The organism is Alteromonas sp. WD8-37, assembly GCF_055326825.1.
Window position 1 is genome coordinate 807,400 of sequence record NZ_JBUZOV010000001.1, and the last position, 57,671, is coordinate 865,070.

Genomic DNA, 57,671 nt, shown 5'->3' on the forward strand with positions numbered 1-57,671 from the left:
CTATCAAGGCGTGTTGTTTTAATAGTTGTTCGATATGTTTTTGACTGGCAAGTTCCGGTAAAACCATCGGCAGGCGTAAATGCGGGCTATTGATCAAGCCCATTTTGAACAAAGCCCATTTGGGCAGCACCGGGTTTGGCTCCACAAATAAGCCGGTATGCAGTGCTTCAATTTGTTTATCGATTTCGCGGCAACGCAGCATATCGTCGGCCAATGCAGCGTTACACATATCAGCCACAGCCTGGGGCACAATATTCGCTGTGACTGAAATAACGCCATGGCCACCCTGACATAAAAATTCGCAGCTGGTGGCGTCATCGCCGCTTAGGTATAAGAAATCTTTACCTACCTGAGCCTGCATCTGTTTGAGACGTTCAATATCGCCAGTGGCATCTTTGATGCCGACAATATTTTTATGCTGCGCCAGTTCGGCCACTGTTTCAGGCATCATATCAGCTACGGTACGACCCGGCACATTGTATAACACAATCGGCACATCGGTGGCATCGGCGATAGCGGTAAAATGCGCAATCATGCCGGCTTGCTGAGGTTTGTTGTAGTAGGGCACCACACTTAAAAAGCCGTCAACGCCTACCTTGGCCATCTGTTCACTTAAAAATATTGCTTCAGCGGTAGAGTTTGCACCGGCACCGGCTAACACCGGAATTTTTCCTGCCACCATATCAACGGTGCGTCTAACAACCTCAACATGTTCATCAAAAGGCAACGTTGGCGATTCACCCGTGGTCCCCACAGACACGATGCCATGTGTGCCGTGCTCGATATGAAACTGAATTAACCGCTCAAGCGCCGGATAGTCAATTTCGCCGTTATCATGCATGGGCGTGATAAGCGCAACATAACTGCCTTTAAACATAGTCTCTCCGCGTTAAGTGAGCGCACATGTTAATTACTCACCCTGCTAAAAACAAGCGTGCACACGGGTTTATTTACACAATTTGTCTATGGGTTGAGACTGGCATCCACAAAAACCTGTGTGCTACTATTTATGGCTAAATCCTAATCTGTACTGTCTATGAAGCAGCAACTCATTGTTACCATTTTGGGTACCGACCGCAGTGGTATTTTAAGCGAGATTTCAACGCTCGTCTCCGAAGCGCACTGCAATATCCTGGATAGCCGCCAGGCCATATACGGCAAAGAATTTTCACTTACGATGATTCTGGAAGGCAACCATACGGCCATTACTAAAGCCGAATGCTTATTGCCACCCTTGTGTCAGCGGCTCGACCTGTTGTCGATGATGAAACGCACCAGTCATCACGAAAAACAAAATCTTGAACATCTGTTTGATGTCGAGTTTTCTGGTACAGATGCTGCCGGGCAATTGAAAGCAGTGACTGGTTTTTTTGCTCAGCGGCAATTGTCTATCAGTGCTTTTCGGCAACGGGTAGATACTGATGGCGACAGTGGCAGTGACATCATGCGCTGTAAGTTTGTGGTCACCGCACCAGACACAGTGGACTTTCAGCAGTTGCAATCTGAAGTTATGGCCTTATTTGAGTCATTGTCATTAAGTGGCAAAATCGTTGATAAATACAGTAAGGAGTCTTATGAACACACTACAAGCTGGTGAAGCTGCCCCGCACTTTTCGTTGCCTGATCAGAATGGCGAAACCGTCAACCTGCAGGATTTTGCCGGTAAGAAAGTGCTGGTGTATTTTTACCCAAAGGCCATGACGCCTGGCTGTACTACTCAAGCGCAATGCTTGCGTGACAGCAAGAGTGAACTAGAAGCGCACAATGTGGTGGTGTTAGGTATCAGCCCGGACCCGGTCAAACGGCTTCCAAAATTTATCGAAAAAGAAAACCTGAACTTTACATTGCTGTCCGATGAAGACCACGCGGTTGCCGACCAGTTTGGTGTGTGGGGGCCGAAAAAGTTTATGGGCAAAGAATACGATGGGATCCACCGTTTAAGCTTTTTAATCGATGAAGACGGTAAGATCGAGCATGTATTTAACAAGTTCAAAACCAAAGAACATCATACAGTGGTGTTAAACTATCTGACCGGCCAGTGATCACCGAGGCCACCGTACGTTGCACGGTGGCCAGCTGATGATTTATGCCGGATGTTGTTGTGCCGGCGGGTTACTGCTCCAGGCAGTGATCAATGCTTTGACCAAAGTTGCCAGCGGAATGGCAAAGAACACACCCCAAAAGCCCCACAACCCACCAAAAAACAACACCGCAACGATAATGTATAAGGGGTGCAGGCTGACTGCTTCAGAAAACAGCACCGGTACCAGCAAGTTGCCATCTAATGCCTGAATAATAAAGTAAGCGGTCATCAGATACCAAAATTCCGGCGAAATCCCCCACTGAAACATTGCGACCACCGCTACCGGAATGGTCACCACCGCGGCACCGATATACGGGATCAGAACTGATAACCCCACTAACACGCCCAACAGCATGGCATAGCGCAAGTCCATTAAGACAAAGGTAACGCACGACACTGCACCAACGATGATAATTTCGATCACTTTGCCGCGAATGTAGTTTGCGATCTGAATATTCATTTCCTGACCGACCTGCGTGATAAGACGTCGTTCACGGGGTAATACAGCCGAAATACTGTGGGTAAAAAATGGCTTGTCTTTGAGCATGAAAAAGACCATCAGGGGCACCAGAATGAGGTACACCAATAGTGCTGCTAAATCACCAATTGAGCTCACCGACGCAGAAATCAGCTGTTCGCCTACTTCCACCAGTTTGTCATTGAGCCCCTCCATCATCTGATGAATTTGGTACACCTGCACATAATCCGGATATTTTTGCGGCAAGGTCAGAATCCAGTCCTGGGCTTTTTGCCAAATCAGAGGGGTTTCTTGAATCAGATTGATACTTTGCCGCGATACCACCGGCATCAGGCCCACCAGCAGCAGTATACTGACCGCAATGAAGCCCAATAACACCAGGCTACAGGAAATGGTGCGGCTTAGCCCGATACGGACCAGGTGGGTCACTGGCCAATCCAGCAGATAGGCAATTACCGCGGCCACTAATACTGGCATAACCAGCTCTCCCCACAGCAACAATAATGCCGTGGTGATGATAATCAGGATCAGCAGCATGGCTGCATCTGGGTCAGAGAACTTACGGCGATACCAACGCCCGAAGACGTTCAACAAACTCATTAATTGGTCTCAATGTTAAGCAGTTAAGGCAGGCATCATAGGGTATGCCCTGAGCCAGAGCAACTGCGATTTCACCCGCATTGATTTACCTGAGTTCGTGGACATCCACCTGTAGCTCGTATGTGTTCGACAGATGTTTGTATTCGACAGACACCCACCTGATTCGGTTACCGCTGAAAGCTGGTCGGCGACTTTGCACTGAAATTGTATGAATGAAGGACATCCACCTGTGTCTCGTTTGTGTTCGACAGACGTTTGCATTCGACAGACACCCACCTGATTCAGTTATCGCTGAAAACTGGTCGGCGGCCTTTCACTGAAATTGTATGAATGAAGGACATCCACCAGCGATGACACATCGTGCGGCCTTGGGTTGTCACACAGCATACAACGTTAAGTGTCTACCAGATAATTTACCACTTTAGCCCCGTTTACCACCGCACCGGGTTGCTGATAAGCAGGTTAGGTTGTATGGATGTCCGTCAATATTTTCGCTTTGATAAAAGACACCCACACTAATGATAGTCTTGCGCTCAAAGACACCCGACGGCTCGTTGGCGATTTCCAGGTTGCTCAGTTTCACTATGGACTGACAACACGCCGGGTAAGTGTCCCTCGTAGTATATGGATGTCCTTTATAAAATTTGTTTTGCCGCTTTATTGAACTATCTGGCTGTCCTTGCTATTTATCGGCGTTTCAGCGTCGATGTCCTTTAGAAAAATACTGGGAAGCCCGCTCCTCATCATCCTTTGCAAGAAGGTAAATCGAACCTTGAATTTGCCTAACATCACTATCCCCCAACCTCGCTAATAGCGCCCTGGATTGGCAGGTTTTGCTTATCACCAGAAAATGGCGTGGTGTAAAAGTGGCAAATCCACCGTATGTGCGGCAAAATACTAAAATCACAATAAAAAATGAAACTGATCCACCTTTGTCATGCTCTAACGTAACTGTCACTGGAGCTGCACTCAGAGAAAGGGCGTAATGAGAGTATTTGTGAAAAATCGTATGAAAGCCGGGCTGTTTCTCCTGTTATGTAGCTTTTCACTGGTTGCACAGGACAGTGGTTACAATAACCGTAACACATTGCCTGAAATTGGCGTGGTGGCTGCAGATGTATTGTCACTGGATAAAGAGCTCATTATTGGTGATGCCGTCATGCGTCAGATGCGCGGCCAGGCGCCACTCATCATGGATCCGGTGTTAGATGAATACTTGCAGGATTTGGGCAACCGCCTGGTCGCTCAGGCCGATAATGCCAAATTTCCCTTTAATTTTTTCTGGGTCAATAATTCAGCAATCAACGCATTCGCCTTTTTTGGTGGCTACATCGGCGTTCATGCCGGCCTGATCCACAATGCACAGAATGAAAGTGAGTTGGCTTCGGTACTTGCCCACGAAGTGGCTCACGTTACGCAACGCCACCTCGCACGCAAGATGCAGGCTCAGCAACGCAGTGCGCCTTTGGCATTGGCCTCAATGGTCGGTGGCTTGTTGTTGGCGATGGCCAACCCAGAAGCCGGTATGGCCGCCCTATCAGCCTCCCAGGCAGCCTCGGCACAGATGCAGATTGATTACACCCGTTCAAACGAAGAAGAAGCTGATCGCATTGGGATCACTATGCTGGCCCGTGCCGGCTTTGACCCGCGCGGCGCAGCCGACTTTTTCTCTACCTTAAATGAACAATACAGGTTGGTCTCTCGGCCCCCGCCCCGCTTGCTGTCGCACCCGTTAACCGAATCACGAATTGCTGATGCGCGGGCCCGTGCTGCCAATTTTGACCCGGTCTCTGTCCCAAAAAGCCTGGCGTTTCACCTTGCTCGTGCCCGTATCATGGCCCGTTACACCTTTGAGCAAAAATTTAGTCTTGAATATTTTAAGGCTGCTGTTGAAAAACAAAATTATCCTATGCAGGCAGCCGCTCAATACGGTCTGGCGTTAGCCTACATGCGCAATAATCAAATGAACCAGGCCCAACCTATCATCGAAACATTACTTGCCAGCCACCCGGAAAATTTATTCTATCTGGATGCAGCCACAGACATCTCGTTAGCGCAGCAAAAATACGATGAAGCCATCACGCGACTGCAGCCGCATTTAGCGCGTACGCCGCGCAACCAGGTGCTGGCACTTAATCAGGCAAATGCGATGATTGAAGCGGGCCAACCACAGCAAGCCATCGGCATATTGAAAGATTTCTTACTGGTAAAAGATGACTATGAAATTGCTTATCAGTTACTCACAGCGGCCTATAAAAAAGCTCAGGACAGAAAAGATATGCACCAAAGTAAAGCCGAGGTGCTGGCATTGAACGGCGCCTACCAACGTGCCATTGATGAATTACAGTTTGCCTACAACTACACTGGCGAAAGTCATCTGGAAAAACAAAAAATTCGCGCTCGTATTAAGCAGTTACGCGAAGAAGAAGAACGCCTGAAAAATCTATAGTCTACGGGTGTCTAACATCGTTCGCAGACTGGTGGCGGTGATTTCGCCGGTAAACTGGTGAACAACATTGCCCTGCGGGTCGATCAAATAAGTGGCGGGCAGGGCCGCAGGCGGCGGTACCGGCATTTTAGTCTCTGACTGATTTACAATTAACTCAAACTGCATGTCATACTTTTCATACAAGGCTGCCGCCTCGCTCATGCTTGTCCTATCATAATTAACCACCAACAAACGGGTATGTTCCGGCACAGCGCGGGCAAATTGGTTGAGCTCCGGTAGCTCTTTGAGACAGGGGGCGCACCAGGGCGCAAAATAGTTCAGCACCACCCATTCACCATGCAAATCACGCCATTGATAGCGCTTGTTATCCAGGGTTATAAAATCATACCGGGTAGATTGCTGCATCAAGATACCACCCACTAACCCAATCAAGGCTAAGGCGCCCCATAACAATGGCTTAGCTACCGGTAATTGCTTGATGTTTTTATACTTGCGCTGCATAGTGGTAACCATCTTGTGGTTGAAAAATAACAGCATACCCGCCACTGGGTTTTGCCGTCCATGAAAAAGGAACAAACATGACGCAGGTCACAATATTGCATAATCCACGCTGCTCGAAAAGCCGGCAAACATTGCAATTGTTGCGCGATCAAAACATTGAACCCACAATCATTGAATACTTAAAGGCTCCTTTGTCCAAAGCGGAGTTAGCGGCGGTCTTTGCCAAGTTGCCTACCGATGCGATCATCGACATGATGCGCCCGAAAGAAGCCGAGTTTGCCGACGCTGGCCTGGACAAAGCAGAACTGACCGCTGAACAAGGCCTGGCTGCCATGGTGCAGTTTCCCAAACTTATGGAGCGGCCCATTGTTATTCACGGCGATGCGGCGCGTATTGGCCGGCCTCCCGAAGCGGTGTTGGAGATCCTCTGATGCACGAAATTTTAGTGCTGTACTACAGTCGTCATGGCTCCACTGCCGCACTGGCACGCGCCATCGCCAAGGGCATCGAGCTTGGCGGATGTCAGGCGCGTGTTCGCACTGTGCCGCCGCTGCGTGACTATTTGTCTGATGAAGTGCCACACGTTCCCGACTCGGGTCCGCCGTATGTGCAAAAGTCCGATCTGGAGTCGTGCATCGGCCTGGCGCTAGGCAGTCCTACTCGCTTTGGCAACATGGCAGCCCCCCTCAAGCATTTTTGGGACAGTACCAGCGATGCCTGGCTCAAGGGCCACCTAATTGATAAACCCTGCACGGTGTTTACCTCTAGCAGTAGTATGCATGGCGGCCAGGAGACCACCTTGTTAAGCATGGCCATTCCGCTGTTGCACCATGGCATGGTGTATTGCGGGATCCCTTACAGTGAATCCGGCCTGCACGATACCCGTAGCGGTGGCACGCCATACGGTGCCAGCCATGTGAGCGGGCACCACGGCGAAAACCTGACCGATGTAGAAAAGCAGTTAGCAGTGGCTCAGGGCGAGCGATTGGCCAGCCTTGCAACACGGCTGGCAGGGGCAACATTATGAAACCCATTACGCGTCAGTTGCAGTTGCTGGCGCTGACAAGTTATGGGCTGTTATTGTCATGGATGGGCATTTGGCATTTTTTTCTGGCCAGTGATCAGCCCTACTCTCCTGGCTTTGTGGTACTGATGTATATTCTGCCGCTGCTACTGCCAGCCCGTGGCTTACTTAAGGGCCGCCCTTATACCTATGCATGGGCAAATTTCATCACACTATTGTATATTATTCATGGTATTACTATTGCTTATGCTGACCAAGACGAGCGTATGTATGCCATTATCGAGTTAGTGCTGGCGTGTGCTATGTTTACAGGATGTAGTTTGTTTGCACGCTATCGCGGCAAAGAACTTGGCCAGGCCCTGCCCAAGCTCAAACAAGAAATGCAAGATGAACAAGCCAGGTATAAAAAGCACTAACGCATTATTGGTACTCGCTCTTTTCGGTGGACTGGCATTGCCAGGCTGTGGCGATGGCGCTGCTGATAGCCCTGCACGTACATCCGCCCCATCTGGCACGCCAGATGAGCTAGCGGTTATCCTTGAGGTAGTAGGTGATACACACGTCGTTACCGGTCAAAGTGTGGGGTTGGTTGTCAAGGCCAGTAATGGCCAGTCCTTAAACAATGTAATGTGGCATGTCGACACCTACAACGAGGCAGTGCTGGCGCCGCATAGTCAGGCGATTGGCTTTGATGCCACTATCCCCGGTACCATAGCCTGGCGGGTGTCCGCCACCCTACCGGACAAGCAACGCCTGAGTACGACTGGCACCTTACAGGTTTACGATGATGCTCCGCCGGTGGTGGTGGCGCGTTTAAGCCAGCAAGCAGTGGAGTTGGGCGATGTGTCACTTCGAGCCGACATTCCCGGGTCAATGACGGCAGAATCTATTTCCTGGGCGCAAACTCAAGGCCCCACCGTAACCCAGAGCTATGGCAGTTCGGCGGTCGCCCATGAGATGTATTTTCAGGCACCTTCTGTAGATGCAGATACGCTGCTTGCTTTTGAAGTCACCGCCAGTTTTGAGGATGGCAGTCAGGCACAGGATACCGTCTGGGTGTTGGTGAACGATGTAGCCAGTGACGCTGCTGCCTACTTCCCCAGCAATGAGCTGTATCCAACCTCTTTGGTTCACCCCTATCGGCCAAACGGTCAATGGGCCAGCACGCTGGTTCCCTGTACCTACACCCAGATCCTGGCCCGTTCGTGCTCTTTTGAAAAATTGCCTTTATTGGGCCAAAAGACAGCCACCCCGACTATCGACGATGTGTTAGCGCGCACCGTGGTATCCCATGATTGGATGGGAGATGCATTTGCCGAATTTCTGGCAAATTCGGAGGCTCAGGATGATCTGTTGAGCTTGCTGGGTGCCACTACCGCTATAGTCATCGCCCATGACATTCGGCCGTCTTTTTACTGGAGTGCAACCGGGGCAATTTATCTGGACGCAGCCGCGTTATGGCGCAGCCCGGAAGAACGAGACAGCATCAACAGCCAGCCCGATCCGCGCGGTCAATTTGATGAAGGGCTTGATTATCGCACCAGTTGGCGGCTGGTTTCACAGAATCAAAATTATTTTCCATTGCCTGGGTTGTCCCGCGCAGCGCGTCAGGCACGCGATCCTAGTCAGGTCGCTGCAGCATTAACCTACCTGTTATATCATGAATTAGCTCATGCCAATGATGTCTTTCCTCGGGCAAGTTGGTCAGGCTTTCGCGCTGACGACTCGCCATTGAGTATTGCCAATTCGCAACCTCCTTTGTCACAGTCTCTGGACCAGGATTACCCGCTAACAAACGAGAAATTGCGGGAGCTGGCGCAGGTTGCCTTTGGTGGCGCACAGGCGAGCTCGCTCCAGCGCCATTACAGCGTGCAGCAAGTAGCTGAATGGTTCGAGCAAGATGCTGCTGTTTCCCCGTACAGTTACTTTTCTCCGCAAGAAGATTTTGCAATGTTATTTCAGGCGTTCATGCTATTGCATAGACTAGGCGTAGAGACAGATGTCGGCTTTTTTACCCGGGATACGGTGCAGTCTGGAGAACAACTTATCAGTTGGGGGCAGCGCAATCGGGTGAATGCGCCGCATATCCAGCCTCGCGCCGCTTTTGTGGTCGACCAATTGCTTCCCGGAATCGATATACCGGCAGCTCAAAATGCCGCACCGAGCCCGCAATACCTGCCAGTTAACCAGCCGTGGCGCGATACCGTTTCGCTGGATCAGCGGGTGGAGTCTATTGCCCTACCCAGTGTCAAAATTCGTCCACCACGGTTGCCATCTCATCACATTGAGCACCATTTACCGTTGCCTCTGCAATAGCCGGTGCAGGCAACGGTAATGTTGACAGTGTTAATAGACACCCACATTTATTATTAGTGTGCAGCATAGCCCTGGACAGCGACCTTGCACCACATAGTTGAACTGAAGATTAACAGATGGACATCCACCCGTCCCTAATTTCGCTCCATGAGTAGACACCCACCGCCAAGTGGATTTCAATAATCTGGGCTAACGGCCAGTTTTTCTGTCGTGCAACTTCCTGCATGCTAGATAAAAATGTTCCTGGTTATGAAAAATGGCTGTCGCTCGCAAATATCAAATTAATCTTCAAGACACTTCATATTATCATTGTGTATCGCGCTGTGTGCGCAAGGCGTTTTTGTGTGGAGTCGATAGCCAGACCGGCGTGAGCTACGAGCACCGCCGCGGCTGGGTCGAACAGCGTATTGCATTGCTGGCTGCTAATTTTGCTATCGGCGTGTGCGCTTATGCAGTGATGAGCAACCACACGCATCTGGTGCTGCACATCGACGCCCAGCAGGCTAATCGATGGTCGGATGAAGAAGTGCTAACCCGCTGGCACCAGGTGTTTGCCGGTACCGCGCTGACCCGGCAGTATATGGACCCGACCCAGCGCCAGCGATTAAGCGCGCTCCAATGTGCGACGGTGCGCAGTATTGTTACTGTGTATCGGGCACGGTTAGCATCTATCAGCTGGTTCATGCGCGCTTTAAATGAGTATATTGCGCGCCAAGCCAATAAAGAAGATGACTGCACCGGGCGGTTCTGGGAAGGCCGCTACAAATCGCAGGCTCTGCTGGATGAAGCCGCTTTGCTAGCCTGCATGGCCTATGTGGATTCAAACCCGGTGCGCGCCGGCCTGGCCGACTCCCTAGGCGACTCATACCACACCAGTATCCGGGCGCGCCTGCTTTCGCCCGCATCAACCCCGGCAACCTTGCAGCCATTCAGTGACGCCCGCGGCATTCATCACACCCCCCTACCCGGCACTTTTGCCAACTACCACAGCCTGCTTGAGCACACCGGGCGCTGTCTTATCGACAAAAAAGCCAGCCTGCCCGATGACCACGTGCGGACGCTGGGTGTCAGTGCCGAGCAATGGCAACACATGGCTATCGAGTTTGAAAGTTGTTTTGGCCGCGCCGCCGGCTCTGTGAAAGAGCTCGAGCATTATCGCATCAGGCATGATCTGGTGCGGATAAAAAGCCGTTTTCGCCATCTTAATGATTAAGCGTGCCCATTCGGTTAAGCCCGTTTATTCATTCCAGTAAAAATTCAGCCCTTCTAAGGGCCGGCCAAAGGTATCCGTAACCGGTCGCAATTGCGAATCAAGCGAAAGCGCATTCATGAAGTCAGCCTGGCTGCCTACCAATTTGACATCAAACGCAGCTACCGACCCAGCCTGTTGTACCAATATCGCGGACTCAACGACACTCATATCAGACAAGAACCGCTGCACATGCACATACTTTTTCAACTCATCTAAATTGGCCACTGAAATCGTGATGGCACTTGCCTGCTGGTTTTGTTTTTCAAACGAGAAGGCAAAGCGCTCGCCCAAATAATCACTATAAATATCAAGCAACTGTGTCGCAGCCTCTGCCGCGCTTTGGGCATAAACACTGCCGAAAAACTTCTTACCTTCTACCATCATCAGCCAGTCAAGGCGGATCGCTCCCTCTCCCACCCGGGCCGGCATGGTCACTGGTTGGGGCGCAGGGGTTATATGAATGTCTTGATGGGTGTCATTAACAAGCCCATTGTTAACCGTACTGCGATTCTGCTGGCGGTTCTCAAGTGGCTGTCCACCGACAGTGCTTTCACCGTCGCTTTTGGCTGGATCGTACTGTGATTCCTTTGGCACTCCATCCTGGTTTTGCTGCTGGTTGTCATAGGCAAAAGCCAGGCTACTGTTTGCCAGCGCATCCGCAAGCTGCTCCTCGGTGCTTAAAAATTCCGGTGCCTGCGAGCCGTCATGCTGGCGGATCCGGGCTGCAAGTACAATATCCGGTTGATAGCGTGTAGACGCGCTGCTGAGACGATCGGCAAATAGCCCCCAAATGTCATACACCGATAATTTGCTGTTATCGGTCAAATCCATCAATGGCAGGGCCAGCGGTATGCCGCGCTGTTCGGCGTGCTGCATGACTGATTCTACCAGTGGGTCCGGCTGGCCTTCCCGCAGTATCCACTTGTCCCGCTCTTCCTGGTTGACCATCCAAAGCAAAGTATCTGGGCGGCGTTGGCCCCACAAAGGAAGCTTTGCCTCGCGCAATAACCTGGCGATCGCTTCGCGCGAAAACTCGCCAATATAATATTGCTTGTTTTGATGCTGATCATACTCATAGGCAATCAAAAACTGCGCGGGTGATTGTAAGGCTGAACGAATTTTTGGGTGATTCAACACCATCTTTGAACCGGACATTTTAACCAATACCTGGGCAAAGGCATCGCGCAAAGCGGAGCGACGGGTGGATGTCTGTTGGTCAGCCACCTCAACCCGCGCTTTATTAGTTTCCACTACTGTACTGGCCTGGCTTGGTGAAACCATGAGGGTAATAAGCATGGATATGGCGAGAATGGCAAATGTCACGAAAGGTTTGGTCATTGGCAAAATCTGTTTATCTACTTGGCTATGCATCAAAGATGGGTGTCTTGCGGTATTGTGGGGCATTTAAACCTCTTTTTCATCTACAATTTTTATCCTCTGGCGGTTGGCGGAGTAACATTGGACTTCATGCCACTTGCTGGTAGAATTCGCGTCTTTCCATCCTTTGCACCAGGGCATTATCGTGAGCGACAATAAAACCTCTCTTAGCTACAAAGACGCCGGCGTTGATATCGATGCGGGTAATCAGCTTGTTGACCGAATCAAATCTGTAACCAAGCGTACGCACCGCCCCGAAGTCAAAGGCGGATTAGGAGGTTTTGGCGCATTATGCGAAATTCCTGCCAAATATAAGCGGCCTCTGCTGGTGTCTGGCACCGATGGCGTTGGCACCAAGCTACGCCTGGCGATGGATGCGGGCGTGCACCATGGCGTGGGGATCGATCTGGTGGCGATGTGTGTTAATGATTTGATTGTGCAGGGTGCTGAACCACTATTTTTCTTAGACTACTATGCTACTGGCAAGTTAGAAGTCGACACTGCCGCGGAAGTGGTCACTGGCATCGGCAAAGGCTGCGAGCTGGCAGGCTGTGCCCTGATTGGTGGCGAAACCGCTGAAATGCCTGGCATGTACCATGACGGTGACTATGACATCGCCGGTTTTTGTGTGGGTGTGGTTGAAGCCGAGGATGTTATCGATGGCAGCCAAGTTCGCCCTGGGCAAAAACTGATTGCGCTGGGTTCATCTGGGCCACATTCTAATGGCTATTCGCTGATTCGTAAGGTATTAGAAGTGAGCAATGCCAGCTTATCTGACACGCTAGGTGATAAAACCCTGCAGGATCATTTGTTAGCCCCAACCCGCATCTACGTTAAATCTGTCCTGAAACTACTGGAACAGGTGCAGGTTAAAGCGATTTCTCATATTACCGGGGGTGGTTTTTGGGAAAATATTCCGCGAGTGCTGCCCGAGACCGCTAAAGTTGTCGTGGATGAACAAAGCTGGCAATGGCCTGAAATTTTTAACTGGTTGCAAACCCAGGGCAATATCAGTCAGCACGAAATGTATCGCACCTTCAACTGCGGCGTAGGCCTGGTGATTGCGGTAGATGAGTCCGATGTAGCCTCCACGCTATCGATTCTTAAGGACCAGGGTGAAGAAGCCTGGGAGTTGGGCACCATTGAAGCGCGCGAAGGCGATGAAGACCAGGTGGTGATCAAGTAACTATGGCGGTTTCTATGAATATTTGTGTGCTGATCTCTGGTAATGGCAGCAACCTTCAGGCACTAATTGATGCTTGTGACGCTAATCGCATTGCCGGCACCATTCGGGCGGTGATCTCCAATAATCCTGACGCATACGGTCTGGAGCGTGCGCGTCAGGCTGGTATTGAGACCTGTGTTATCGATCATCGCGAATATGAGAACCGCGAAGCCTATGATGCTGCGTTACAACATGCTCTGGACAGCTTCGATGCGCACTGTATCGTGCTGGCTGGCTTCATGCGTATTCTGACGCCCGGCTTTGTGGAGCACAATGCCGGCAAGCTGCTCAACATCCATCCTTCGTTGTTGCCAAAGTATAAAGGATTGCATACCCATCAGCGCGCCATCGACAATAAAGACAAGGAGCACGGCGTAAGTGTGCACTTTGTGACCCCCGAATTAGATGGCGGCCCGGTGATCGTTCAAAGTCGTGTGCCGGTATTTGAAGAAGATACCGCGCAGGATTTAGCCGAGCGTGTAAGCGAACAGGAGTTGCGTTTATACCCGTTGGTGGTTAAATGGTTCTGTGAGGGCCGACTGGCAATGGACAACAATAAGGCGATTCTCAATGAGCAGATTTTACCCGAGACCGGTTACGCGAGCGATTAATGTGCTAATGGCAGTGGGCTGTTTAATGCTTGCTGCCGCCCCTGCCCTAGGCCAAGACGACAATCCTCTGCCTGAGCTTATTCCGTTTACTGCTACTTACACGGCATTTAAATGGGGAGATGATGTCGGCAGCGCCACTATGAAGCTGGAAAGTTTGAGCGAAGATCAATTTTCGCTGACTTACTCCTCTGAAGTGTCGAAGTTTTTTTTATCTGACGAGCGCTTCGAGCACTCTATTTTTTATGTGCAGAACGATTTACTCATCCCTTCTCAATATCATTACAAGCGTACCGGCACCGGCCCAGACGATAAGCTAAATGTGGCGTTTGTTAGCCAACCTTCGCCAACGGTTAAAATTGAACAACAGGAAAACCTGCCCTGGGACGGCGAACTGGATAATCAAATATACCGTCTCGATATCGCCCGGCAGCTGGCCGCCGGCAATCAGCGACTGCGTTATGATTTTATCAACTACCGTGGTGAGAAACGTTCATACGGTATCGAAATTCTCGGGCCTGAAATGCTCTCGCTGCCCTACGGAAATCTTGAGACCATCAAGGTCAAGCTGGTCCGCGACTCCAAAACCCGCGAGACATTTGCCTGGTTTGCACCTGCTCTGGATTTCAACCTGGTGCGCCTGCAACAATTCAAGGACGGCGACGAACAGGGCGACATCAAACTGCGCGAGTTTAAACGGCTTTAACCAGCAGCCAACAAAAGTTGCCATTGTGTACACTCGCGAACGTGTTGAGTGCCTGCTTTTGCTTGATCTTTTGCCAGCATGAATATAGGTTTAACAAAAGCTGGTCTGACCTCGAATCTCAGTAAATTGAATTTGGCGTATAAATAGGATCAGCATAAGCCGACTTTTATCAGGAGTGTAAAATGGCAGAGTTTATCTGGTTTCTTATTGTTTTACTGACCCTTTGTGTGGCCAGTTACAAACGATTGGGGCTGATCAATACTATCGCATTAACCACTGGCGTCATGCTTATTGGCACAGTATTTGGTGATATTGGCTGGCTTGGCTGGTTAGTGTTTTTAGCGGTGGCAATCCCGTTTGGTGTTGCAGATATCCGCAAACCTTACATCACAAAAAAGCTACTGGCCTTTTATAAAAAAGTAATGCCGGAGATGTCACGTACCGAGCAGGAAGCGATTGATGCAGGCTCTGTATGGTGGGATGGCGATATTTTCAGTGGCGCTCCCGACTGGGACAAATTGCACGGCATTCCTAAAGGCCGTTTGACCGCTGAAGAGCAGGCATTTTTGGATGGCCCGGTGGATCGCGTTTGCCAGATGGTAGACGAATGGGAAATCAACCATCAAAAAGCTGATTTACCGCCGCGTATCTGGGACTACCTCAAAGAGCACAAATTCTTTGCCATGATCATCAAGAAAAAATACGGTGGCCTGGAATTTTCTGCTTATGCTCAGTCGCGGGTACTGCAAAAACTAGCCGGTTCCAGTGCGGTATTGTCAAGTACCGTAGGAGTGCCAAATTCATTGGGCCCTGGTGAATTACTGCAGCACTATGGTACTGCTGAACAACAAGATTACTATCTGCCGCGTCTGGCCAAAGGTGAAGAAATTCCCTGTTTTGCGTTAACCGGCCCAGAAGCTGGTTCGGATGCTGGTGCCATCCCCGATACCGGTGTGGTCTGTAAGGGCCAGTGGGAAGGTGAGGAAGTGCTGGGCATGCGCCTGACCTTCGATAAGCGCTACATTACGCTGGCGCCGGTCGCCACGGTAATTGGACTGGCATTTAAACTTCAAGATCCGGAAGGCCTGTTGGGTGAGCAAAAAGATCTTGGCATTACCTGTGCTCTCATCCCACGGGATACTAAGGGGTTGGATATCGGTCGCCGTCATTTTCCATTAAATACGCCGTTTCAAAATGGCCCCATTCGTGGCAACGATATCTTTGTTCCGTTAGATTTCATTATCGGTGGTCAAAAAATGGCTGGCCAGGGCTGGCGTATGCTGGTGGAATGTTTATCGGTTGGGCGTTGTATTACCTTGCCGTCTACGGCTGCTGGTGGTGCCAAAACTTGTGCTCTGGCTACCGGTGCTTACGCCCGCATCCGCCGTCAATTTCGTATGCCAGTGGGTAAAATGGAAGGGGTGGAAGAAATGCTGGCTCGCATCGGCGGTAATGCCTACCTGATGGATGCAGTGACCCGATTTTCGACTGTTGCGGTCGATTTGGGTGAAAAGCCCTCGGTCATTTCTGCCATCTGCAAATACCACCTGACTGAAAAGATGCGTCAGGTGATCAATGATTCAATGGATGTGCATGGTGGCAAAGGCATCATGCTGGGGCCAAATAATTACCTTGGTCGCGCGTATGAAGGAGCGCCAATTTCAATCACCGTAGAAGGCGCTAACATCTTAACGCGTAATATGATGATCTTTGGTCAGGGTGCCATGCGTTGTCATCCATATGTTCTGCGCGAAATTGAAGCCGTAGCAATCGAAGACCGTCAAGAGCAGCTTAATGCCTTTGATGACGCTGTGTTCGGTCACATTGGTTTTGCATTCTCGAACAAAGTACGCAGCTTATGGTTTGGTATTACCAGCAACTATTTCAGTTCCGCCCCGTTTGCCGATGATACTGCGCGTTATTACAAGCTGCTTAAAGGCTACAGCGCTAACCTTGCCCTCTTAACAGATGTTTCCATGGGTGTATTGGGTGGCGATTTGAAACGCCGTGAGCGCTTGTCGGCGCGCCTTGGCGATATCTTAAGTGGTATTTATCTGGCCAGTGCTACGCTTAAACGCTATGACGAAGAAGGCCGGCTGCAGGAAGACGCGCCGCTGATGCACTGGGCGATGCAAACCACCCTGTATGATATCGAAACAGCCATCGTTGAATTTTTAGCCAACTTCCCATCACGCCCGGTGGCGCTGGCGATGCGCGCGTTAGTGCTGCCATTTGGCCGCCGTTGTGACAAACCTTCGGATACGTTGGAGCACAAGATTGCCAGCATCTTACAGCAACCTTCTCCAGCCCGGACGCGTCTGGGTGACGGCCAGTATCTGACCCGCGAAGAAGGCAGCCTATTTGGCGACCTGGAACAGACTTTGGAGAATGTATTGGCTTGTGAGCCAGTGTTTGAACGTATTTGTGAAGCACGCGGCACAAAGCTGCCATTCACCCAGCTGGACAAGTTAGCAGATCAGGCCCTACAGGATGGCATTATCAATCAGGATGAAGCCAAACTGCTCAAAGAAACCGAAGCGGGTCGTTTACGTACCATCAACGTAGACGATTTTGATTCTGCAGAGCTTATTGCCGCCTCTGCCAAAGATGACGACAATTCGTCAGCCGCAGTCGCCTAGCCCTCAGTTAAGCAACAAATCCCCTGCTCCTACGCGGGGGATTTTTTTTATCTGCCCTAAGAACGCTCAAGCTGTGCTTGTCACGCGTTATAGGTGTGAATCCACCTAACTGTTTTTACTAAAAATTAATGCATTCCAGCGTATTTAGCAGAAGATTTCAACAGACACCCATCCCAATAATGCGCAACATTTCTTCCCGTTCATTAATTATTGATTGCGATACACGAGGTGTCTTCTCTAATGGATGGGTGTCCCTTTAGTTTATGGATGGATGTCCATTTAGTTTTTTTATTAACTCAAAAAATTTCTCAAACAAGACAGCCACCTTTAAGTATTTCTCCATTCACTGAAGCGTGTTTGATGTGGTATGCGACCGCTGACAGTCAATGTAATTTACGAGCTAATAATTTTTCCAAATACTTTTACCTAGGTAGATTAAAAATGGCCATTAGTCGCCACATGGTGGGTTCATAGCAGGTGATCCTGCGAGCGGTCTCCCGGCACAGGCACATTCCAAAGATAGATGTCCAATTTGTGAATAGATGGGTGTCCATGTTTTCGAATGAATGGCTTACTGAAAACGGCAAACCAGGTGAGTTTCATCTTTGTGGCTTCTCACAATAAAAGGATATTGAAGGACGGTATCCAAATTGAATTACAGCGTGTGCACCGTGGACCGGGAATTTTCAGGTGGGGGTCTTGTTTGAAGCCACAAACTGGGAATTTAAGGTGGGTGTCTTGTTTGCAGCCATAAACTGGGAAATTAAGGTGGGTGTCTTGTTTGCATTGTTTGCAGGCACCAGGCTACCGGGCGAATGCCAGGCTAAGGCGGGGTGTCGCTTTCGTAGGTGTGGACCTGGTTGCGGCCGTATTTTTTTGACTGAAACAGAGCCAGGTCGGCGGCGGAGAATAAGTTGTCTAGCTGAAAGCCCACACGTAGCGTGTCACTGACACCAAAACTGGCAGTAATGGTAAAATGCTGACCAGAGGTCAATGTATCAATATGCTGGATCGCTTTACGGCAGGCTTCGGCGATATCTACTGCATCGGCGCTATCACAGGATTTGAGCAATATGCCAAATTCCTCGCCCCCGATCCGGCCCAGTTCATGTTTGTAGGCGCGGCATTGTTCACGCACTGTTTGAATCACTTGTTGCAACACCCAGTCGCCAGTTTGATGGCCGTAACTGTCATTGATGCGCTTGAAATGGTCGAGGTCAAACAGGATTAGCGCCACCGGCAGGCCGGCTTCACTGGCCTGTTGAAGAGCCTGTTTAGCGCGCTCGGTAAAAAAATGACGATTGTAAATACCGGTTAACGTGTCCATTGCGGCCAGATGCTTAAGCTGCGCCTGCAATTTACGGGTGCGATACGACCAAAATAATAAGGCCACCACTGCCACCAGCGCCAGGATAAGCACCATCACCATGCTTTGAACCTGCTCGCGCACCAGTCGGGCTTCAGTACTCAGCAGCTGATTACGCTTATCCAATAATTCAATCTGGCTTTCTTTGTTTTTTAAATCAAAGCGCGCTTGTTGCAAAGCCAGAGATTTTTCCACCCGCTGATCATGTAACGAGGCTTCTAAACGGGTCAGGGCTGTTTGGTGGGTGTATGCTTGCTGATAATCCCCTGCTTCAGCCAACTGGCTGGCGAGCAAACGATATGCACTGATCAGCGGATTGGGATACTGCTCTTCCTGATCCATTTTAATCACTTCGCGGGCTAAAGCGATGGCCTCATCGGGCTGCCCGGTCGCTACTTTAAGCTCAGCCAGCGCCGCCAAAAAGCCGCTTTTTAAGAATATATAATCCACCGCATTGATTTTGCGCATGGCATCTTCCGCCACGGTCTGAGCTTTCACCAATTCACCCTGTTGCATATAAAAATCAAACAAATGCACAATATTGAAACCAATATAATAAGGCTGCTTAGCCGCTTTACACACCTCGAGTGCATCGTAAAATGCATCTTCGGTGACTGTCCCCCGAGCCAGGCTTATTTCGTTTTGCATGCTTAACGCAAAACAGCGGTCATCCCCCGAGGCATAAGCATGCTGCAAAATCTGTGATGCGTAGATAAGTGCAATGTCAGGTTGTTCCACACTGCTGTAAAACACCAGTAAGCCCTTGTAGGCATCAGGTTGAATAGAGGGGGCATCAATCCGTTCAAGCAGATCATCCAGTTGACCGGCAAGCTCAAAACTTTGACGCCAATTTTTGGTATAGGATGCCAGCCCCAACATGGAAGTGAGAACGCGGATCCGTAAGCCGGAGTCGGGAACTTCGCCAAGCAGGCGTTTGTAGCCTTCCAGGGTTGCCTGAATATCTCCATCAAAAGTCGACAGGTATACCGTCAAATAACGAAACAATAGCTGCTGCTGCGCGCTTAACTGATCTTGCTCCATACTGTTCAATAACTGCTGCGCCTGATCTGGATCGCTCAACCGCAAGTTATCAGCACGACTCAGCAGACTGCTGACATCTGTTTGTGCTACAGCCGGTGTGAGGGTGAGACACCATACAGCACAGCAAATAGTAGCCAGGCGCGTCAAGCGTCCAATACTGGGGTTATCGAAAATCAGGCGGAAAATCATCAGGCTCCGGCGAAGGTTCATTAGGATCAGTAGGTTCAACAATCGCCATCAGCGCACAGATTTGTTGCGCCTGACGGGAAAGACTGGCAATGGCGGTTTGTTCGAATGGGGTTAAATGGCTAACCTGTAACACAACATCTTCAGCAAGTTTTGCGACCAGCATGATGGGGTTCATAGCGTATCCTTTGTCCCGGCACCGGCGACGGCCAGCGCATCCAAAATCCTGTGGTTTTTCACCAAGCGTGTGGCTGGCGGAATGACCAGAGTGGTAATGGTCGTCAGATTTGCCTGGGCCAGTTGTGATAAGTGTATACGATCTTCACGAAAAGGGTCAGTAATTAAGGTCGGGCTTTCATATAAAATCACTTCATGATCAGGCGGATAGTGCTCTAATAGCAATGACACTAACACTTCGCGTTGCGCCGGAGTACTGGCATCACGTGCCAGAGAAACATCCCCGGCCAATGCCACCTGCCACAAGATGACATAGCCACAGGTATCCAGCCGACGCTGGTAAAACATAAACTGACTGGTTTCAAAATGCTGGCAGCCAAAGGCCCCCGGATCGATGCCCAAATCAGCATACAGGCAGTCTTCGGCAGAGACGCCAGGCTCCATATGGGCGCTGTATCCTTCTCGTCGCGCCTGCGCAATGGCATGATGCGGCACCTGAGCAAATACCCCCGGATGACCATAAAACGCCCCAACCACATAGCGATTCTGACGCACCGGTATTAGCATGGTGCTAACCATCTGCTGGTAGGTCAAACGGCGATCTTTACCAATAGCATACAGCGGCTGTAACGAGCGCACATCAGGATGCAGTTCTTGTAGCCATTGCTCCATCAGCGGATGGCAATTGCAAAACACAACATCGGCATGAGCAATATGGTTTTGACATCGAGTAGAAATATGCGCGCCAATGGTGATGCCCAAGCCAATACACACTAACTTACCAGTCATCCTGCTGCGTCCTTTCAGCGTTGCTTATAAGATTTTCATTATGCCTTTGCCGCCCCTGTGCGCAAGCAAAACTTTGCTAGCGCAGTTCCGCATGTTTTGCCTTACGCTTGTGCGGCAGGCTTGTTAGAATGTGTAAAATTTTTGTATCTGTAAATTATGCGCAAACATATCTACATTGCTTACACCGGCGGTACTATTGGTATGAAGCCGTCTTCGCAGGGCTATGTGCCAGCAGCCGGCTTTTTGGCCGATACGCTGAAAAAAATGCCGGAATTTCATCGCAGCGAAATGCCACGCTTTACATTGCATGAGTACGACAATCTGATTGACTCATCAGACATGGACCCCGAAGACTGGCAAAATATCGCCGATGATATTGCCGATCATTACGATGAGTATGACGGCTTTATCATTTTGCATGGCACCGACACCATGGCCTATACCGCCTCAGCCTTAAGCTTTATGCTGGAAAATCTGGGCAAGCCGGTGATTGTGACCGGTTCACAGATCCCGCTGGCAGAGCTGCGTTCCGACGGCCAGGTGAATTTGCTCAACGCGCTGTATATCGCGGCCAATTATCCGATTGCCGAAGTCGGGCTGTTTTTTAATAACCGTCTGCTGCGCGGTAACCGCAGCCGAAAAGTCGATGCCGATGGGTTTAATGCCTTTGATTCGCCAAACTTTCCCCCATTGCTGGAAGCCGGTATCAATATTCGGTTAAATGCAGGCAAACTGGCTGAAGGCACGTTGGCACCTTTACACGTGAGCCACGTCACCGCCCAGCCTATCGGACTGGTCAGCCTGTATCCGGGAATCTCAGCCCAGGTGATCAAAAATATCCTGCAACAGCCTGTTAATGCACTGATACTGCTAAGCTACGGGGTGGGCAATGCGCCACAACAAGAGGCCCTGCTGGAGCAACTACGTCACGCCCACAAAAATCAAATTCCGGTGCTCAACTGCACACAATGTACTCGCGGTCGGGTCAATATGGGCGGCTATGCCACCGGCCACGGCCTGGCCGAGGTTGGCGTGCTGCCCGGCAGTGATATGACCCCAGAGGCTGCGCTGGCCAAGCTGCATTATTTATTAAGTAAAGGGTTATCCTTTGACCAGCTGTGCACCTCACTGACCCAAAATCTACGCGGAGAAATGAGCCAGTAATATGCCATCAGTTCACGGAAATATTCGAAAAATGCGGGTATCTGTGCCCCAACCTGCCGAGCCGGTTCATTATGAATTGCCTGTCGGCGACGCGCTGGTCGATATGAATGCACTGGTCGGCCATACCATCAGTATGGAATACGCCGGCGCCATTCATTGTGTGCATTGTGGAAACAAAACCAAAAAAAGCTTCAACCAGGGTTATTGTTACCGCTGCCTGATCAGCCTGGCCCAATGCGACAGCTGTATTATTAAACCGGAACAATGTCACTACCATGAAGGCACCTGCCGCGATCCGGCCTGGGGCGAACAAAACTGCATGAATGACCATTTTGTTTATCTAGCCAACACCGGCAATCTTAAGGTAGGGATCACCCGCCACGTCAGCCAGGCAATATCCAGCCGCTGGATGGATCAGGGTGCCAGCCAGGCGTTGGTAATGTTGCGCGTTCCCGACCGGCTGACCAGTGGCCTGGTGGAAACCCTGTGCAAACAGCATATCGCCGATAAAACCAACTGGCGCACCATGCTTAAAGCCGAACCGGACAGCCAGGATCTGGCGGCCACCCGGGATGCCCTCCTTGCAAAAATTCAGCCTGAACTGGATGCGCTGATCGCCGACAAAGGATTGCAGGCTGTAAGCCATACCGAACATGAGGCAGTTGCTATCCGCTACCCGGTGGAACAGTATCCGGAAAAAATAAAATCCATCAATCTGGACAAAACACCGGCTTTTTCAGGCACACTGACTGGGATAAAAGGCCAGTATTTGATGCTAGATGGCGATCGCGTTATCAATATGCGCAAATACGCCGGCTATGCCCTGACCGTCGATTATTAAAAAAGGGCCGTCAGGCCCTTTTTTGTTATCGCACTTCCACTCCATTCAGATTGCGCGCCAGATCATCCAAATCACTGGCGGTGGAGTCAAACTTGCCGTCCAGGTATTGATAAGCCACCTGCACGTGATGATCCGATCGCCCCAGCTTCACCACCAGTTGTTCAGCATCAAAATGTATCGCGGTATTTAAAAAGCGATACGCATGCTGTTCAGTTGTAAATTCATACTCAAGATGTACTTTCACGGGGTTCATCCTGTTGTGATGCAATGAAGCAGGTACGTATGACCTGATTAAAACGTTTCACCAATGGCGTTTCGTTTGTCTGGATCGGCCCACAGGCCAGCCAGTCGACGATAGCCTGCTCGGCAGTCGTGCTTTGGCCGTCTTCCAGTTTGTGCATCATCATTGCCAGCTGTACATCCTGGCGTAATGGCGATTGCGCGTCCGGTGTGGGCATATTGCACAGCACTTCCAGTTGCGTGGTATACCACAGACGGCTTTTATCGACAGTCCTGGCTTCCTGCAAGGCTTGCTGATGCGCCCGGTTAAGTGCTGCCCAAAGCGTTTGATCAATATGCTCAGATGCCGGACTTGAATGGCCCTGCCACTGGGCGATGGCAGCCAGTAAGCTTTCATATTGCTGAGTACGTTGATGTTGCTGTTGCTGTTGTGCCTGCTGGGTTTGACGCTGTTCAATCTGGGTTTGCCATTTAGCAATCTTGCGCAGCACGTGCTGCTGCACAGAGGGTGGCAAGTCGGCTGCTTGCCCGGCCAGCTCTTGTAACCGGGCCAGGCTGTCCTGGCTTTCCAACTGCCGAACAGCTTCACCGGCCTGCTCCAATAACGCATCAGCCTGAGCCTGCTGCGCTTGCTTTGAAGCCTGATGGGCTTGTTTGGCAGCATCAAACAGCGCATCGTTAGCCTTGCGAAAGTGACGCCACAGATTGTTTTCGTGGCGCCCCGCACTACCAATCGCTTTCCATTGTTGCTGCAACAGCTTGGCAGCTTCGGTCGCCTGGGCGCGATCGTCCTGACTCAACAATACCTGGGCCTGGCCGATCAACGCTTGTTTTTCATCGCGATTGGTAGCTTGCCATTGCTGTACTATCGCCAACGCTGGTGCCAACGCACGATCCCATTGTTTTTTGAGCGTTTCAAAAGTCGGTTTATCTGTTTGCCCGGCATTTCGCCAGGCTTGTCGCAACTGTTCCACACAACGAGCCAGCGCTGCCGGCTCTTGCTGGGTGTCCAGTGCTGCAGCCTGCTGAATTAAGGCTTCACGCTCCTGCTGGGCGGCATTTCGCTTAGCGTCTTGCTCGGCAAAATGCACGCGACAAGGCTCAAACGCTGCAGCCAACGCGACATCAAAGGCCAGCTGCTGTTCATCACTGCCCTCGCCCGGCTGCACCAGGCTTTGCCATTGTGCGCGTAAATCTTTAACCCGTGCTGCCCGCTCACCGATGTGGTCAGGCGTTTGCGCTGCCAGTTGCTGAGCCTGCTCGAGTAATTCCGGTTTGCGCGGCGCAGCCAGATAGGCTTGCCAGCCGGCCAGGTGCTCGACACTTTCGCGCGTTTGCTCGTACCGTTTTTGCAGCGGTACTCGGGCGCGCTCTGATAATGCTTCAAAGGTTTGGCGAGCTTGTTCAAATCGAGCCATTGCCGGCCTGAACCGTCCCTGCTCAATTAAATTATCAACAATGTTAAGATGTTTACGGCAGGTTCTTTGTGCCTGTTGCTGCTGGTCCTGCGCGGCCTTGTGTTGTTGCTGCCAACTCTTGGTATGCTGATGCCACTGACGCGACAGCGCCTTGGGTACCTTGCGCAGCTGCTGGCTTAGCTGTTGCCAATGTTGTTGCAGTTGCGCTTGCTCGGCCACTTGTGGTGGATGTTGATTATCATAGTGGCCAGCTTGCTGGATCAATTCTGCCAGCTGTTGGGCAGTGCGCTGCTGGTCATCAAACCCGGCAAGTTGCTGCTGCAGATTTTGCAGGCGTGTGCTTAGTCCAGCGAAGCGCGTCGGTGTCTTCGCGGTCTGTTGATTATCGTCTCTGGCCTGCTGTTCAAGGGTAAGCAATGCTGTTACAGCCTGCTCTGCCTGGTCCAATTGCTGTTGAGCCGATGCCACCTGTTGGACAGACGCTGTTACCAGCACTTCTTCAAACAGCGCGGTGATAGCACCTTCTGCCTGTTGCAGCTGCGTCTGGGCAGCGTAAACCGCTTCCTGATGGGCCAGCTGGGCCTGCATCTGCTGCCATTGTGGCTTCAAGCGTGCCAGATGGCGTTCCAGCTGGGCGGTCAGCTGGCTATGTTTTTGCTCGGTGGTGCGGATACTTTCATCGCTTAACCAGTCAAATTGTGGCTTGAGCGCGGCATATTCCTGCTGCAAAGCATCCATACGCTCGGTAATGTCGGCATAATCAGCCCTATCCAGCAACGCATTGAGTTTAGATAACACCAGCGTAATTTGCTGCTGAACCTGCGAGGGCATGTGCGCAGCCTGATGCAAGGTATGACGGCGAGCATCAATGTCGGCAATTATTTGCGGGTCGGCTTCTTTTTTGGCGTACTTATCCAGCACCGACGGACTGTCAGCCTGTCTAATCAATGCCTGCTTTACCACAGCACTGGCCTGACGCTGAAAATAACGCTGTGTAAACTCTGCCTGGCCAACTTTCTCCAGCAGCTTCAGTACCAATGTATCGTTAAGCTGTGGCACCGGTTGCAGCAGCGCGGCCTTAACCAGGTCCTGCGGGGCCGATTCGCGTAGATAATCGTCGCGTTGCTGCCGCTCAGCCTCTGTTACATCGTTAGCCAGAATGGTTTGTTCAACCCGCTCGCGCGCGCTGCGTTTGACCGTTTCCTGGCGCGCCAGTTGCGCAGATTTTTGCCACAGGGCAAAAGAATCCAAACGGGTCAGCGCCGCCAGAATGACCTGAGGATTGTCGTCGTTAAACGCCAGCTCGTGCAAGATGGCTTTATCCTGCTGCTTATGCGGCGATAATTTTTCGATGGCCGCTTGTCTGACCGCGGGATCCTTATTGGCATGCGCGGGCGTGAAAATCCGACTAAATATCATCCTGTCTGAACCGTGCTATTTCGTTATCATCCGTTGCTTCAAGCGCCTGTTTAAATTCGCGCTTACTTTTGTGCACAATCTCGCCACTGGCGTTGACCGTCATATGTTCTGTCGACTGGGCCACTTTAGCCTGATACAACATGACCGCCTGCATGGTGCTTTCACGTTGCTCATCACTAAGCGGTGTCCCATCGCCCCACTTACCGGTTTCTACTGCCTGACGCAGGCGTTCATACACCTCGGGCGTCATGGCGGCTAATAAAGCATCTATATTCATGATGAAAATCGTTTGATAATTAAAATCCGAATGCGATTAACGATGTACCAGATAAACCCGATAACCACCGATAACACCGCCAGGTTGTACTGCAAATCGCCTTTATTGGCACCGCCCCAGTACATAAAGCCAAAGCCTGCCACAAATAACAACATGGCAATCATCGACTGATTTTGAATACTGTGCAGCTTTTTAAAACGCGTCAGTTGTTGCTTACGCAAAATATCTTCTGAGGAGGCTTCGGCCAACGCAAAACCACAATGTGGGCAGCTATCGGCTTTATCCGAAATCTTTTTGTTACACGACGGGCAATCTATCAGTGCCATGAAATCTCCAGGTTTGTTTGTTGATGCTACGGCCATCCCTGTGGCCGGCACTCAACAAGGCATACAAAAAAGCGCACCAGCGCAAATAAAGAACACTCCCTATTCACGTGGTACGCATTTTAGCAAGACTGCTATTTTCTGTGAAACTGGCTCCAGTAATTATTCACGGTCTGCTTCATTTCTTTACTAAGCATCAATATACCAAACAGGTTCGGCAGGGTCATAATTACAATTGCGACAGCTGACAACGCCCATACCAGGGTGGTATCTGAAAAGGCTGCCCAGATGAAGCCCGCCACATAAATCACCCGGTAAGGCATCACCGAACGGGGGCCGAACAGGTACGTCATGGCGCGGTCACCATAATAAGACCAGGCAATCGCGGTAGAAAAGGCAAACAGCATCAGCCCCACCGACACAATATACTGGCCCCAGTTACCAAAGTATCCGCGGGTAAAGGCGATGGTGGTCAACGCTGCTGAGTGCACCAGTGATTTACCTGAGACTTCCAGATTTTCTTTAACCGGTTTGCCATCGACAATTTTCAGTGAACCAGTAAAGGCATCTTCATCACCCACCGAATAGATCACATCTTCGGCGACAGAGCGCGCATTGATTAGCGTAAAACCATCGGATACTGCGGTGCCATTGACCACTCGAATCTCGCCGGTGTACGGCTTGATTTCATGGCCTTCAATTTCATTGAGGAAGTTGTACAACTTGCCCACATCTTCGGCGCGACTGTCATCAAAACTACCTTGCACAAAGTACATGTCCGAGCGGTCAAAATTGTTCTCGTGCTTTTCTTTCCACACGCCCGACGACAAGATCACCAGCCCGGTGATGGTACAGATCACGATGGTATCGATAAACGGTTCCAACAGCGATACCATGCCCTCTGACGCTGGCTCTTTGGTTTTCGCCGCCGCATGGGCAATGGGTGCCGACCCCTGACCGGCTTCGTTAGAAAACAGGCCGCGGTTCACTCCTTTGTTAAAGGCATAAGCCAGTGACGCGCCCAGGAAGCCGCCTGCTGCAGCAGAACCACTAAAGGCATCCGACACAATGGCGGTAAACGATGGGCCAATATTTTCCAGGTTGGCAAAGATCACGGCCAGCGCACCAATCAGGTAAATCACCGCCATCAGCGGCACCACCCGCGCGGTAACCGCCGCTATACGCTGAATACCGCCTAGGATAACCAGCGCCAGTAAGATCCCCAGCACACTGCCGACAATGGCCGGTTCAAAGCCAAAGGTGGCTTCGATGCTCTGGGCAATACCATTACTTTGCGGCAGGTTACCAGTACCGAATGAAGAGATCACTGTGGCCACAGCAAATGCCACCGCCAGCCATTTCATATTAAGGCGACGATCCATGTAATACATGGGGCCACCGGCCATCGTGCCATCTTCGGTTTGCACCCGGTATTTATGCGACAGGGTCACTTCAACAAATTTTGTGGTCATACCAAAAAAGGCTGTAGCCCACATCCAGAACAAGGCCGCCGGCCCGCCCAGATACAGGGCAAACGCCACCCCGCTGATATTACCAGTACCAACAGTACCAGACAGTGCGGTGGTCAGGGCGCGAAAATGGGTGGTGTCACCCGGTTCATTGCCTTTATCGAATTTACCAAATACGACCTTCCAGGCATGCTTAAAATACCGCACCTGCGGAAAGCGCAGATACACGGTAAAAAATAGGCCCACGCCTAACAGCACAAACGGAAACCAGGGCGAACCCCCTAGTATGCCGTCCAGCGACGTTAAAAAATTGTACAAGCCTTCCAAAACAGGTTCCCCTTAATCTTGTTATTGTGATTTTGTTTTATTTGGCGTTTTTTATTATTAGCGCAGTGTTGGTAACACCGAACGGGTGGCAATCAGCAAGTCCTCGCCTAATTGCTGACACCGCTGAACCGACCAGCCAAAGACCGGATCAGGTAAATTTGCATTATCTTTAAATGGCATTTCGAAGGTATAGGCCAGGCATTTGAAACGCTCACCCACCGCATTGGAGGCCACGGCTAAATTAGCTTCGCCTGGCTTGTCTTTGGGATAGCCAAATTCGTCCTGAAATTCAGGGGTAACCGCCAATAAGGTTTGTTTAAACGTGGTTTCCAGTTGCTCCAAACGCGCATCATACGATGGGATGCCTTCACTGCCTGCGACAAAGTTATACGGTAGTGCTTCATCACCGTGCAGATCCAGGTACATGTCTACGCCAATCTCATCCATGGCATTTAACACATACAGCACCTCTGGGCTTTTTTCAGACGTGGGTTCGGCCCATTCGCGGTTTAAGTTTGTGCCGGCGGCATTGGTGCGCAGATGACCGCGGGCGGATCCATCGGGGTTCATGTTGGGGATTACATAAAAGGTCGCCTGGTTGAGTAAGTCGCGGGACAACCCATCTTCTTCATCCAGCAGGCGATAGATCAAACCTTCGGCACACCACTGCGCCATGCTTTCCCCAGGATGCTGGCGGGCGGTGATCCAGACTTTTTTCTTGCCCGGGGCTTCATCACCAATGACCAGCATGGATAAGTCGCGGCCATCAAGAGTCTGTCCAAGTAAGCGATGTTCGCAGTCTAAAAACATTTGTGCATCGCTGATGAGGTCCAGATGGCGCTCATAGCTATAAGGAATAAAATACGCAAAGAACACACTGGGCTGTTCCAGCGTCAGCGAGAATTTCAGATTATTGCCATCAAACTCGCTGTCCACCCGAAACCAAGTTTCACGATCATACGAAGCCAACACATTGTAGTCTTTCCAGCCGTCCGGATAAGCCGATTTGGCCAGGTCAGTAATGGTCAAGGTGTGGGTGGTGAGGACCTCACCAAACAAACGAAAATGAAACCACTGATAAAATTCAGACTGATGATCCTGGTTGATCCCCAACACGATGTCTTCGGGGGCGTCGGCTTTGATAACCCGAATGTTGCCGCTGTCAAACTGACTGGAAATATGCATACGATTTGTGTTCCTCAGATGAGTTTGCGCGGTAATTTAGCATACTGTGTTTGGTTAATACCATGTTTATACCGTATTAGCCGGCTGCTAACAGAACCCTTTCATCGTATTTTGTGCACAGATGATGACACTTGGCTATTCATTGACCAGTTAGTTTTGGGGCGTGGGTTTGGCTGGCACCGCAGGGGTATCCTGGCGCGCAGTTTTCGGCACATCCGGGCCGGGTGAAGAAAGCCAGGTACGCAGCTTTAACCCGGCCGAGGATGAATACCCCAGCGCCCGATCCACCACCTTAAATTGTTCATCCAACAGATAGTAGGACGGATAGCCCTGCACCTGAAAATTTGACTTCAATTTAGCATTGCCTAAAAAGACTGGCCCGCTTACATCAGCTTCTTCAATAAACCGGCGCACATCGGCCACGCTGTCGTAATCCAATGCGACCCGAAACACCTGATATTTTTTACGATCCACCACGTCGGTGTTGGCGATGCTTAATTTGCACACCTCACACCAGGGCGCAAAAAAGTAAATCAGTGTCCGTTTGCCGGCGCGGGCGGAAATGGTATACGGCTCGCCGTTGAGCGTTTTCACAAAGGTCACTGACGGCGCGGCGTCACCATCGGTGGTGAGCATCCCCCGCATTTGCCACTGACTGATGCCGTAGATCACTGCCACAATAATGCCGATGTCGCGTATCCAACGGATCAGTGAACGGCGATACCACGGCAGGGGTTTGTTTCTATTCATTGCTACTACCCTGAATTCATCATCACGCTTGTTTGTACGTGAAACTTCGCTCAAGGTACAAAAAAACCGGCCCCGAATCTAGCAGGCCGGTATATAAGCTTGCCAACGCTTACGCTGGCAATGTTGGGAACGTTAAATTCGCCATGTCACGCACCACCCGCATCACCTGGCACGAGTAACCAAACTCATTGTCGTACCAGACATACAGGGTTACCCGGTTGTCCGCCACAATAGTGGCCTGGGAGTCCACTACCGCCGCGGCGCGCGAGCCCACCAGGTCGCTGGACACAACTTCTTTACTGGCTGTGTAATCAATCTGATGCTGTAACGGCGAGAACAACGCTGTGTCACGCAAAAACTCATTGATTTGCAGCTTGTCGGTCTCTTTGCCCAGGTTCAGATTCAAAATAGCCAGCGATACATTGGGAGTGGGTACCCGAATCGCATTGCCGGTGAGCTTACCCGCCAGTTTAGGATAAGCCTTGGAAACTGCCTTGGCTGCACCGGTTTCGGTAATGACCATGTTAAGCGGCGCACTGCGACCACGACGCTCAGCTTTATGGTAGTTATCAATCAGATTCTGGTCATTGGTGTACGAATGCACTGTTTCCACGTGCCCGCTGGTGATGCCGTATTCTTCATCCAGTGCTTTGAGCACCGGGGTGATGGCATTGGTAGTACAGCTGGCCGCCGACAAAATCGTGTCACTGTCGGTCACATCGGCAGAATTGACGCCGTGCACAATATTTTTGATGTCACCCTTACCCGGGGCGGTCAGCACCACTTTTTGGGTGCCTTTGGCTTTAAGATGTAAGCCAAGCCCATCACGGTCACGCCAGATGCCGGTATTGTCCACAACGATGGCATCGTTGATGCCATATTGGGTGTAATCCACCTCATCCGGGCTATTGGCATAAATCACCTGAATAAACGCACCGTTGGCTTTAATGGCCTGACGTTCTTCATCCACAGTAATGCTGCCATTAAATGGTCCGTGTACCGAATCGCGGCGCAGCAGGCTGGCCCGTTTTTCCAGGTCGCCTTCACGGCCGCCGCGCACCACAATGGCACGCAAACGCAATTTATTGTTCATGCCCTGGCGTTCAATCAGCAGTCGAGCCAATAAACGACCGATACGGCCAAAGCCATACAGCACTACATCGCGTGGGGTTTGGTTGTCTTGTTGGTCGACGACATCAGCCAGTTGCTGGCGCAGATAGGCATCAAGGTCGGTGTTATCAACAGCCGCCCCATAATGAAAATCAAATGCCAGCTTACCAATATCAATCTGAGCAGGAGCCAGCTGCATGGTGCTTAACGCTTCCAGCATCGGCCAGCTTTCGCGCAGGCGTAATTTGATGCCTTCATGCAAGCGCACCATACGGTGGGCTTTGATCACATCAATAGCGCTGGCGTTTAATAACGGACGGCCATAAACTGAAATTTCTACTGCATATTTGCGGTACAAGCGCCCAATTAACGGCAGCATCATTTCTGCGAATTCCTGGCGTTCCTGCCAGCTGCTTTGCAATTCCTGTTCAAACTGTTGATTCATGCCCTTGCCTTCATCGACTAAAATAGTTTGGAGAGTGACCATCCCGGCCCTATTATTTTAGGGTACACTAGGTGAGTTATGCGGCCGGTGATGGACGCTGTGTATTCTAAGGAAGCCAGAAAGGAAGACAAATTGTTGAATAGTTTCAAAAACCTGCTTACAAGCCAGTCTGATGCAGGATTGTTCCGTAAGTTTTCAACATTAGCGGCAATCGGGCTGGCCACCTTGGGCAGCCTGACCGGATGTGAGGCCTGGCAGCAAACCAGCATTGCCTCAATTTGCGAAAGTCACCCGACCATGTGCAATGATTTAAATCCGGATGCCTGGTGTCGGGCTGAAAAAGCCGAAATTATTCGTCACCGTTATCTGCAACTGACCGAGCCGCAACGTATGGCCAGCGGCCAGCAACAGTATGCCTTGTTTAACAAGTGGGAAGCCTACCAGGCGTGTATTGGTAAAGCCTCGGGGATCCAGCATATCAAACAGCGCGACAAAGAAGCCGGCCGGATGCGTGGCGTGCTCACCGCGCAGCGCGAGCTGAAACAACTCAAGTGGCAAACCCAGGACAGTGCCGATCCCTACCTGGCTTTTTATCACTGGAGCCGCTTTCACCAGACGCAAGCCGGTGAACGCTTTATGCAGGCAGCCAAGCGGGGTGAGCTGCAGCATGATCCGCAGTTGTTGGTGATGCTCGCCAGCATGCAGGTCAAAACCGACCCGCAAACCGCTCGCGCCACGTTGTTTGACGCACTGGCGCTGTATCAGGACCCGGACCACATTGACCCGGAAATATTCGGCAGCTTGAGCACCATGGCCATGTATCGTGAGCAACTGGAAGCTGCCTATGTGTGGTTACAGGTGGCCCGGGCGTTTGACTTACCAGAAGATGCCAGTATTACCCGGCGGCTGGCCAGCCTGGATGCTTCGCGTACCGAGCAGCTCGATGATGTGGCTGACAAGGTGGTCGAAGCCCTCGAGGACAGCGCCTTTAATGCCTATAATCTGGGCCTGCACCGTCTGTAAACTGAGGCTGTAAACTGAAAGTTAATTTCATCGAAAAAAAGTAAAAAGCGGCTGGATCTGCATAAAAAAAGCGCGTGTTTTCACACGCGCTTTTTGTTTACCGTTCTGACTGGCTAAATAATCACCAGTTGTTAAGGGCTTAGCCGCGTACAGTATCGTTATCCTCAGAGGTAAAATTCATCGATAACGAATTCACGCAATAGCGCTGCCCGGTTGGCTGTGGCCCGTCTGGAAACACATGACCTAAATGCGCATCACACTGCTTGCAATAAATTTCAGTGCGCTGCATGCCGTGGGAATCATCTTCACGAAAGCCCACATTGCTGTGTGCGCTTTGATCATAAAACGATGGCCAGCCGCAGCCGGCATCAAATTTGGTGTCTGATGAAAACAATTCGGCACCACAGGCTTTGCACACATACATGCCATTGCGCTCTTCGTTAAGCAGCGCGCCGGTAAATGGCCGCTCGGTGCCGGCTTCGCGGATCACCTGATGTTCCTGTTCGGTCAGTTGCTCAGTTTGTTTATCGCTCATCACTGTCTCCTACCTGCGGGTATTACTTCTTGATAGCAACCTGCCGGCGTTGTGGATCGCTCCAATCCAGATGGAACTTTTTACCGGCCGGTTTATCAATCCGCTGATAGGTGTGCGCGCCAAAATAATCGCGCTGGCCCTGTAGCAGATTAGCCGGCAACACAGCCGTGCGGTACGAGTCATAATAGCTTAACGCCGACATCATGGCCGGGCACGGAATACCGGCCAGGGTGGCCTGAGCAATCGACGCCCGCCAGTCAGACTGCATCTGCGTGATCTGCTCGGCAAAGAAAGGATCCAATAACAGGTTTTCTAAATCTTCGTTGTTTTCATACGCCTGAGCGATGGATTGCAAAAATACCGCGCGAATGATGCAGCCGGCGCGCCAGATTTTCGCAATACCGCCAAAATCCAGGTCCCAGTCATGTTCTTTGGCCGCGGTGGCCATCAGCTGAAAACCCTGGGCATACGCGCAAATCTTAGAACAGTACAGTGCCTGTTCCAGTTTATGCACAGCCGCCATCTTGGCATCATCGTCGAGCACCGGCGTTTCCGGGCCTTTAAGAATATCGCTGGCTTTTACCCGCTCATCTTTTAAGCCTGAAATACTGCGGGCAAACACCGCGGCAGTAATGGTTTGGGCCGGGCTACCCACCTGCAGTGCACTGACCGCCGTCCACAAGCCAGTGCCTTTCTGACCGGCTTTATCTAAGATCACATCCACCAGCGGCTCACCGGTTTCCGGGTCCAGTTGCTCAAGCACCTCGGCACTGATTTCCATCAGGTAGCTGTTCAGCTTGCCTTCGTTCCAGCGCCGGAACACCTCGGCGATTTCGCCTGGTGCCATGTGCAGCGAGGTACGCATGACCTGGTAGGTTTCACAAATCAGCTGCATGTCGGCATATTCGATACCATTATGCACCATCTTGACATAATGGCCGGCGCCCATGGTGCCAATGTAGGTCGCGCACGCCTCACCTTCGGTGATCGGCTGGCCGGGTACGCGGGATTCCAGCGGCTTACCGGTTTGCGGGTCGACCTTGGCGGCGATGGCTTTGAGCACCGGTTCGATGCGGGTCCAGGCATAGGGGTTGCCTGAGGGCATCAACGACGGGCCAAACCGCGCGCCCACTTCACCGCCAGAAACCGCGGTGGTAAAAAAGATAAACTTGCTTTTGTACTGCTCTTCCCGTTCCACCGAGTCGGTCCACAGACTGTTGCCGGTGTCGATCACAATGTCGTCGGCTTTGATGCCGGCATCAATCAGATGATGACACACATGATCCACCGGGTCGCCGGCAGGAACAGATAAAATAATTAGATGCGGGGCTTTGAGTTTACTTAAAAGCTCCGTGTAAGAGCTGCAACCTTCAACGCGAGGTGCGGTTTGCGCGGGGCGTTCTGCGCCATCTTTGGCAATAATAGCGTCGACCTTACTCTGATCCAGATCAAAGCAGGCTACGCGATAGCCATTATCTGCCAGATTCATGGTCAGATTTGCTCCCATCACTCCCAGGCCAATAAAGCCAATATCACATTGCGCCTGAGCCTCTTGCTGTCCATCTTCTTTTTGCATGGTTGTCACCTTAGGTTGCAGATGGCTGCGCATCTTATCACCCGATGCGCATCCAAACACTATCATTGCGGGAATTTCAACAAAAAAACATGCTTAGCGGATCGTTAGGCTTGCTTTACGCCTGCCTAGCGCCAACAGACGCCGCTTTTTTCGGCACTGGTCAACCTCACTCCGGCCTGCCTCAGGCAGGCAACTGAGCAAAGCGAAACAAGGCGATGGATCGTGGTGCTTGCTGAAAAACCCGTTGAATACAGATTTGTGGGTGGTCGCGCAGGGAGGCATAGCGGGTATCCAGCTTCAGGCGCCAACCGCTGCGGGCAGCTACGTAGGGTAAATTAAACCGCACATCATGATCGGCTGAATTAAAGCACACATACCAATGCTCAGAATTACGGGTGGTAGTGCCACTGCCTTCAATTTCCAGCGCAAACGAACGATTGTCAGAACGGTGCCAATCTTTGGTTTGCTTGCGGCTGCCATCGGGCCGGTACCAGCACACCTTGTGCACATTGGTTTTGGTTTGCCAGGTATCGTCGGCCAGCAGCAGGTGCGACCACAAAGAACTGGATTTACGCAACGCGATAACAAAACTGCAAAACTCTAAAAAATCCTGTTTTTGCTTGTTAAGCTGCCAGTGATACCAGTTTAACTCGTTATCCTGACAGTAGGCATTGTTGTTGCCCATCTGGGTGCGACTCAGCTCATCGCCCCCCAAAATATGCGGCGTGCCCTGGCTTAAGATCAGCGTGGTAAACAAATTGCGCTTTTGCTGCTCACGTACCGCCAATATGGCCGGGTCGTTGGTTTGCCCTTCAACGCCATAATTAGCCGATAGATTATGGCCATGGCCGTCACGGTTTTCTTCGCCATTGGCTTCATTGTGGCGCTCTGCATAACTGACCAGATCATGCAGGGTGAACCCATCATGATAAGTGACATTATTGACCGACGTATTAATATGCCGGGCTCCTTTGGTAAACACATCGGTAGAGCCCATCAGGCGTGTGGCAAAATCGGCGGTGGTGTTGGCATCGCCACGCCAGAACGCGCGCACAGTATCCCGGTATTTATCGTTCACTTCCAGCCAGTCGCTGTTAAAACTGCCGAGCTGATAGCCGTACGGGCCGATATCCCAGGGCTCGGCGATTAGCACCGCATGTTTTAGCGTGGGATCCTGACGCATGGCACGTAATAAACCGGATTGGGCTGAAAATGCCTGAGGATCGCGCCCCAGACTTACCGCCAAATCAAAACGAAAGCCGTCTACCCCAATTACCTCCACCCAGTAGCGCAAAGCATCCATGATCAATTGCATCATGGCGGGTTGGGCGGTGTTGACGGTGTTGCCGCAGCCTGAATGGTTGCTGTATACCAATTCGCCATTGGGTGCTTGTTCAAACAGATAACTTTGATACGGGCTGAAGCCTTTAAAACTTAATACCGGGCCGCCCTTACCGCCCTCGGCAGTATGATTCACCACCACATCAACAATCACTTCCAGGCCTGCTTCGTGGTAGCGATCGACCATATGCTGCAGCTCACCCACGGCATCAGATTTGGCATAGCGGGGTTCAGGGGCAAAAAAATTGACCGGGTTGTAGCCCCAATAGTTGGTCAGGCCTTTTTCGGTAATATAAGGCTCAGGCATAAACGCCGCCAGCGGCATAAATTGCACCGAGGTGACACCCAGGTTTTTTAAATGTGTAAGCACCGCCGGGTGACAGGCGCCGGTGTATTTGCCCTGATCGGCTTCCGGCACGTCCGGATGTAGCCGGGTCAAGCCTTTTACGTGGGCCTCGTACACAATCCGCTGATGCACCGCCAGGCCCGGTTTGGGTGGCCGGGGTAACGGGTTGGCGGTCGGATCGATGACCACACTTTTGGGTACCATAAAATGTGAGTCGTTCTGATACTGGCGCGCGTTCCAGTGCAATGGCCGACTCAGCATTTTGGCGTACGGGTCGATGAGCAATTTGTCGGTGGGCGCATGCAGCAATTGTGAGGTACCACGGTTAACCCGATAGGCATAATGCTGATGATGGCCCAGCCCGGCGATATGCGCATGCCAGATATCGCCTGTTTTATTGGCCACTTCTATTTCATTGACCGGCTCTTCGGTATCGGCGCTAAATAAACATAACATGACCGTGGTGGCTTCCGGGCAGTATACTGCAAAGTTTACCCCCTCCTCGGTCACTGTGGCGCCCAGCGGATGCGCTGCACCGGCAGATTGCTTCATAACTACAAACCCTGTTCGCGTTTATACGTCTGTTTTTAATGCCCAGTACACTGTGGCTAACGGCGGCAGTGCAATTTCGATGGAGAACGGCTGGTCGTTCCAGGGTGTTGCCTGTGCGTGCACTGTTTGCGTTACTGCATAGTCACTGCCCCAGTATTTTCCATTATCGGTATTTAACACCAGCTCATAAGTGCCATCTGACGGTACACCCACCCGGTAGTGCTCTCGTGGCTGCGGCGTGAAGTTGCACACGACCACCAGTTTCTGGCGTTCTTCCCGGCTATTGCGCACAAATGACAATACACTTTGGTCGGCATTGTTATGATCGAGCCAGAAAAAGCCTTCGGGCGCATGGTCCAGCTCATGCAATGCCGGCATTTCTTTATAGGCGTGATTAAGATCTTTATACAACTGCTGCAGCCCGCGATGCTTATCAAACTCCAGCAAATGCCAGTCTAACGAGCTATCGTGATTCCACTCGCGATACTGGCCAATTTCGTTGCCCATGAAGTTGAGCTTTTTGCCCGGGTGGGCAAACATAAACGCCGCATAACAGCGGTGGTTGGCAGCGCCCTGCCATTCATCGCCTGGCATTTTATCGATGATACTGCCTTTGCCATGCACCACTTCATCGTGAGACAGCGGCAACACAAAGTTTTCATCGAAGGCATAGACCATGGAAAAGGTCATCTCAGAATGATGATAGCGCCGGTAGGCCGGATCTTTGGCCATGTAATGCAATGAATCATGCATCCAACCCATGTTCCATTTAAAGCCGAAGCCTAAGCCACCCATACTTACTGGCCGTGACACACCCGGAAAAGAGGTAGACTCTTCGGCAATGGTCATAGCGCCCGGGTAATGGCGATACACTTCTTCATTCATCCAGCGCAACAGGCTGATGGCTTCATAGTTTTGATTGCCGCCATCGACATTAGGGATCCATTCACCGTCGTTGCGTGAATAATCCAAGTACAGCATGGAGGCCACGGCATCCACACGCAGCCCGTCCACATGATATTTATCCAGCCAGAACAATGCATTGGCAACTAAAAACTGACGAACAGTGTCCTTACCAAAATCATAGATGCAGGAGTTCCAGTCCGGATGCCAGCCTTTACGCGGATCATCGTATTCATACACATGGCTGCCATCAAAACGCGCCAGGCCATGGCCATCTTCGGGAAAGTGCGCCGGTACCCAGTCGATGATGACGCCGATGCCTTGCTGATGGCACTGGTCGACAAAAAATTTAAAATCATCCGGGCTGCCAAAACGGCTGGTGGGAGCAAACATGCCCACCGGCTGATAGCCCCAGGAACCGTCAAACGGAAACTCAGACACCGGCAACAATTCTAAGTGGGTGTAGCCCATGTCCACCACGTAAGGAATTAGCGTCTCTGCCAGCTCGCGGTAAGACAGATAGCGCCTATCATCGCCTGGTTTGCGCCACGAGCCCAGATGCACCTCATAAATGCTCATGGGGCGATGATAGCGGTCCTTGCCGCGCTGCTGCATCCACTGGCTGTCCTGCCATTGATAGGTATTGTGATCATAGATCACCGAGGCGTGGGAGGGGTATTGCTCGGCCTGAAATCCTAACGGATCGGCTTTGTGCGGTAGATCATTACCGTGACTGTCTTTGATCTGGTACTTGTAGCGCTCGCCAGCACCCAGCCCGGGCACCACCAGCACCCAATAGCCCATATCGGTTTTTTGCATCGGGTGCAGCCGGCCATCCCAGCTGTTGAAATCACCGATGAGCGAAACGGCTGCCGCATTGGGGGCATACACACAAAAACGGGTAGCCGCGATGCCGTCCAGGTCAATCAAGCAGGCACCAGCCTGCTGGTACAAATTCTCTGGCCCGTGGTCAATAAAATGCACCGCATGAAAGGCTTCATCCTGAAACTGATACGGATCGACCGCGGTGTCTTCGTAATCGTCATATTGTGCGGTAATCGCATACGGCTGGCCGGGCTTAAGGCCATTCACCGGGCCACAAAAAAAGCCGTCGCCACGCGGTTTATCAAAGGTGGCGAGTGCTTTTTTGTGACCGGCGCGGGTCACTGTTACCGCACTGGCGCCGGGGCGCCAAATGCAAATCTGCCGGCCTGTGGGCGTGGTTTGCGGGCCCAGTGATTCAAAAGGGGTGGCACATTTGGCCCACGCCAACTGCTGCTCGATTTGCATAGTGTACTCCTGTGACGCTACCGTGATCCCGGCAGCGTATTTTTATTACATTATGTATTACGACTTGTTCGTGCTGGCCTGGCGTCGGGCCTGGGTCAGGCGGTTGGCCAGATCACGTACCTCACCCTCGGCAAAGATATCCTCCAGGTTACGGCTTAATTTGCGCCGCCAGTTTGGATACTCATCAAAAGTGCCCGGAATATTCACCGGCTTGTCCATCTGCAGCCAGTCTTCCAGCTGCAGGCTTAACAGCGCACTGGAGCCGGTAGCCATGTGAGTTTGCAGCCCGTAATTGAGAGCCTGGGTCATACCGGTGTGGTTCACATCGTGGCCCACCTCGTCACCCACTGACTGATGACCGTGCAGCGAGTCTAAAATCGCCTGCTTATCCGCATGGCGGCTAGCATACAGGGTCTCCAGGATCTCATCGGTCGGATACAGCCCAATCTGTTTACCCAGCTCCAAATCCAGGCAATGCCAGTAACCAATCAGGGTCGGCATATCATGGGTGGTCAGCGTTGACATGGACTGCTCGGGATAATGCGACGGCGAGAAAAAGCCGCCATCCTCAGCCTGTTCAAAGAAAAACACCCGATATGAGAATATGCCATTGTCCGCCAGCTTGCCACGAATCTCTTCTGGTACTGTACCCAAATCCTCGCCAATGACAAGATTCTGATTTCGATGACTTTCCAGCGCCAGGATCCCCAGCAGGTCATCCACCGGGTAATAGACATAGCCGCCATCGCGGGCATGATCGCCCTTAGGCACCCACCACAGGCGCAGCAAGGCCATCACATGGTCGATTCGCAGTGCACCGGCCGCGGCCATGTTAGAGGCAAACAGATCGATAATCGGTTGGTAGCCCTGTTCGTACAAGCGTTTCGGGTCCATCGGCGGCAGGCCCCAGTTTTGCCCCAACGGACCTAATACATCCGGCGGCGCACCCACACTGGCTTTTACGCAATACAAATCTTTATTACCCCAAATTTCGGCGCTGCCTTCGCTGACGCCCACCGCCAGGTCAGTGTATAAACCGATGGTCATGCCGGCATCCTGTGCCACCTGATTAGCCGCTTCCAACTGCTGTTTAGCCTGCCATTGCAAAAACTGGAAAAACTGCACCCGGCCGCGGTGCTTTTTGGCAAATTTGGCCACGTCAGGCTTGTGGTATTCTTTGAATTTGTCCGGGAATACCGGCCAGCCCCAGGACGGCTCGCCTTTTTCTTTAAGATGCTCCTGCATAACATCGTACACCGCCAGCATGTCGAGGCTCTCACCGCCCTGCTCGATAAATTCAGCAAAGGCTTCACGCTGTGCACTTTTTTGTTTCAGATGGCGTTTGCCATAAGCGTCAAATACTTTGGTCAGCACCTGCAGCTTCAGCTCTGCGACCTGTGCATAGTCCACATGCTCTACCGCGCGGGCTGCTTCCAACTTTTGCTGAAACTCGGCTGAATTGACCAGCGCCTGTACGGCTTTATCGTCATACCCGTCGATGGCGGTGACATCCAGGTACAGGTAGTTGAGCCAGCGACGGGATGACGGACCATACGGGCTGCACGCATCCGGGTTGGCCGGGTATAGGGCGTGAATGGGGTTGAGACCAACAAAATCGGCGCCCACCTCGGCGGCCTCTTTGACCAGGCGCGACAGATCAGAAAAATCACCGATGCCCCAGTTGGTGGCGCTGCGCACGCAGTATAATTGCACACTCAGCCCCCAGATTTTTTTGCCCTGGGCAATGCTATCGGGCTGATAGCAGGCATCCGGGGCCATGATTACCCGCATCTGGCCGATGGCTTCTTCATCGCCTTCTACATGCAACGCCAGCTGGTGATAGCCAGGTTCGATAGCATGCTCAAAATCTACCACATATTCCTGGTACTCCACTTCATCAAGTTGGGCGACGTGAATTAGCTGGGTATCCACTGGCGTGAAGCTGTGGCTGAACTGTTTACCCTGCTCGGTGGTCAAAACAAACGTATACTCGTCGTTGACCAGCTCGATGGGCAGACGCACCGTGAATTGCACAGTATCCGAGACACGCAGCACCTGCACCGGGTCCAGCACAGATTGCCAGTGCGCAGTGGTCTCGCCCTGGATTTGTTCAACCATGGCGGTTTCATCACTGGTGCTATAGCCCAGCGCCTGAAGCAACTTTGCCTTACTGGCGTCAGCGATGGTAGCGGGCTTGCCCCACGCATCCACATAATTGGATTCGATACCCCGCATTTCTACCAGTTGCTGCAAAACTTGATTTGTCATTATTTCGTATTCCTGTATCGGGCGGTTCTAGCGCGTCTTAAATGAAAAAGATACTACGTGCTTTTGTACAAAGTTTTAACATTATTGTTTAAAGCTAAGCTTTAACAAAAGTGAATACGTTTGCATAGATTTATTTTTGTAATTTTGCAACATTTTAGCTTTTTCTTTTGCTTAGTATGCCATTTTGATCCATACTTTACGTAATTTTATTTCAAACTCACTTTCAAGTAGAGGTACGTTATGACAGTACGCATCGGTATCAACGGCTTTGGCCGAATTGGCCGTCTGGTAATGCGCGCAGCCGCACAGCGCGACGATATTGAAGTTGTAGCAATCAACGACCTGCTGGACACAGACTATATCGCTTATCTGTTAAAGTATGATTCAACCCACGGTCTGTTTGATGGTGACATCAAGGTCGACAATGGCAATTTAATTGTTAACGGTAAAACGGTACGGGTTACTTCGCAAAAAGATCCGGCGGATCTGGCCTGGGGTGATGTAAACGTCGATGTGGTAGTCGAATCCACCGGCTTGTTCCTGACCAAAGAAACAGCTGAAAAACACCTGCAGGCAGGTGCTAAGAAAGTGGTCATGTCAGCACCGTCTAAAGATGACACACCAATGTTTGTAATGGGTGTTAACCATGACAGCTATGCTGGTGAAAGCATTGTATCTAATGCGTCATGTACCACCAACTGCCTGGCGCCTGTGGCCAAAGTACTGAACGACAAGTTTGGTATCGTAGACGGCCTGATGACCACAGTTCATGCTACTACAGCAACACAAAAAACTGTGGATGGTCCGTCAACCAAAGACTGGCGTGGCGGCCGTGGTGCCGGCCAGAACATCATCCCTTCGTCTACCGGTGCAGCCAAGGCTGTGGGTAAGGTTATCCCGGCTCTGAACGGCAAACTGACCGGCATGGCGTTCCGTATTCCAACACCTAATGTGTCTGTGGTAGATCTGACAGTAAACCTGTCAAAAGCAGCCAGCTACGATGATATCTGTCAGGCCATGAAAGAAGCCTCAGAAGGTGAATTGAAAGGCATTCTGGGTTACACCGAAGATGCTGTGGTTTCCAATGATTTTCTGGGCGATGCCCGTACTTCAGTATTTGATGCCGGCGCCGGTATCGCACTGACAGACACCTTCGTTAAAGTGGTGTCCTGGTATGACAATGAATGGGGCTATTCAAATAAAGTCCTTGATCTGGTTAGCCATATCAGTAAGTAATAAGCATAGACTGAAACAGCCTGTTAGCTCAGGCGGTTTGCCATCAAAAAGGTGCGACTCAGTTCGCACCTTTTTTATTGTGTGCTTTCTAATGGATAAGGCACTTGCAGTAAGTGCCCATGCAGGAACCCGAGTATGAGTATTGCCAGCAGTATCCGTGTGACCGAATCAGCCGGGATCACATTTTTGGACATTGAGAATCCGTTCGCCAGTGCGCGTGTCAGCTTATTCGGCGGCCATGTGTTGTCTTATACGCCCAGGCAGGATAACCAGGAGCGGCTGTGGTTAAGCCCCCATGCGGTATTAAGTGGTGAAAAACCCATTCGCGGAGGGATCCCGGTATGCTGGCCCTGGTTCAGTGATGCTCACGGCCGCGAAAAAGGCGCCCTGCCCTCACACGGCTTTCTGCGTAACCAGGTCTGGCAATTGATTCACAGCGAAGACACGGATGCCGGTACCAGCATCCGTCTGGCGCCGGCATTTACCCGCGCCGACGGCTTTGAATACGATTGCGAAGTGGCGCTGGTGATTGAAATTGGTGAGCAGCTTTCGGTCAGCCTGTTAACGACTAACCAGGGCGTGGTGCCCTTTACCTTTAATACCGCGCTGCACAGCTATTTTCAGGTGGACAGCATCAGCCAGGTGCGCCTGACCGGGCTCACCGGCGACTATAAGGATAAGACCGACAACTGGGCAGTGAAATCGACCCCTGACGAGTATGCGATAACTGGGGAAACCGATCGCATTCATCTGCATGCTGCAGAGACTGTGACCTTGCAGGAGCGTGGCCAGGCAAGAACCCTGATCCATTCCAGTGGCCATGATTCGGTGGTGGTGTGGAACCCGTGGCAAGGCGCTGCATCCATCAGTGATATGGATGCTTTTGGCTACAAACATATGCTGTGCATTGAGACGGCCTGTACGCAGGATGTCACCCTGGTACCCGGGGAAGAACATTGTCTGCGTCAGCAGGTCGCTGTGCCTGATTAATCACAGTATGTGACTATCGCTGGTTATAACCAGCCCAGGAATAAAAAAGCCGGCGAAGTGAAGTTAGCCGGCTTTTTAGATGGAGGTGTAAGGCTAACGCTTACCGAGCGCCTTCCACAGCTTCTTTTGCCAGGTCGGTAATACGTTGCCAGTCACCGGCTTCAATAGCATCATCCGGGGCCACCCAGGAGCCGCCTACGCAGGCCACATTTTCTAGTGCCAGATAGTCACGGTAGTTGGATGGGCTGATGCCACCAGTTGGGCAGAAAGTTACATCCGGGAACGGACCACTGATGGACTTGATGGCTTTGATGCCGCCAGATGCTTCGGCCGGGAAAAATTTCATGTGCGTATAGCCGGCATCTTTGCCTTTCATCAAATCAGAGGTTGACGAAATTCCTGGGATCAACGGAATGCTACCGTCCTGACCAGCTTTTAGCAGCTCCGCAGTCATGCCTGGGCTGATGGCAAATTTTGCACCTGCCTCAGTCACGGCTTTTAACTGTTGAGCATTGGTTACCGTGCCAGCGCCAATTAAGGCATCCGGAACTTCCTGAGCAATACGCTTGATCACATCCAACGCTGCCGGGGTGCGCAAGGTCACTTCCAGCACCTTGATGCCACCGGCCATCAGCGCTTTGGCCAACGGTACAGCTTTGTCCGCATCATTGATCACCAGTACTGGCACCACGGGGCCAGCTGCAAAAATTTCCGCTGGGGAAAGAGTCCAGTTTGTTGTCATGATTCACTCGCAATGTGTTGTTGTAAGTACGCCGCTGCCCCGAGCAGGCCATGATCAGGCTCTGCAATTAAAAAACAGGGGATATTTTTGACGTAATGTTTCATTTGGCCTTTAGCTTCAAACCGGGCCCGAAAATCGCTGTCCTTGATAAAGTCAGCAAAGCGATTGGCAATGCCGCCACCGATAAACACACCACCGGTGGTAGCCATATTTAAGGCCAGGTTGCCGGCAAAGCTGCCCATGATACGGCAGAACTGGGTCAACGCAGCTTCACAGATATCACAGGTTCCGGTAAGGGCCTGGTCAGTCACTTGGGCCGGGTCGGTCAGCTCCACCTTCACGCCGCGGGCATTGGCCAGGGCGGTGTAGATGTTCAAAAGGCCACGACCTGACATCACTTCTTCAGCAGAAGCCCGGCCGTGCAGATTTTGCAGATGACGCCAAATCACCACATCGGTTTCATCTACCGGGGCAAAGTCCACATGACCGCCCTCGCCGTCCAGGGTTTGCCAGCCAGCAGTGGTCATGGTGATATGCTCAACACCCAGGCCGGTGCCCGGGCCAAATACAGCAATATTGCCGCCTTCAATCGCGGTGCCTTCACCAATCTGGATGACCTGATCATCCGACAATGTTGGCAGCGAATGCGCCACGGCGGTGAAATCGTTGATTACACGTAAGTTTTTCAAGCGCAATTGCTGCTTCAGCGCTTTTTGCGAAAACGCCCAGCTGTGGTTGGTCATCTCAACCTGATCGCCTAATACCGGACAGGCAATGGCAATACAGCCATCGCTAAACTGTACCGCCGGCATATCGGCAAAATAAGCCTGAATGGCTAAATCAATGCTGGCAAAATCGCGGCACTGGTATTTTTTGATATCGGTTACGCCGGTGCCGGTGACCCGCGCCAGGCGGATGTTGGTGCCCCCGACGTCAGCGACAAATTGTTCGCTCATAGCGCTTGCTCCTGGGTGTAGAACAGCGAGCACGCGCCTTCTTCTGCACCGGTCAGGATAGAGCGCATACCGGCAAACATTTCCCGGCCCATGCCCTGAGCATGGTTGGTCAGATCGGCCACAGCCGGCTCGCGCGCCTCCAGTTCCGCCTCGTCAACACACAGGGTCAGCGCACCGGTTTCAGTGTTCAGCTCAATTATGTCGCCATTTTGCACTTTCGCCAGCAGACCACCATTGTACGCTTCCGGCGTCACGTGGATAGCAGCAGGAACCTTACCGGAAGCCCCGGACATCCGGCCATCAGTCACCAGCGCCACTTTATAGCCACGGTCCTGAAGTACACCAAGCGGAGGCGTCAGACGGTGAAGTTCTGGCATGCCAATCGCTGAGGGCCCCTGGAAGCGTACGACCACGATGCAATCTTTATTCAAATCGCCATTGCGAAAGGCATCATCCAGATCGAACTGGTCTTCAAATACCACAGCCGGCGCTTTGATTTGGCAATGCGGTGTGCGCAGCGCAGAAGTTTTGATCACTGAGCGGCCCAGATTGCCATCCAGCACCGTTAAGCCACCATCGGGTTTAAACGGGGTAGCGACCGACGCCAGAACTTCTTTGTCGATGGATTCGGTGGCACCGTCACGCCATACCAGCTCGCCATCTTCCAAACGAGGCTCTTGCGTATAACGCTCCATCCCGCGGCCACAGATGGTGTTCACATCATTGTGGATCAAGCCGGCATCCAGCAGTTCGCGGGTCAGTACTGCCATACCACCAGCTGCCACAAAGTGGTTAATGTCGGCATGACCATTGGGATAGATGCGGGTTAGCAGCGGTACCGCATTGGAAATTTCAGAAAAATCATTCCAGTTGATCAGAATACCGGCAGAACGCGCTACGGCGATCAAGTGCATGGTGTGGTTAGTCGAGCCACCGGTGGCTAGCAAGCCTACCAGGCCGTTAACAATCGCCTTTTCATCCACAATGTGGCCAATCGGCATATACTTATCACCTAAGTCGGTCAGGCGAGTGGCCTGCACCGCAGCGGCTTTTGTCAGCGCATCACGCAGCGGCGTGCCTGGATTGACAAACGATGAACCTGGCAGATGCAGCCCCATCATTTCCACCACCAACTGGTTGGAGTTGGCGGTACCGTAGAAGGTACAAGTACCGGCCGAATGATACGACTGGCTTTCCGCTTCTAATAACGCATCACGACCCACTTTGCCTTCGGCGAATTCTTGGCGGATACGGGCTTTTTCTTTGTTAGGCAGGCCTGATGGCATCGGGCCGGCAGGCACAAAGATAGTGGGCAGGTGGCCGAAGGACAAGGCACCCATCAGCAGACCCGGGACGATTTTATCGCAAATGCCTAGCATCAATGCCGAATCAAACATATTGTGGGACAGGCCAACCGCGGCCGCCTGCGCAATGATATCGCGGCTCATCAGGCTTAAGTCCATGCCAGCATTACCCTGGGTAACACCGTCACACATTGCCGGAACCCCACCGGCAAACTGAGCCACACTGCCCACTTCCTTGACGGCTTCTTTGATCAGCACCGGGTAAGTTTCGTACGGCTGGTGCGCAGACAACATATCGTTATAGGCCGACACAATCGCCACGTTGGCTTTGGTCATGCTGCGCAGATCAGATTTTTCAGCTGCGCCACAGGCAGCAAAGCCGTGGGCCAGGTTACCACAGGACAATTCGCCGCGGTGCGGGCCCTGACGACGGGCATGTTCGATTTTATCCAGATACGCTTTGCGGGTAGCTTTACTGCGTTCGATAATGCGCTGGGTAATTTCGGCAATTTGGTTATTCATAATTTACTCCTAAGGTGCCCACATCAGGGTAACAGGGGCACGATTGACCACCGCGGTCACCGGCTTTTCCAGCTCGGTGTTGTGTTCAAGGGCCTCTTCCAGAACCACTTTTTTCTTCTCACCAGTCAGGTGAATAAAGATGTTGCGGCTGTTCAATAGCGCCGGCAGGGTCAACGAAATACGCTGGTGCGGTGCGGTGGTAGGCTGAACTGCCAGGCAGATTTTGCCACTGGACATATTCAGGCCGTCTTCAATCTGGGCTGAGCACGGAAACAGTGACGCGGTATGGCCATCTTCGCCCATGCCCAGGATCAGCGCATCAAACGGCTGTGCCATGCTGGATAAGCGCGACTCCGCCTGTGCAATACCATCGGCTGCATCCGCATCATCAGTTTTCAGAGCCACAAAGTGCGCAGCTGCTGCTTTGTTTTGCAACAGATGTTCATGTACCAGACGGGTATTGCTGGCCTCATCGTCTTCATTCACCCAGCGTTCATCGGCCAGGGTAATATCCACCTTGGCCCAGTCCAGGTCTACCTGGCTCAGCGTTTGGAATAAGCCAACCGGCGTGCGACCACCGCTGACCACCAAACTGGCGCGACCGCGGGTAGCGATCCCTTCGCGCAGAATCTCGGTGAGCTGCTGCGCAAACTGCTCAGTGAGCGCTTCAGGTGTGTCGAAATGCTTCTGTGTCAGTGCCATATTATTTCTTCTTTGTCAGTTTGCTTTCATACCAGCTGCGGTTTTCGCGGGCCAACAGGCCAATGGACGCAACCGGTCCCCAGGTGCCGGCCTGATAAGGCTCTGGCGGCTCGGCGGAATGTTTCCAGGCATCTAAAATGGAGTCGACCCAGTGCCAGGCCTGTTCCACCTCATCGCGGCGCACAAACAGCGCCTGGTTGCCCAGCATCACCTCTAGTAACAGTTTTTCGTAGGCATCCGGAATACGATCTTCAGAAAAGGCTTCTGAAAAGCTTAAATCAAGTTTGGATTTTTGCAGGTCCATTGAGCCAGAACTGGTCAGGCCGGGCACCTTGTTCATCACGGTGATTTCAACACCCTCATCCGGCTGCAGGCGGATCACCAATTTATTGGGTGGCAGGCTGTTAAAGCTGTCGCCAAACAAATTGTGAGGCTGACGCTTAAAGTAAATAACCACTTCTGACACCTTGGTGGGCATCCGCTTACCGGTGCGCAGATAAAATGGCACGCCGGCCCAGCGCCAATTATCGATTTCCGCTTTGATAGCCACAAAGGTTTCGGTCTTACTGCGGGTGTTGGCATCATCTTCTTCCAGATACCCGGGCACTTCCTGCCCTTTCACAAACCCGGAAGTGTACTGCCCGCGCACCGTCACTTCATTTACATTGGTGGCATTGATGGGGCGCAGTGCTTTTAAAACTTTAAGTTTTTCATCGCGGATGCTGTCGGCATCCAGTGTAGTTGGCGGCTCCATGGCCACCAGGCTCAAAATCTGCAGCAGATGGTTTTGCACCATATCCCGCATCTGGCCGGCGTCATCAAAATAGCCCCAGCGGCCCTCAATGCCCACCGATTCGGCCACACTGATCTGTACATGATCGATACAGTTGTGATCCCAGTTGGTGGCAAAGATGGAATTGGCAAAACGCAGGGCAATCAGGTTAAGTACCGTTTCTTTACCCAGATAATGGTCAATGCGGTAAATCTGTGATTCGTTAAAATACTCAGATACTTCATCATTAATCACTTTGGAAGAATCCAGATCGTGACCAATGGGTTTTTCCAACACCACACGCACACTGCTGTCGATGATATCGCAGCCGTGCAGGCCGCGGCAGATATCGCCGTATATGGCTGGCGGGGTGGCCAGATAGCACACCATCACCCGGGTCGGATCAACCGCGGTATCCAGGGCTTTGTAGCTGTCGACATCTTTCATGTCGATGCAGATATAGTGCAGGCGGCTGGCCAAACGGTCCCAGGTTGCCTGGCACATGGCCTTTTCGCTAAATTTTTCAATATTAGCTTTGACTTCTGCGATGTATTCTTCTCTGGTCATTTCCTGACGAGCCACTCCGATGATGGTGGTGTCAGGGTGGATCAGCTCGGCTTTTTCCAACTGATACAAAGACGGCAGTAATTTGCGTCGTGACAAATCCCCCATGGTACCAAACAGTACAAAGTCACAGGGTTCAAACGAATTATCCATTACCATATTGTCGACCTTTTCATGATAACGGGAACACAGCATCCAGTTGGCTGCCCTCCCTGATGGTATTACTCATAGTTAACACCAAATGTAGTAAAATTACAACTTCGCTTCAGTCTATATGAGCAAAGCCTGTTCATCGTTCTTTGCGCTGTGTGTCAGTCACCATGTTGTTAAAAAATTACATTTTCCTTGTCACGAGCAACACATCAAGTAGTATAGATGCTTAGAACACAGGGTCCGGATTCTATATTTAAGACATAAAGCCGTATGAATATTCTCGAAAAAATTACCCAGAGCAAAGCTGCATTTAGTAAATCCGAACGCAAGGTGGCAGACGTAATTCTGGCCAGCCCGCAAACCGCGATCCACTCCAGCATTGCTACCCTGGCGAAAATGTCTGATGTCAGTGAACCCACAGTAAACCGCTTCTGCCGGCGCCTGGATACCAAAGGGTTTCCGGATTTCAAATTACATCTGGCGCAAAGCCTTGCAAACGGTACCCCGTATGTAAACCGTCATGTGGATGAAAGCGACAGCCCTGAGGAATATACCAACAAAATATTTGAATCCACCATGGCATCTCTGGAAGTCGCCCGCCAGTCCTTAGACATAAACGTGGTGAATCGCGTTGTGGATTTACTGACTCAGGCACAAAAAATATCTTTTTTTGGGTTGGGCGCTTCGGCTTCTGTAGCACACGATGCATTGAATAAGTTTTTCCGCTTTAATGTGCCGGTGGTGTATTTTGAAGACATCCTGATGCAACGCATGAGTTGCATGAATTCCACTGATGGTGATGTGGTGGTGCTGTTTTCGCACACCGGCCGCACCAAAAGTTTGGTAGAAATTGCCCAGATTGCGCGTGAGAACGATGCCACTGTGGTGGGTATCACCTCGGCCGACAGCCCGCTGGCTAATGAATGCAGCTATGTCATCTCGCTAGAAGTGCCTGAAGATACCGACATGTATATGCCGATGGCGTCACGGATTGCCCAGCTGACCCTGGTAGATGTGCTGGCCACCGGATTTACACTGCGTCGCGGCAATAAATTCCGCGAAAACTTAAAGCGGGTTAAAGATACCCTGCGTAATTCTCGCTTCGAAAAGCGTGATTAACAATCATCTGCAATAATCAGGCGGTCGCCCGGCCGCCAGCTCGATCTTTCTCATCTTTCTTGTATTAATTCTGCACCCGCCCTGCCTGGGCGAAATTGCAATGGAATTTAAACTGGTACGCGTTGTCTGACAAATTGCGTATCGCAATTCACTTTTTTGCAAAATTCATCTAGTATTCTGTAATAAAATTACGGAAAGTGATTACACAAAGACGACATTTGGCCGCTGTTGCGGTAGGATCACGCTCGTCTTTCATCAATCAAAGAAACCAAGCGACTGATAACACTATGAGCAGAAGAACCAAAATCCTTGCCACCCTAGGCCCGGCAACTGATTCATTAGAAAAAATTGAAGCCATTATTGCAGCGGGTGCCAATGTTGTACGCATGAATTTCTCTCATGGTCAGGCACAAGACCATATTGAACGCGCTGAGCGCGTGCGCAAAGCCGCAGCCAACCTCGGTAAATACGTGGCTATTCTGGGTGACCTACAAGGCCCGAAAATCCGTGTAGCCCGCTTCAAAGAAGGCGCGGTGAATCTTCAGCCTGGCGCAGCCTTTACATTAGATGCCGAACTGGATCGTGACAGCGGCGATAGCACCATGGTCGGTATCGACTACAAAGCTCTACCAGACGATGTCAGCACTGGCGATATTCTGCTACTGGACGATGGCCGCATTCAGCTGAAAGTCACCGGAGTGGAGGGCCGCAAGGTACGCACTGAAGTGACTGTAGGTGGCACCTTGTCGAACAACAAGGGTATTAATCGCCAGGGCGGCGGTTTGTCAGCCGAGGCGCTGACCGAGAAAGACAAAGAAGATATCAAAACCGCCGCCAAGATTGGCGTAGATTATTTGGCGGTCTCTTTTCCTCGCTGTGGTGCCGACTTGAACTATGCCCGTGAGCTGGCTCATCAAGCCGGATGTTATGCGCAGATCTGTGCCAAGGTAGAGCGTGCGGAAGCCGTAGCCACCGATGAAGCCATCGACGATATTATCTCTGCCTCAGATGCAGTGATGGTGGCGCGTGGTGATTTAGGGGTAGAGATTGGTGATGCCGAACTGGTGGGTAAACAGAAAAAACTCATCTCTCGTTCTCGCCAGCTGAACAAAGTGGTTATTACCGCCACCCAAATGATGGAATCGATGATCAACAGCCCGATGCCAACCCGCGCGGAGGTGATGGATGTGGCCAATGCGGTATTGGACGGCACCGATGCGGTGATGCTGTCGGCTGAAACCGCCGCAGGTAGCTACCCGGTCGAAACTGTGCAAGCCATGGCGCGGGTGTGCGAAGGCGCTGAAACGCATCCCAGTGTAAAGCTGTCCAAGCATCGCATGGATGATGTGTTTTCTACCGTAAGCGAAACCATTGCGCTCTCAGCAGTGTATGCTGCCAACCATTTACCAAGTGTTCGTGCCATCATCGCTCTGACCGAAAGTGGCAACACGCCTAAACTGATGTCACGCATGACCACTACCCTGCCGATCATTGCGTTGTCACGCCATCAGGGCACATTGAACATGATGGCATTGTTCCGTGGTGTGAAGCCGGTGTATTTTGACTCGCAAAATAGCGGGCCAGGTCAGCTGAAACAAGATGTGATGGAAGCCCTTAAAGCGCTTGGACAAGTGGCCCCGGGAGATACCGTAGTCATGACCTATGGCGATGAAATGGAAAAAATCGGCGCCACTAATGCGATGAAGATTGTGAAGGTCGACTAATTTTATTTAGCGCTTAAGCAATACGCAGTATATAACCGGTAGCAGGGCTTCCCTGCTGCCGGTTTTTTGTTTCTGCCCCGCGTGCTTATGTTAATTTTATATTGAGCCCGGTAATCAATAAGCCGACCTCAAATTTCATTGTCACATCCCTTTGAACAACTTCTGCTTCGAATTCGCTCAAGCGCCAATCAGGCCGAGCCTGGCCGCGACATACATCGTGCCTTGCACAACCTGCGCGAAGCGCATTCGGCAGCAGCGCTGCCGAGTAGTTTTTAGCAATAAATAGGAATGGCGACGTAAAACCGCTATTGTTGTGAACGTTATCTTAAGTGTTATAAATCGCACATACTCAGTTCATGTTTCGATGAACGCCCGTTAGCTGCGGAGAGTCACTCTACATCGGCCTGGTATTAAGTGAGGATGCACTTTGAACAACTGTTCACGCCAACCCTCTCAATCAGGAACTTCAATGAAATTATTAACCCGTATTCTTATTGTTTTCCCACTCTGCATAAGCCCGGTATGGTCTGCAGAAAAACCCAAAGTAATATTTTTTGATGTCAACGAGACGCTGCTTGATCTTAATGCCATACGTAAGTCCGTTGCTGACGCGCTAGGTGGGCGCGATGACCTGATGAGCTTGTAGTTTTCCACCATGCTGCACCATTCACTGGTAGATAATGTCACCGGCCGCTTTCATACCTTTGGTGAGATTGGGGTCGCGTCACTGCTGATGGTAGCCAAGGCAAACAACATTGCGCGTAGCGAAGCAGCCGCACGCGAGGTCATTGTCACCCCGTTAAGAAGTTTGCCACCGCATCCGGACGTAAAAGCCGGCTTAAAACACTTAAAACACTTAAAACAAGCAGGCTGCCGGCTCATCAGCCTGACAAACTCATCAAATCAAGGGGTAAAGACACAGTTTGACAACGCCGCTATGCTCGATTTATTCGATGACCGCTACAGTGTAGAAGATATCAGCCACTACAAGCCGGACCCGCGTACATACCAGTGGGCCTTAGAAAAAGCTAGTGTGGAGCCTGGTGAGGCTTTGCTGGTTGCCGCGCACGGGTGGGACATTGCCGGCGCCAAGGCTGCGGGTTTGCAGGCTGCATTTATACAACGCCAGGGCAAGGTGCTATACCCGCTGGCAATCGCACCGGATTATCAGATAAAGACGCTTACCGAACTGGTATCGCTGCTGTAGCCGGCTTTGATGCCCTTTCCGCCCGGCGCTTAAGCGCCGGGCGGAAAAAGCAGTCTTAACCGATTAGCTGCCAAGCAACAAAGCAACCCGCGCAAGAGCCTACCGCCAATGCGAAAAATAGCTGCTGCTGTCACGGGTCGGGGCTTGCGGTGTATCCATGGTTGGCGTGCCCAGATATAAAAAGCCCACCAGCTCATCGTTGTCAGCTAATTCAAGCTGACTTTTTACATAGTCGCAGTGGGCATAGGCCCCGGTACGCCAGATGCCGTTGAAACCCTGGGCAATGGCCGCCATCTGCATTGCCATTACCGCACACGCAGTGGAGGCAATTTGTTCTTCGCGTGGCACTTTTGGGTGCTCACTGTATTTGGCGATAGCCACTATCACCATGGGGGCGCGTAATGGCAGTTGCGGCGCCCGTTCAATTTCTTTTTCGCTTAGATCATTTTGTATGGCGGATTGTTCGAAAATGGCACCTAAGCGCTCCAGCCCTTCCCCTTCGCAGACAATAAACTGCCAAGGGGTCAGTGCAGCGTGGTCCGGGGCACGCAGTGCCGCCTGTTTGATATTCTCTAAGGCTTCGCCGCCTGGGGCCGGCGCAGTAACGCGGGGTTGGGACCGGCGATTGAGTAACAGCGCTAACGCATCCATCAATGACTCCATTAAATCAGGTAAACGCTGCGATCCTACGAATCCTCGCTGCAAAAGACCAGCATTATTCGCGACGTGCGCGCGCCAAAAAATAATCGATGCTGACAAACCGCCCGCCGCCCTGACAGAGCAGCACCAGCAACATCACAAAATAGGTCGCGGCAAATTCAATCCCATTGTTTAAAATCACAAATTTGCCACTGGCAGTGAGCCAGTCAATATACCCGTGTTCGGCCAATATTGCGTTTGCTGCCTTGAGTTTTTCTGGTGCAGCCATTACCGCTTCGTTGTACAGCAGCGTCCCATCTGCCAGCCATGATGAGGCATCGGCAATGGCCGGCCAACCGTGCTGCCAGTGCACTATCCCCATTGCGATCCCCATGGTCGCCAGCAGCGGTATAGCAGCCAGCCGGGTCAGCAGCCCCACCAGAATCAATATCCCACCGACAAGCTCAGCCCCGATAGCCAGAGCAGCCAACAACGCAGGAAACGGTAAGCCCAATCCCCAGTCAGGATTACCAAACCAGGCAGCGGTGTCAGCAAAACTGATCAGTTTTGTCCAGCCTGCCTGTATCATTACTGGGGCCAGATACAGTCGAATGGCAAGTAATGGAAAAAAGGTCAGTGCCTCTGCTGAGTGCACAAACCGCTGGTATGCGGTACGAAAGATAGCCATGATAATTCCTGCCGTGTTTTTTAATAAGAACTGGCCACCATGAATAATCTTTCATTTAGCCTGGCTGGCCTGACAAATCAATAAGTAAAACAGTAAATTAACCCTGCCGGGGAGGTATTCCCCCAACCCGGCCAATGGTACAGTTGTGGGCTGGTTACACTTCATTACAATTTAAGGTAGCGATTCAGGGGAGTTTCGATACCATTGAGTACATATCATCTAGAGGTAGTATAAGTTATGGCAGCAAATGGAAGCTGGACGAAGTCGTTATTTGTAGGGCTTTGGACGGTCCTGAATTTTTGTAGAAAGCTTTTTTTCAACATCATTTTCATCTTTTTACTGGTGGTTATCATTATTGGTCTGACCGCGGACAAAGATCCGATCACGGTCAAGCCTGGCAGTGCCTTATACATGAACCTCAAAGGCCGGCTGGTAATTGAAAAAGAAGCGGTGGATCCGTTTGAACAATTTATGCAGGAAGCCTTTGGTGATGAACCGGAAAATCCGGAAATTCTGGTGCGCGATGTGGAAAAAGTGCTGCGTAATGCCAAAGAAGACAATCGCCTACAGGCGCTGGTACTGGACTTTTCTGAATTCGAAGGCGGCGGTCTGGACAAATTGCGCCAGGTTAGCGAAGCCATCGCGGATTTTAAAACCTCGGGGAAGCCGGTGTATGCGGTGGGTGATTATTTTGGTCAGAACCAATACTATCTTGCCGCCCATGCAGACCATATCTATTTAAACCCGATGGGTGCGCTGCTGCTGGAAGGGTATGGCCGATATGGTTTGTACTTCAAAGACATGCTGGAAAAACTCAAAATTACCACGCATATCTTCCGGGTCGGCACCTACAAGTCTGCGGTAGAACCATTTTTACGCAACGATATGTCTGATGCAGCCAAAGAAGCTAACCGCGAGTGGCTCGATGCCTACTGGCAGCAGTATAAGCAGGATGTGGCAGCCGCCCGCGGCATTCCTATGAGCCGCTTTGATGAAGATCTTGATACCCTGGTGGAAAAGTTCAATGCTGCTGACGGTGATTTTGCCCACTACGCATTGGCCAACGGCTGGGTGGATGCACTGAAAACCCGGACTGATATCCGCGAGGAACTGGCGGAGCTGGTAGGCCGGGATGATTCAGAACTAGGCGTTAATCTGACAACTTTTAATACTTACATGAAGGTCATCAACCCACCTCTGCCTGAACGTACCTCTAATGGCGACCAGGTGGCTATAGTAGTAGCCAAAGGCCAGATTCTGGATGGCGAACAAAAGCCTGGCACCATCGGCGGTGACAGCACAGCGCGTCTGCTACGTCAGGCCCGCATGAACCCGGATGTCAAAGCAGTGGTATTGCAGGTTGACTCACCGGGAGGTTCATCGTTTGCCTCTGAAGTGATCCGCCAGGAAGTATTGGAATTGCAGGCGGCGGGTAAGCCGGTGGTAGCCTCAATGTCGACCTACGCAGCCTCTGGTGGCTACTGGATCTCGGCCCCGGCTGACAAAATTTATGCCTCACCCAGCACCATCACTGGCTCCATCGGCGTATTTGGTATGTTTATGACCTATGAAAATTCTCTGGATTATATCGGGGTGGCCAGCGATGGAGTAGCATCCACCGAGATTGCCGGCTTGTCCCCTACCCGTGAACTGGACCCGCGCTTTGGAGATATTTTGCAGCGCAATGTGGAAAGCAGCTATCAGCGGTTCATCAATATGGTAGGCGAAAATCGTGGCATGAGCGCTGCCAAGGTGGATGAAATTGCTCAGGGCCGGGTATGGATCGGCAGCAAAGCCAAAGAGCTGGGTCTGGTGGATGAACTGGGCGATTTAGATGCTGCTATTGATGCCGCTGCAGACCTGGCCGGGCTGGAAAAATATGACAGCTACTATGAAAAGCACAAATTAAGTCCACAAGAGCTGTTCTGGCGTGAATTCTTTGGCCAGGCCGTAGCCTGGGGTATCAAAATGGAATTTGGTGGCAGCAACAGCCCGCTGATGAGCATGGTTAAAGACCTGGTCAGCCAGTACCAGGGCATTCGCCAGCTCAATGATCCCATGGGCGTGTATGTCCTGTGCCTGCAATGCGAAGTGCACTAGGTAAACAACAGTTGGTCAGCCAGGCTGACCAACTGCTCATGCGCGAGCGCATGCAGACATTATTTGCCCAGGCAGAGGAGGCGCTTAACAGCGCCTTTTTACTGCCTCAGCTTACCTGGCGCCGGTCGGGTAAAAATGCCGGTACTGCCAACCTCACAGCCAATCGTATCAATCTTAACCCGGTCTTGTTTTGTCACAATCGGGATGCATTTTTTGATGAGGTATTACCACACGAGGTAAGCCATATTGTAGTGCATCAATATTATGGGCGGGTTCCACCCCATGGGCGGCAATGGCAATGGGTGATGCAGCATATTTTTGGCGTGCGCCCTGATACTACGCACAATTTTGACCTTGAGCCTCTGGCGCTAAAAACTTTTCGCTACAGGTGTCAGTGTGGCCCAGTAGAATTGACGGCGCGACGCCACAATAAAGTGGTCAGGCTACAGCAGCAATATCAGTGCCGGCGCTGTAAGTCAGTGTTGCAGCGCTGCCCACAGGCTACATAGATCTGATTGGTTACCGCCTAAAATGGCCGCTGACTATGTCAGACTATGTAAACATTAGCTGAGTCTTGAAGAGAGTGAGGGCGTGGCAGATTACGAAAAATTAAAGTGGCAATCTGCCTATATTA

The 57,671-nt window shown here is 51.5% G+C and carries 48 protein-coding genes and 1 pseudogene (1 of these 49 running past the window's edge); 22 read left to right on the top strand and 27 right to left on the bottom strand.

Translation table 11 applies throughout. The features are described from left to right. On the bottom strand, nucleotides 1-877 hold the 5' portion of the coding sequence (dapA, locus tag ACTUJZ_RS03600; protein ID WP_463634887.1) for a 4-hydroxy-tetrahydrodipicolinate synthase. The gene continues 8 nt to the left of window position 1, outside the view; only the first 877 of its 885 coding nucleotides appear in the window; its start codon is at nucleotides 875-877; its stop codon lies beyond the left edge, outside the window. Nucleotides 878-1,036: 159 nt separating this feature from the next. On the opposite strand from dapA, the gene ACTUJZ_RS03605 reads away from it, so the two are divergent. After that, nucleotides 1,037-1,597, top strand: coding sequence for a glycine cleavage system transcriptional repressor (locus ACTUJZ_RS03605; RefSeq protein WP_463634888.1), 561 nt, complete (start codon nucleotides 1,037-1,039; stop codon nucleotides 1,595-1,597). Then, on the top strand, nucleotides 1,575-2,042 hold the full coding sequence (gene bcp / locus ACTUJZ_RS03610) for a thioredoxin-dependent thiol peroxidase (RefSeq protein WP_463634889.1): 468 nt from the start codon (nucleotides 1,575-1,577) through the stop codon (nucleotides 2,040-2,042). Before ACTUJZ_RS03605 ends, bcp begins: the two co-directional genes overlap by 23 nt. Nucleotides 2,043-2,084: 42 nt before the next feature. Here bcp and ACTUJZ_RS03615 read toward each other — a convergent pair whose 3' ends face one another. Further along, complete coding sequence (locus tag ACTUJZ_RS03615) at nucleotides 2,085-3,155, bottom strand: AI-2E family transporter (RefSeq protein WP_463635239.1); 1,071 nt, start codon at nucleotides 3,153-3,155, stop codon at nucleotides 2,085-2,087. A gap of 991 nt (nucleotides 3,156-4,146) precedes the next feature. Here ACTUJZ_RS03615 and bepA point away from each other — a divergent pair. Beyond that, on the top strand, nucleotides 4,147-5,610 hold the full coding sequence (gene bepA / locus ACTUJZ_RS03620) for a beta-barrel assembly-enhancing protease (RefSeq protein ID WP_463634890.1): 1,464 nt from the start codon (nucleotides 4,147-4,149) through the stop codon (nucleotides 5,608-5,610). Here bepA and ACTUJZ_RS03625 read toward each other — a convergent pair. After that, nucleotides 5,605-6,111, bottom strand: coding sequence for a TlpA family protein disulfide reductase (locus ACTUJZ_RS03625; RefSeq protein WP_463634891.1), 507 nt, complete (start codon nucleotides 6,109-6,111; stop codon nucleotides 5,605-5,607). The two genes, bepA and ACTUJZ_RS03625, sit on opposite strands and share 6 nt — an antisense overlap. A gap of 77 nt (nucleotides 6,112-6,188) precedes the next feature. Here ACTUJZ_RS03625 and arsC point away from each other — a divergent pair, with 77 nt between their 5' ends. The 5 genes from arsC (at nucleotide 6,189) to ACTUJZ_RS03650 (ending at nucleotide 10,664) form a co-directional block, all read left to right on the top strand. Continuing rightward, complete coding sequence (gene arsC, locus ACTUJZ_RS03630; protein WP_463634892.1) at nucleotides 6,189-6,542, top strand: arsenate reductase (glutaredoxin); 354 nt, start codon at nucleotides 6,189-6,191, stop codon at nucleotides 6,540-6,542. Then, on the top strand, nucleotides 6,542-7,138 hold the full coding sequence (gene wrbA / locus ACTUJZ_RS03635) for an NAD(P)H:quinone oxidoreductase (RefSeq protein WP_463634893.1): 597 nt from the start codon (nucleotides 6,542-6,544) through the stop codon (nucleotides 7,136-7,138). The genes arsC and wrbA overlap by 1 nt, the downstream gene beginning before the upstream one ends. Continuing rightward, a complete protein-coding gene (locus ACTUJZ_RS03640) occupies nucleotides 7,135-7,551 on the top strand; it encodes a DUF2069 domain-containing protein (protein ID WP_463634894.1) in 417 nt (138 codons plus the stop codon). Before wrbA ends, ACTUJZ_RS03640 begins: the two co-directional genes overlap by 4 nt. Continuing rightward, the gene (locus tag ACTUJZ_RS03645) at nucleotides 7,523-9,451 is read left to right on the top strand and encodes a hypothetical protein (RefSeq protein WP_463634895.1); all 1,929 of its coding nucleotides are present in this window, start codon (nucleotides 7,523-7,525) and stop codon (nucleotides 9,449-9,451) included. The genes ACTUJZ_RS03640 and ACTUJZ_RS03645 overlap by 29 nt, the downstream gene beginning before the upstream one ends. Before the next feature lie 325 nt (nucleotides 9,452-9,776). Further along, nucleotides 9,777-10,664 carry a transposase gene (locus ACTUJZ_RS03650; RefSeq protein WP_463634896.1) on the top strand — a complete coding sequence of 296 codons (888 nt, stop codon included), beginning with the start codon at nucleotides 9,777-9,779 and terminating at the stop codon, nucleotides 10,662-10,664. A 24-nt stretch (nucleotides 10,665-10,688) separates the two neighbouring features. Here ACTUJZ_RS03650 and ACTUJZ_RS03655 read toward each other — a convergent pair whose 3' ends face one another. Beyond that, the gene (locus ACTUJZ_RS03655) at nucleotides 10,689-12,041 is read right to left on the bottom strand and encodes a DUF2066 domain-containing protein (RefSeq protein WP_463634897.1); all 1,353 of its coding nucleotides are present in this window, start codon (nucleotides 12,039-12,041) and stop codon (nucleotides 10,689-10,691) included. Nucleotides 12,042-12,225: 184 nt separating this feature from the next. Between ACTUJZ_RS03655 and purM the strand changes: the two genes are divergently transcribed. The 4 genes from purM to fadE all read left to right on the top strand — a co-directional run bounded on the left by purM (nucleotide 12,226) and on the right by fadE (nucleotide 17,258). Further along, nucleotides 12,226-13,266 (top strand): phosphoribosylformylglycinamidine cyclo-ligase, encoded by a 1,041-nt coding sequence (gene purM / locus ACTUJZ_RS03660; RefSeq protein ID WP_463634898.1) that lies wholly within the window; start codon nucleotides 12,226-12,228, stop codon nucleotides 13,264-13,266. Nucleotides 13,267-13,280: 14 nt separating this feature from the next. Continuing rightward, complete coding sequence (gene purN, locus ACTUJZ_RS03665; RefSeq protein ID WP_463634899.1) at nucleotides 13,281-13,916, top strand: phosphoribosylglycinamide formyltransferase; 636 nt, start codon at nucleotides 13,281-13,283, stop codon at nucleotides 13,914-13,916. Nucleotides 13,917-13,941: 25 nt separating this feature from the next. Next, nucleotides 13,942-14,619: a DUF3108 domain-containing protein gene (locus ACTUJZ_RS03670; protein WP_463634900.1), complete on the top strand. Its 678-nt coding sequence runs from the start codon at nucleotides 13,942-13,944 to the stop codon at nucleotides 14,617-14,619. Nucleotides 14,620-14,801: 182 nt separating this feature from the next. Beyond that, complete coding sequence (gene fadE / locus ACTUJZ_RS03675; protein WP_463634901.1) at nucleotides 14,802-17,258, top strand: acyl-CoA dehydrogenase FadE; 2,457 nt, start codon at nucleotides 14,802-14,804, stop codon at nucleotides 17,256-17,258. A gap of 823 nt (nucleotides 17,259-18,081) precedes the next feature. Here fadE and ACTUJZ_RS03680 read toward each other — a convergent pair. From ACTUJZ_RS03680 to ACTUJZ_RS03690, 3 genes are all read right to left on the bottom strand, one after another. After that, nucleotides 18,082-19,704, bottom strand: a complete 1,623-nt coding sequence (locus ACTUJZ_RS03680) for a diguanylate cyclase (protein WP_463634902.1) — start codon at nucleotides 19,702-19,704, stop codon at nucleotides 18,082-18,084. 124 nt (nucleotides 19,705-19,828) lie between these two features. Further along, complete coding sequence (locus ACTUJZ_RS03685) at nucleotides 19,829-20,029, bottom strand: hypothetical protein (protein WP_463634903.1); 201 nt, start codon at nucleotides 20,027-20,029, stop codon at nucleotides 19,829-19,831. Continuing rightward, a complete protein-coding gene (locus tag ACTUJZ_RS03690) occupies nucleotides 20,026-20,817 on the bottom strand; it encodes an SAM-dependent methyltransferase (protein ID WP_463634904.1) in 792 nt (263 codons plus the stop codon). Before ACTUJZ_RS03690 ends, ACTUJZ_RS03685 begins: the two co-directional genes overlap by 4 nt. A gap of 156 nt (nucleotides 20,818-20,973) precedes the next feature. Between ACTUJZ_RS03690 and ansA the strand changes: the two genes are divergently transcribed. Both ansA and ACTUJZ_RS03700 read left to right on the top strand, forming a co-directional pair. Beyond that, the gene (gene ansA / locus ACTUJZ_RS03695) at nucleotides 20,974-21,981 is read left to right on the top strand and encodes an asparaginase (RefSeq protein WP_463634905.1); all 1,008 of its coding nucleotides are present in this window, start codon (nucleotides 20,974-20,976) and stop codon (nucleotides 21,979-21,981) included. Nucleotide 21,982: 1 nt separating this feature from the next. After that, nucleotides 21,983-22,822 carry a DUF2797 domain-containing protein gene (locus ACTUJZ_RS03700; RefSeq protein ID WP_463634906.1) on the top strand — a complete coding sequence of 280 codons (840 nt, stop codon included), beginning with the start codon at nucleotides 21,983-21,985 and terminating at the stop codon, nucleotides 22,820-22,822. Between the two features lie 25 nt (nucleotides 22,823-22,847). On the opposite strand, the gene ACTUJZ_RS03705 is transcribed toward ACTUJZ_RS03700, so the two are convergent. The 8 genes from ACTUJZ_RS03705 to ACTUJZ_RS03740 all read right to left on the bottom strand — a co-directional run bounded on the left by ACTUJZ_RS03705 (nucleotide 22,848) and on the right by ACTUJZ_RS03740 (nucleotide 31,785). Beyond that, complete coding sequence (locus ACTUJZ_RS03705; protein ID WP_463634907.1) at nucleotides 22,848-23,066, bottom strand: hypothetical protein; 219 nt, start codon at nucleotides 23,064-23,066, stop codon at nucleotides 22,848-22,850. Further along, nucleotides 23,050-25,899, bottom strand: a complete 2,850-nt coding sequence (locus ACTUJZ_RS03710) for a DUF349 domain-containing protein (RefSeq protein ID WP_463634908.1) — start codon at nucleotides 25,897-25,899, stop codon at nucleotides 23,050-23,052. The genes ACTUJZ_RS03705 and ACTUJZ_RS03710 overlap by 17 nt, the downstream gene beginning before the upstream one ends. Further along, nucleotides 25,889-26,176 (bottom strand): YeaC family protein, encoded by a 288-nt coding sequence (locus ACTUJZ_RS03715; RefSeq protein WP_463634909.1) that lies wholly within the window; start codon nucleotides 26,174-26,176, stop codon nucleotides 25,889-25,891. Before ACTUJZ_RS03715 ends, ACTUJZ_RS03710 begins: the two co-directional genes overlap by 11 nt. Further along, nucleotides 26,173-26,502 (bottom strand): zinc-ribbon domain-containing protein, encoded by a 330-nt coding sequence (locus ACTUJZ_RS03720; RefSeq protein WP_463634910.1) that lies wholly within the window; start codon nucleotides 26,500-26,502, stop codon nucleotides 26,173-26,175. The genes ACTUJZ_RS03715 and ACTUJZ_RS03720 overlap by 4 nt, the downstream gene beginning before the upstream one ends. A 131-nt stretch (nucleotides 26,503-26,633) precedes the next feature. After that, on the bottom strand, nucleotides 26,634-28,295 hold the full coding sequence (locus ACTUJZ_RS03725; protein WP_463634911.1) for an alanine/glycine:cation symporter family protein: 1,662 nt from the start codon (nucleotides 28,293-28,295) through the stop codon (nucleotides 26,634-26,636). Nucleotides 28,296-28,352: 57 nt separating this feature from the next. Beyond that, on the bottom strand, nucleotides 28,353-29,480 hold the full coding sequence (locus ACTUJZ_RS03730) for a M14 family metallopeptidase (RefSeq protein WP_463634912.1): 1,128 nt from the start codon (nucleotides 29,478-29,480) through the stop codon (nucleotides 28,353-28,355). 150 nt (nucleotides 29,481-29,630) lie between these two features. Further along, nucleotides 29,631-30,230 (bottom strand): TlpA family protein disulfide reductase, encoded by a 600-nt coding sequence (locus ACTUJZ_RS03735; RefSeq protein WP_463634914.1) that lies wholly within the window; start codon nucleotides 30,228-30,230, stop codon nucleotides 29,631-29,633. A 109-nt stretch (nucleotides 30,231-30,339) separates the two neighbouring features. Beyond that, a complete protein-coding gene (locus ACTUJZ_RS03740; RefSeq protein WP_463634915.1) occupies nucleotides 30,340-31,785 on the bottom strand; it encodes a glyceraldehyde-3-phosphate dehydrogenase in 1,446 nt (481 codons plus the stop codon). 135 nt (nucleotides 31,786-31,920) lie between these two features. On the opposite strand from ACTUJZ_RS03740, the gene ACTUJZ_RS03745 reads away from it, so the two are divergent. Beyond that, entirely contained in the window at nucleotides 31,921-32,808 is an 888-nt protein-coding gene (locus tag ACTUJZ_RS03745; protein WP_463634916.1) for a DUF2989 domain-containing protein, read from the top strand. Between the two features lie 139 nt (nucleotides 32,809-32,947). On the opposite strand, the gene msrB is transcribed toward ACTUJZ_RS03745, so the two are convergent. From msrB to malQ, 5 genes are all read right to left on the bottom strand, one after another. After that, a complete protein-coding gene (gene msrB / locus ACTUJZ_RS03750; RefSeq protein ID WP_463634917.1) occupies nucleotides 32,948-33,343 on the bottom strand; it encodes a peptide-methionine (R)-S-oxide reductase MsrB in 396 nt (131 codons plus the stop codon). Nucleotides 33,344-33,365: 22 nt separating this feature from the next. Further along, on the bottom strand, nucleotides 33,366-34,919 hold the full coding sequence (gene gndA / locus ACTUJZ_RS03755; RefSeq protein WP_463634918.1) for an NADP-dependent phosphogluconate dehydrogenase: 1,554 nt from the start codon (nucleotides 34,917-34,919) through the stop codon (nucleotides 33,366-33,368). Between the two features lie 181 nt (nucleotides 34,920-35,100). Continuing rightward, nucleotides 35,101-37,158, bottom strand: a complete 2,058-nt coding sequence (gene glgX / locus ACTUJZ_RS03760) for a glycogen debranching protein GlgX (RefSeq protein ID WP_463634919.1) — start codon at nucleotides 37,156-37,158, stop codon at nucleotides 35,101-35,103. Nucleotides 37,159-37,179: 21 nt separating this feature from the next. After that, nucleotides 37,180-39,351 (bottom strand): 1,4-alpha-glucan branching protein GlgB, encoded by a 2,172-nt coding sequence (gene glgB, locus ACTUJZ_RS03765; protein ID WP_463634920.1) that lies wholly within the window; start codon nucleotides 39,349-39,351, stop codon nucleotides 37,180-37,182. 57 nt (nucleotides 39,352-39,408) lie between these two features. Next, nucleotides 39,409-41,619 carry a 4-alpha-glucanotransferase gene (gene malQ / locus ACTUJZ_RS03770; protein WP_463634921.1) on the bottom strand — a complete coding sequence of 737 codons (2,211 nt, stop codon included), beginning with the start codon at nucleotides 41,617-41,619 and terminating at the stop codon, nucleotides 39,409-39,411. A 240-nt stretch (nucleotides 41,620-41,859) separates the two neighbouring features. Here malQ and gap point away from each other — a divergent pair, with 240 nt between their 5' ends. Both gap and ACTUJZ_RS03780 read left to right on the top strand, forming a co-directional pair. Then, a complete protein-coding gene (gene gap, locus ACTUJZ_RS03775; protein ID WP_463634922.1) occupies nucleotides 41,860-42,855 on the top strand; it encodes a type I glyceraldehyde-3-phosphate dehydrogenase in 996 nt (331 codons plus the stop codon). A gap of 135 nt (nucleotides 42,856-42,990) precedes the next feature. Beyond that, nucleotides 42,991-43,845: a D-hexose-6-phosphate mutarotase gene (locus tag ACTUJZ_RS03780; RefSeq protein ID WP_463634923.1), complete on the top strand. Its 855-nt coding sequence runs from the start codon at nucleotides 42,991-42,993 to the stop codon at nucleotides 43,843-43,845. 100 nt (nucleotides 43,846-43,945) lie between these two features. On the opposite strand, the gene ACTUJZ_RS03785 is transcribed toward ACTUJZ_RS03780, so the two are convergent. From ACTUJZ_RS03785 to zwf, 5 genes are read right to left on the bottom strand one after another with little or no spacing between them, the layout of a single operon-like run. After that, nucleotides 43,946-44,587, bottom strand: coding sequence for a bifunctional 4-hydroxy-2-oxoglutarate aldolase/2-dehydro-3-deoxy-phosphogluconate aldolase (locus ACTUJZ_RS03785; protein WP_463634924.1), 642 nt, complete (start codon nucleotides 44,585-44,587; stop codon nucleotides 43,946-43,948). Further along, entirely contained in the window at nucleotides 44,584-45,543 is a 960-nt protein-coding gene (locus ACTUJZ_RS03790) for a glucokinase (RefSeq protein ID WP_463634925.1), read from the bottom strand. The genes ACTUJZ_RS03785 and ACTUJZ_RS03790 overlap by 4 nt, the downstream gene beginning before the upstream one ends. Then, nucleotides 45,540-47,369 carry a phosphogluconate dehydratase gene (edd, locus tag ACTUJZ_RS03795; protein ID WP_463634926.1) on the bottom strand — a complete coding sequence of 610 codons (1,830 nt, stop codon included), beginning with the start codon at nucleotides 47,367-47,369 and terminating at the stop codon, nucleotides 45,540-45,542. Before edd ends, ACTUJZ_RS03790 begins: the two co-directional genes overlap by 4 nt. 9 nt (nucleotides 47,370-47,378) lie before the next feature. Beyond that, the gene (pgl, locus tag ACTUJZ_RS03800; protein WP_463634927.1) at nucleotides 47,379-48,071 is read right to left on the bottom strand and encodes a 6-phosphogluconolactonase; all 693 of its coding nucleotides are present in this window, start codon (nucleotides 48,069-48,071) and stop codon (nucleotides 47,379-47,381) included. 1 nt (nucleotide 48,072) lies between these two features. Beyond that, entirely contained in the window at nucleotides 48,073-49,566 is a 1,494-nt protein-coding gene (gene zwf, locus ACTUJZ_RS03805; RefSeq protein ID WP_463635240.1) for a glucose-6-phosphate dehydrogenase, read from the bottom strand. A gap of 264 nt (nucleotides 49,567-49,830) precedes the next feature. Between zwf and ACTUJZ_RS03810 the strand changes: the two genes are divergently transcribed. From ACTUJZ_RS03810 to ACTUJZ_RS03820, 3 genes and pseudogenes are all read left to right on the top strand, one after another. Beyond that, entirely contained in the window at nucleotides 49,831-50,679 is an 849-nt protein-coding gene (locus ACTUJZ_RS03810; RefSeq protein ID WP_463634928.1) for a MurR/RpiR family transcriptional regulator, read from the top strand. A gap of 287 nt (nucleotides 50,680-50,966) precedes the next feature. Next, a complete protein-coding gene (gene pyk, locus ACTUJZ_RS03815; protein WP_463634929.1) occupies nucleotides 50,967-52,403 on the top strand; it encodes a pyruvate kinase in 1,437 nt (478 codons plus the stop codon). Between the two features lie 469 nt (nucleotides 52,404-52,872). After that, a pseudogene (locus tag ACTUJZ_RS03820) lies at nucleotides 52,873-53,610 on the top strand (haloacid dehalogenase type II). 99 nt (nucleotides 53,611-53,709) lie between these two features. Here the strand turns inward: ACTUJZ_RS03820 and ACTUJZ_RS03825 are convergent. Both ACTUJZ_RS03825 and ACTUJZ_RS03830 read right to left on the bottom strand, forming a co-directional pair. After that, complete coding sequence (locus tag ACTUJZ_RS03825) at nucleotides 53,710-54,261, bottom strand: NAD(P)H nitroreductase (protein WP_463634930.1); 552 nt, start codon at nucleotides 54,259-54,261, stop codon at nucleotides 53,710-53,712. A 64-nt stretch (nucleotides 54,262-54,325) separates the two neighbouring features. Then, on the bottom strand, nucleotides 54,326-54,937 hold the full coding sequence (locus ACTUJZ_RS03830; protein WP_463634931.1) for an HvfX family Cu-binding RiPP maturation protein: 612 nt from the start codon (nucleotides 54,935-54,937) through the stop codon (nucleotides 54,326-54,328). 237 nt (nucleotides 54,938-55,174) lie between these two features. Between ACTUJZ_RS03830 and sppA the strand changes: the two genes are divergently transcribed. Then, nucleotides 55,175-57,037 (top strand): signal peptide peptidase SppA, encoded by a 1,863-nt coding sequence (gene sppA, locus ACTUJZ_RS03835; protein ID WP_463634932.1) that lies wholly within the window; start codon nucleotides 55,175-55,177, stop codon nucleotides 57,035-57,037. Continuing rightward, on the top strand, nucleotides 57,022-57,546 hold the full coding sequence (locus ACTUJZ_RS03840) for a SprT family zinc-dependent metalloprotease (protein WP_463634933.1): 525 nt from the start codon (nucleotides 57,022-57,024) through the stop codon (nucleotides 57,544-57,546). Before sppA ends, ACTUJZ_RS03840 begins: the two co-directional genes overlap by 16 nt. The last annotated feature ends 125 nt before the right edge of the window (nucleotides 57,547-57,671 follow it).

Coding starts and splice junctions, on each gene's coding strand:
- ACTUJZ_RS03605 (WP_463634888.1), top strand. CDS start 1,037: ATGAAGCAGCAACTCATTGTTACCATTTTGGGTACCGACCGCAGTGGT.
- bcp (WP_463634889.1), top strand. CDS start 1,575: ATGAACACACTACAAGCTGGTGAAGCTGCCCCGCACTTTTCGTTGCCT.
- bepA (WP_463634890.1), top strand. CDS start 4,147: ATGAGAGTATTTGTGAAAAATCGTATGAAAGCCGGGCTGTTTCTCCTG.
- ACTUJZ_RS03625 (WP_463634891.1), bottom strand. CDS start 6,111: ATGCAGCGCAAGTATAAAAACATCAAGCAATTACCGGTAGCTAAGCCA.
- arsC (WP_463634892.1), top strand. CDS start 6,189: ATGACGCAGGTCACAATATTGCATAATCCACGCTGCTCGAAAAGCCGG.
- wrbA (WP_463634893.1), top strand. CDS start 6,542: ATGCACGAAATTTTAGTGCTGTACTACAGTCGTCATGGCTCCACTGCC.
- ACTUJZ_RS03640 (WP_463634894.1), top strand. CDS start 7,135: ATGAAACCCATTACGCGTCAGTTGCAGTTGCTGGCGCTGACAAGTTAT.
- ACTUJZ_RS03645 (WP_463634895.1), top strand. CDS start 7,523: ATGAACAAGCCAGGTATAAAAAGCACTAACGCATTATTGGTACTCGCT.
- ACTUJZ_RS03655 (WP_463634897.1), bottom strand. CDS start 12,041: ATGACCAAACCTTTCGTGACATTTGCCATTCTCGCCATATCCATGCTT.
- purN (WP_463634899.1), top strand. CDS start 13,281: ATGAATATTTGTGTGCTGATCTCTGGTAATGGCAGCAACCTTCAGGCA.
- ACTUJZ_RS03670 (WP_463634900.1), top strand. CDS start 13,942: ATGCTTGCTGCCGCCCCTGCCCTAGGCCAAGACGACAATCCTCTGCCT.
- fadE (WP_463634901.1), top strand. CDS start 14,802: ATGGCAGAGTTTATCTGGTTTCTTATTGTTTTACTGACCCTTTGTGTG.
- ACTUJZ_RS03685 (WP_463634903.1), bottom strand. CDS start 20,029: ATGAACCCCATCATGCTGGTCGCAAAACTTGCTGAAGATGTTGTGTTA.
- ACTUJZ_RS03690 (WP_463634904.1), bottom strand. CDS start 20,817: ATGACTGGTAAGTTAGTGTGTATTGGCTTGGGCATCACCATTGGCGCG.
- ansA (WP_463634905.1), top strand. CDS start 20,974: ATGCGCAAACATATCTACATTGCTTACACCGGCGGTACTATTGGTATG.
- ACTUJZ_RS03700 (WP_463634906.1), top strand. CDS start 21,983: ATGCCATCAGTTCACGGAAATATTCGAAAAATGCGGGTATCTGTGCCC.
- ACTUJZ_RS03710 (WP_463634908.1), bottom strand. CDS start 25,899: ATGATATTTAGTCGGATTTTCACGCCCGCGCATGCCAATAAGGATCCC.
- ACTUJZ_RS03715 (WP_463634909.1), bottom strand. CDS start 26,176: ATGAATATAGATGCTTTATTAGCCGCCATGACGCCCGAGGTGTATGAA.
- ACTUJZ_RS03720 (WP_463634910.1), bottom strand. CDS start 26,502: ATGGCACTGATAGATTGCCCGTCGTGTAACAAAAAGATTTCGGATAAA.
- ACTUJZ_RS03730 (WP_463634912.1), bottom strand. CDS start 29,480: ATGCATATTTCCAGTCAGTTTGACAGCGGCAACATTCGGGTTATCAAA.
- ACTUJZ_RS03735 (WP_463634914.1), bottom strand. CDS start 30,230: ATGAATAGAAACAAACCCCTGCCGTGGTATCGCCGTTCACTGATCCGT.
- ACTUJZ_RS03740 (WP_463634915.1), bottom strand. CDS start 31,785: ATGAATCAACAGTTTGAACAGGAATTGCAAAGCAGCTGGCAGGAACGC.
- msrB (WP_463634917.1), bottom strand. CDS start 33,343: ATGAGCGATAAACAAACTGAGCAACTGACCGAACAGGAACATCAGGTG.
- gndA (WP_463634918.1), bottom strand. CDS start 34,919: ATGCAAAAAGAAGATGGACAGCAAGAGGCTCAGGCGCAATGTGATATT.
- glgX (WP_463634919.1), bottom strand. CDS start 37,158: ATGAAGCAATCTGCCGGTGCAGCGCATCCGCTGGGCGCCACAGTGACC.
- glgB (WP_463634920.1), bottom strand. CDS start 39,351: ATGCAAATCGAGCAGCAGTTGGCGTGGGCCAAATGTGCCACCCCTTTT.
- malQ (WP_463634921.1), bottom strand. CDS start 41,619: ATGACAAATCAAGTTTTGCAGCAACTGGTAGAAATGCGGGGTATCGAA.
- gap (WP_463634922.1), top strand. CDS start 41,860: ATGACAGTACGCATCGGTATCAACGGCTTTGGCCGAATTGGCCGTCTG.
- ACTUJZ_RS03780 (WP_463634923.1), top strand. CDS start 42,991: ATGAGTATTGCCAGCAGTATCCGTGTGACCGAATCAGCCGGGATCACA.
- ACTUJZ_RS03785 (WP_463634924.1), bottom strand. CDS start 44,587: ATGACAACAAACTGGACTCTTTCCCCAGCGGAAATTTTTGCAGCTGGC.
- ACTUJZ_RS03790 (WP_463634925.1), bottom strand. CDS start 45,543: ATGAGCGAACAATTTGTCGCTGACGTCGGGGGCACCAACATCCGCCTG.
- edd (WP_463634926.1), bottom strand. CDS start 47,369: ATGAATAACCAAATTGCCGAAATTACCCAGCGCATTATCGAACGCAGT.
- pgl (WP_463634927.1), bottom strand. CDS start 48,071: ATGGCACTGACACAGAAGCATTTCGACACACCTGAAGCGCTCACTGAG.
- zwf (WP_463635240.1), bottom strand. CDS start 49,566: ATGGTAATGGATAATTCGTTTGAACCCTGTGACTTTGTACTGTTTGGT.
- ACTUJZ_RS03810 (WP_463634928.1), top strand. CDS start 49,831: ATGAATATTCTCGAAAAAATTACCCAGAGCAAAGCTGCATTTAGTAAA.
- pyk (WP_463634929.1), top strand. CDS start 50,967: ATGAGCAGAAGAACCAAAATCCTTGCCACCCTAGGCCCGGCAACTGAT.
- ACTUJZ_RS03825 (WP_463634930.1), bottom strand. CDS start 54,261: ATGGATGCGTTAGCGCTGTTACTCAATCGCCGGTCCCAACCCCGCGTT.
- ACTUJZ_RS03830 (WP_463634931.1), bottom strand. CDS start 54,937: ATGGCTATCTTTCGTACCGCATACCAGCGGTTTGTGCACTCAGCAGAG.
- sppA (WP_463634932.1), top strand. CDS start 55,175: ATGGCAGCAAATGGAAGCTGGACGAAGTCGTTATTTGTAGGGCTTTGG.
- ACTUJZ_RS03840 (WP_463634933.1), top strand. CDS start 57,022: ATGCGAAGTGCACTAGGTAAACAACAGTTGGTCAGCCAGGCTGACCAA.